Here is a 55,220-nt window from a genome sequence, read left to right as displayed (position 1 = left end):
GGGCAGGGCAGCGAAAGCATCGACTATCTCGTCGATGCCGGCAGCACGATCGTGCTGTCAGCGCCGCGCATCAACACCGCAAACACCCACGGCACCGGCTGCTCGTTATCGTCGGCGATCGCGGCAGGGCTCGCCAAGAGCGAGGACATGGCGTCGGCGGTGCGCAACGCCAAGAGCTGGATCAGCGCCGCGATCGAATCCGCCGATCGCTTCGCCGTCGGCCAAGGCCACGGGCCGGTGCATCATTTTCACAGATTTTATTAGAAGCCCCGCGGGACCGTAGCCCGGATGGAGCGCGGCGCAATCCGGGCCTTTGCGCGCCTGGAGGCGGCTTATCCCGGATTATGCTGCGCTCCATCCGGGCTACAGGACCTCATTCCGTATATGCACGGCCCCTCGTGTCGCCAGTTTGTCGCATGGCGCTGTTATCCGCATTTCAAGGGCGCATCGCTGATTCTGGTGGGACCGTTGGCTGCGACGAATCGTCATCGCCCTGTCACAGGGATTTGTTAGGTGCACAGGTATGGGAAGCGACTCTTTCAGTGAAGAGAGCCCCGAGCGGCGCTTTCGCACTTTATTCATCTCCGATGTTCATCTCGGAGCCCGCGGGTCGCAAGCCGACCGATTGCTGGATTTCCTGCGCTCTCATGATGCCGATACGATCTATCTGGTCGGCGACATCGTTGACGGCTGGGCGCTGAAGTCGAGCTGGCACTGGCCGCAGACCCACAACGATTTCGTGCAGAAGATGCTGCGCAAGGCGCGCAAGGGCGCCAAGGTCATCTACATCCCCGGCAATCACGACGAATTCCTGCGCAAGTATTACGGCACGCATTTCGGCGGCATCGACGTGATGGAGAACACCATCCACACCGGCGTCGATGGCAAGCGCTACCTCGTGATCCACGGCGACATCTTCGACCTCGTGGTGCAGAACGCGCGCTGGCTCGCCCATCTCGGCGACAAGGCCTATGACTTCGCGATCCAGATGAATCGCTTCGTCAACTTCTTCCGCCGCATGTTTGGCGTCCCCTACTGGTCGCTGTCGCAATGGGCGAAGCTGAAGGTCAAGAAGGCGGTCAACTATATCGGCGCGTTCGAAACCACGCTCGCGAGCGAAGCGCGTCGCCATGGCTGCGACGGGGTCATCTGCGGCCACATCCACTATGCGACCATCCGCGACGAGCACGGCATCCGCTACATGAATTGCGGCGACTGGGTCGAGAGCTGCACCGCGCTTGCCGAGCATGAGGACGGTCGCTTCGAGATCATCACCTGGACGGATCCGGTCCGGCGCATCGCTCCGGTGCCACGGGTCACGGCACGCGCTGCATGACGAGGATCCTGGTCGCGACCGACGCATGGCATCCCCAGGTCAATGGGGTGGTTCGGACGCTGACCATGATGGCAGAGGCGGCAAGGGGCCTCGGCGTCGAGATCGTATTTCTCACGCCGCAGTCGTTCCGCACCTTCGCAATGCCGAGCTATCGCGACCTGAGGCTGGCCTTGCCGCACCCGGCTGCAATTGCGGCGCTGATCGAGCAGGACAAGCCCGACAGCATTCACATCGCCACCGAAGGTCCGATCGGGCTGTTGGTGCGCCGCTATTGCCGCAAGCGCGGCCTGCCGTTCACCACGAGCTTTCACACCCGCTTTCCCGACTATGTCTCGGCGCGCTCGCCGATCCCGGAGAACTGGGTGTGGTGGCTGTTGCGCCTGTTCCATCGGCCGAGCCAGGCGGTGATGGCGGCGACACCGGCGCTCGCCACGGAGCTGCGCTCGCGCGGTTTTCGCAATGTGGTGCTGTGGTCGCGCGGCGTCGATACCGCCTTATTCCATCCCCGCCATGTCGACCTCTGCCTTCCGGCGCCGATTTTCCTGAGCGTCGGCCGGGTGGCGGTCGAGAAGAACCTGGAAGCGTTCCTCGAGCTCGACCTGCCGGGCACCAAGGTCGTTGTCGGCGATGGGCCGGCGCGGCCGGCGCTGGAGCGGAAGTATCGCGACGCCGTGTTCCTGGGGGCACGGCACGGCGAGGAACTAGCGCGCATCTATGCCGCTGCCGACGTCTTCGTGTTCCCGAGCAAGACTGACACCTTCGGCCTGGTGCTGCTGGAGGCGCTGGCCAGCGGGCTGCCGGTTGCTGCTTTCCCGGTCACCGGTCCGCGCGACGTGATCGGCAACGCGCCGGTCGGCGTGCTGAAGGACGACCTCCGCGAGGCCTGCCTGGAGGCGCTCGGCGTTCCATCGCGGGCCTGCGTCGACTTCGCGGCGCGTCACACTTGGCAAGCCTCGGCGCGCGTCTTCATCGACCACGCGCTGAATCCGGTCGAGCCTGCGCCTGAGAACGAGCTGGCTGAATTCGTGGCCGAGGACCCGCATTTCGCGGCCTGACTTCACAGAGAAGCGTCTTGCCGGCCAGCCGGCGTCGGCGTTACAAATTGCGGATGACCGAAATCATCGCAAATCCGCCCGTGGCCGCGGCTGATATCGAAGCTGCCGCAAGGGTGGTCGCACCGTTCGCGGTGCGCACGCCGCTTCTGTCCTTTCCCGTGCTCAACGAGCGCGCCGGCACCAAGGTGTTCCTGAAGCCGGAAATGCTGCAGCGGACCGGCTCGTTCAAGTTCCGCGGCGCCTTCAACAAGCTGTCGTCGATCCCGCAAGCACAGCGCGGCGGCGGGGTGGTTGCATTCTCCTCCGGCAACCATGCCCAGGGCGTGGCCGCGGCGGCGAAGATCCTCAACATGCAGGCAACCATCGTGATGCCGGCGGACTCGCCGGTCACCAAGCGCGAGCGCACCAAATCCTATGGCGCGGAGGTCGTGCTGTATGACCGCGACCGCGAGGACCGCGAGGCGATCGCCAATGGCATCGCGAGCAGGCGTGGCGCGACCTTGGTGCGCCCCTATGACGATCCCTTCGTGATCGCGGGGCAGGGCACTGCGGGCCGCGAAATCGCCGAGGACATGGCCGCGCTTGGGCTCACGCCCGACATCGTGGTGGCGCCGGCCTCCGGCGGCGGACTGATCGCGGGCGTCGCGACCGCGGTGAAGGCGCAATTCCCGCAAGCCCAGGTGATCGTCGCCGAGCCGAAGGGCTATGACGATCATGCGCTGTCGCTGCAGGTGGGACATCGCGAGCCGCATCCCGTCGCCGCGCGCACCATCTGCGACGCGCTGATGGCGGCGATGCCGGGCGAGCTCACCTTTGCGATCAACAGCAAGCTATTGGCGGGCGGCGTATCGGCCTCCGACGAGGAAGTCGCCGCCGCGGTCGCGTTTGCCTATCGCGAACTGAAGCTCGTGGTCGAGCCCGGCGGCGCCGTCGGCCTTGCCGCGCTGCTTGCGGGCCGCATCGACGCCAAGGGCAAGAACGTCGTCATCGTTCTCTCCGGCGGCAATGTCGACGCCGACCTGTTCGCCAAGCTGGTGGCCTGAATACAGTTTCGAACGATGTGAGGGCGGAGCTTCGGCGCTCCGCCCTCAAACGTTTTGGCGCCCGCGTGTTCGCGCATGAACGGCATCCAAATCCCTGTCCTGACCCATCGATGGGCTGACTGCCCTTGCGGCGGCTTGCAGCAGCTGACAATCTTTGATTGCGCAAGGTCGAAGGAATTCAGCATGGGGGACGGCTCCGGGCGGACGGCTGCAACCGTGATCATCGCGGTGGTGCTCGTCTGCGCGGCGGCATCCCAGGCGAGCAGTGTGCTGGCGCCGCTGGCCGCGGCGCTCTTCATCATCGCGATCGTCTGGCCGGCGCAGAAGTGGCTGCAGTCGTGGATGCCAAAACTCGCGGCACTCGCGATCACCATGCTGGTCACCGTGACGGTCTGCGTCGCCTTCGCTTCGCTGGCGGCCTGGGGCTTCGGCCGCGTCGGCCGGTTCCTCGTCGCGGACGCAGCGCGGTATCAGGCATTCTATGAACGAGCCGTGGTGTGGCTCGATGGGCATGGCATAGAGGTTGCGAGCCTCTGGGCCGAGCACTTCAACGTCGGCTGGCTGCTGCGCGCCACGCAATACGTCACCGGCCGCGTCAACACCACGCTGAGCTTCTGGCTGATCGTGCTTGTCTATGTCGTGCTGGGATTGCTCGAGGTCGAGGACGCCAGGCGACGAATCGACGGACTGGACAACGCCACCGCTGCACGCGTGTTGCGCGACGGCAGTGTGGCGACCGCCGCCAAATTCCGCAAGTATCTGCTGGTGCGCACACAGATGAGTGCAGTCACGGGCCTCCTTGTCGGTCTCTTCGCCGGCATTACCGGATTGCCATTTGCATTTGAATGGGGCGTGATCGCCTTCGTGCTCAACTACATTCCCTTCATCGGCCCGTTCATCGCCACGCTGTTTCCCACGTTGCTAGCCATGACGACGTTCGAGAGCTGGCCGGCGGTGTTCGGTGTCTTCGCCTGCCTGAACATCATCCAGTTCGTGGTCGGCAGCTATGTCGAGCCGCGTGTCGCCGGCACCACGCTGTCGATATCGCCGTTCATCGTGCTGTTTGCGATCTTCCTGTGGACCTTCCTGTGGGGCCTGTTCGGCACCTTCATCGGTGTGCCCATCACGCTTGCGCTTCTCACCTTCTGCGCCGAACACCCATCGACGCGCTGGCTGGCCGATCTGCTCGGGGGATCGGCCGATGGCAAGCTAGCGAAGCACTAGAGCATTTTCGGTTCTGATTGAATCAGAACCGAAGCTCTAGATTCTTGTTTTGACGCGTTTTCTTCACGCGAACCGGTGTCCACTTCGCTCGAAAACACTCTAACCTAGAGCATGATCCGGAAAAGTGGAGACCGGTTTTCCGAAAAGATCATGCTCAAACAGGGAGCTAGAGCGGGATGACGATTCGAAGAAAAGTCATCACGCCCTAGCTGCCCGCAATTTCCACCTTTTCAGGCTCGGCAAGACAAAGCCTTCCGTCCTGACCGCTTACCAGCCGGTGGATGTAGAAATAGCTCGGCGCATCATCGGCGGCGTTCATCACCGGCGAGGGGGCGGAAACGATCCTCAACGCGCCGCATGCACCGATCCAATCGATGTGGCGGTGACCGTGCATCACCACGGCGCGATCGGCAAAGGCTTGCAGTCTGCGGATGAACCAGCTTCCATTGATCAATGCCGTCCCAATGCGCTCGGAGAACCTCTTCGTCGGCATCGGATATTCCACGACGTGGTGGTGCAGCGCGATGATCCAGCGTGCTCTGGGAAAATAGCCCATGGCCGCCTCCAGCCGCCGCACCTGTTCGATGGAGACCAGACCGAGCGCATTGGTGAATGAGAAGTGGGTTTCGGCATTGGAGTCGAGGATGGCTATTCCGAGACCCTCTTCCTGCTCTGGAGGCAGGATCATCGGGAACTGGTCCTCGTACAGCCGGCGAAGCCCGGCGCTCCGACGCAGGCCGCCGCGTTCCGCGAATGCGATGATCCGCTCGCGATGCGGCGCGAGCTGATCGTCCAGATTGGCTGCGACTTTCCCTGACTTGTCGACGAGGCTCACCCGATCGCCCTGAATGGCTGATATCGCCGACAGCGTCCGCATTTGCCTCAGCCGCTTGCCGGGGCTGAACGGCAAGTCGAGCCGGGCGGGGTTGGCCCGGTCGACGATGTTCACGTCATGATTGCCCGGCAGCACGATCGTCCGCGCGGCAAGCTCAGGGTGCTCTGACAATGCCTCGAGGAACTCGGCCCATTCGCTGGCGCGCCCGGCGTCCGTCATGTCGCCGCTGACAAGCACGTGATCCAGCGGATCGGCCGCATGAATGGCGGCGAGACGAGCGAGCACGGCGGCGAGGCGTTCATTGCCGCGCGGGCCGGCGCGCCCGCATTCGATGCGGAAGCCATATCGCTCGCCGACGACATGGAGATCCGACAGATGCGCGACGCGCCAGATGCGGGCATCGGATCGAGGGACGTCGAACGCGGCAAGATCGGCCGGCTGATCCATGCTGGCATCGGCAAAACCCCAGGCCAATGATGCAGCGGCGAGATAGCAGGACACGAGCACGATGGCGTTGGCCAGCGTCGTCATCACGAGATGATGATCCATGGCCAGATCGATCAGGCCGGCAGTCCATTGCGAGGCCGGCCAGACCAGGATCGCGATCAATGCCGCGCCTGCGCTCAACAGGATGCCGGCACCGAGCGAACACGCACGCCGCAGTCGCATGCGCAAAGCGGCCGTCAGGCTGTTCGGCCAGATTCGTTCCGTCAGATGCCGCAGTGCCTCGCGGCAGAACGCATAGCTCGGCTGTACCGCGAGCGCGTTGAGCGACCAGAAACTGGTCTCGGCGATCCGCAGCAGCGGCCGCCAGCCGAACCATCCCACCGCGACGATCGCGATCAGCATCAATGCCGCGCCGATTTCCGTCAGGACCAGGATCTGTTCGGACAGGATCGAAAGCCAGGCCGAAGCCAGCAGCGGCGCGAGGCCGAGCAGCACGGCCGGCAACAAGAGCAACGTCGTCCACGCGAACAGGAGCTTCGGCAGGCTGATCTCGACGAGCAGACTGCCGGCGATCGCGAGCAGCGAACGCTGTCCGGGGCTGGCGGCATCGTCCTCGACGTCGCCGTGGCGCGGATCAAGCAGCAGGCGGCCCTGAATGCTCGAAGGTTCGTCCGCCGATGTCGACCGCGTCATGAGATGAGTCCGTCGCTTGCACCTGCTGCCAGGATGGACTTCGCGTGCGTCGCTTCTGCGTCAGAGGGACGATGCGCAGTTGGCACGGAGTGCATGGATGCCGACGGCCGCGCATGTCTGTGCTGGCCAGTTTATCACAGGTCTTGCAACGAGGCATCGGCCGCCACGCGCGAGTCTCCTCGCGTTGCGGCGGCACTCGCGTCTAGGAGAAGAATGCGATCTTCTCGGCCTGACTCATGCGGCGGATCGGCGCCAGCGGGTCGTTGGCGGCCGTGGCGGGCTTCTTGACGATGCCGCTCGCAATGATGGTGGAGCCGAGCGAGATTTCGACCGGAGCCTCCAGCGGCGCGGCGAAGGTGGGCTCGGGCGGAAGCTCGGGCTCCGGTTCCGGCAGCGCCGCGGCGAGTTCGGGCGCTTGCGGGACGATCTCGGGCCCGGCCGGCGCTTGCAGCTCGGCCGTTGGTTCTTGGACGTTCGTTGCAATGGCGTCCTCAACAACCTCGAACGGATCGGGCGCGCCCATCTCCATCGCGATCATGTCGAGCACGGCCTCGTCATGGGCGTCGGCCGCAGCCTCCTCGGTGACGCGAGCAAGCTCGATGGCTTCGGCCTGCGCCAGCGCCACTTCGGCGGCCGCGAGCGCGACTTCCGCATCCGCGGTGATGGTCTCATCAGCGGCTTCGGGCTCCGGAGGCGCGACCGTCTCCATGGCGGCTGGCGCCTCCACTGGAGCTTCGACCTCTCCCGTGTGAAGGGAACGCTCCTCCGCAGGATTCTCTGGAGCGGGCGAGGGCGTCACCCGTGCTTCGGCGCTCGGCGCGGCCGCCTCATCGGCTTCGGAGAACTGGGCGAGGCGTTGCACGATCGGGGCAAAGGCGGCGTCCAGCGCGGCCTTCGCCTCCTCGGACGAAATCTGCGCGGCGCCGTTCTCGATCGCGACCACCTGCGAATCGATGAGGTCGCAGATCCGCCCGTCATTGCCGATCTCGCGCAGCCGCCACGCGATCTCGCGGATCACCCTCGCGCCCTTGCGCACCGGGGCGAGTTTCTGCTCCAGCGCCAGGCTGTCGAGCGCTTCGGCTGCAGACGCCTGTGCAGCCTCCACCGCGTCGCGGATCGCAGCGATGGCCTCGGCGACTGCCGGCCCCTGATCGGGCGGCTCGACCGCCTGCTTCTGCGCAAGGCTCTCCTCGAGCCGGGCCACCGCATCCAGCACCAGGCGGGTGTCGGCGTTGCGGTTGCGCTTGGCATATTCGGTGAGAAACCAGCGACCGCGCGCCGTCTCCATGAAGGCTTCGCTGATCGCGTGGTAATCCTCCTCTCCCGGCTGCACCGGGCGGGCTGTGATCGGCGAAAGGGCGAATGCTTCGTTGGCCATGCAAATCTCGTCGCGCAAATTGCGCCGCGCTGCGATAACGAACACCACGATATCACGCGAATCGCAATCGGACTGATGGCTTCCGAATCACAAATTCCTGCAGCGGCGCAAGCGGAGGCTAAGCGATTCGCAAGCCGTCTTGGCGGTTTTTACGGCACCATGTATGGGATGCTCGGCACTTATTTGCCGTTCTTCCCGGTCTGGCTGAAGGCGGTCGGGATCGAGGCGTCCTGGATCGGCATCATCACGGCGGTGCCCGCGGTAACCCGCTTCACCGTGCTGCCGCTGATCACGGGGCTAGCCGAGCGGCGGCAGATGCTGCGCGGCGCCATCATGATCACGGCAGCGGCGACCGCGCTCGGATTTGCCCTGGTCGGCACCCAGCACCAGGCGTTGCCGGTGTTCCTGGTCTTCGTCGTCACCTGCTGCCTGTGGACGCCGACGGGGCCGCTCACCGACGCCTATGCTTTACGCGCCGTGACGCATTACGGACTGAATTATGGGCCGCTGCGGCTATGGGGCTCGGCCGCCTTCGTGGTCGGCGCGCTCTTGTGCGGATTGCTGGTCGATACGGTCGCGGCGGAATACCTGATCTGGATCATCGCCGCGGTGGCCGGCGTCAGCGCGCTCGTAAGCCTCCGCCTGCGGCCGCTTGAAGTCGCAAAGAGGCCGGAGACCGCGCAACGCGGCGGCGGCACGCTGCTGCGCGATCGCGGCTTCCTCGCGATCATCGCGACGTCCGCCCTGATCCAGGGCAGTCACGTCGCCTACTACATCTTTGCATCCATTGCCTGGAAGCAGGCCGGGCTCGGCGGACTCACCATTGCCGCGTTGTGGTCGCTCGGCGTGCTCGCGGAAATCGTGCTGTTTGCGGTGTCGCCGCGCTTCACGCTGCCCTCGGCGATGCTGGTCGTGATCGGCGCGGTGGTTGCGGTCGCGCGCTGGGTCATCACCGCGCTGGAGCCGCCGCTTTCGATCCTCGCGATCGTGCAGCTCACGCATGGGTTGACGTTCGGCCTGACTCAGGTCGGCATCATGGGGCTCTTGGTGCATCAGGTGCCCGGACACGTGATGGCGCGCGGGCAGGGCTATCTCGCCGCCTGCGCCGGCATCGTCTCGAGCGGCACGTCGATTCTGTGCGGTCTGGTCTATGCGCGCTACGGTCAGGGCGTCTACTACCTGATGGCCGCAATGGCGGCGTCAGGGGCGCTCATCATGTGGTCGGCCCGGCACTACCTCCATCATCCCCAGAGCGCGGCCTCCGGCGGATAGATGAGGCTGCCGTCGTAACGCAGCCCGTGGTCGCGGTCGCGCGCCAGCAGCAGCGGACCATCGAGATCGACGAAGCGCGCCTGCGGCGCCAGCAGCATCGCCGGCGCCATGGCGAGCGAGGTCGCGACCATGCAGCCGACCATGATGTCGAAGCCGAGCGCCTGCGCAGCGTCCGCCATCGCTAAGGCTTCGGTCAGGCCGCCGGTCTTGTCGAGCTTGATGTTGACCGCGTCGTAGCGGTCGCGAAGTCCCTCCAGTGAAGCGCGTGCGTGCACGCTTTCGTCGGCGCAGACCGCAAGCGGCCGCTTGATCTCTGCCAGCGCCGCGTCGTTGCCGGCCGGCAGCGGTTGCTCCACCAGCGTGACGCCGGCATCGGCGCAGGCGGCAAGGTTTGCCGCAAGGTTGTCTGCCGTCCAGGCCTCGTTGGCGTCGACGATCAGCTCAGCGTTCGGCGCCGCCCTGCGTACCGCCTGGATACGCTCGCCATCGCCGTCGCCGCCGAGCTTGATCTTGAGCAGCGGCCGATGCGCGGCCCTGGCGGTGGCCTCCGCCATCGCCTCCGGCGTGCCCAGCGAGATCGTGTAGGCCGTGGTGCAGGCGGCTGGGGTGCTCCGCCCAAGCAGGTTCCAGATCCGGCGACCGGCGAGCTTGGCCTCGAGGTCCCACAGCGCGCAATCCAGCGCGTTACGGGCGGCACCTGGCGGCATTTGCGCCTGCAGGGCATGGCGGTCCATCCCGGCCCCAAGCGGCTCCTGCATCGCCTGAAGCGCCGCAAGCGTCGCCTCGGGCGTCTCACCATAGCGCGGGTAGGGCACGCATTCGCCGCGGCCGGTCAGCCCGTCCTGGCTGACCTCGGCGACGACGGTAACGGCCTCGGTTTTGGCGCCCCGGCTGATGGTAAAGGCGCCCGCGATCGGCCAGCGCTCGACCAGAGCGGCAAGCTGTTGCGCAGGTGGCGCGGATCGGCTGGAAGTCATTTCAAAATCTCGCAATTTCTGGACCGTGCGCTTGCGGGGCGCTACCAACTATGGCTGGTTAGCGCCAGATTCTACAAGGCAATGCGGCGTTCGAGTTCTGAACCTTCGAACGAGCCAACCAGCCTGGGGTGGGCATCTTGAACGGCGACCCGACACTGGAACGGATAGCACAAGGCGAAGGCCTTGCCCTGTGCGCCGCGGGGCCGTGGACGGCCCGTTTTGCTCCCGTGCTGGAGCGCATGGTAGCCGATGCCGAAAAACTCCGCGGCACCCGTCCCGACATCTTCATCGACGTCTCCCAGGTCTCCAAGCTCGACACCTTCGGCGCCTGGCTGATCGAGCGCCTCAGGCGCAGCCTGAGCCATGGCGGCGCGGAAGCGATGATCGCAGGCCTCTCGGAGAATTATTCGAGCCTGGTCGACGAGGTGCGGCGGGTGAAGGAGGCGCCGGAGGTCGAGACCAGTTCGGTCTCGCTCACCGCCATGCTCGACCAGATCGGCCGGGTGGTGGTCGGCATCGGTGGCACGATCATCGGACTGGTCGACATGCTCGGCGCCGTGCTTGCCGCGAGCGGGCACGTCTTGATCCGCCCGCGCTCATTCCGCCTGACCTCGACCATCCACCATCTGGAGCAGGTGTGCTGGCGCGCGGTGCCGATCGTCGTGCTGATCACCTTCCTGATCGGCTGCATCATCTCGCAGCAGGGCATCTTCCACTTCCGCAGGTTCGGCGCCGACATCTTCGTGGTCGACATGCTCGGCGTGCTGGTGCTGCGCGAGATCGGCGTACTGCTCGTGGCGATCATGGTCGCGGGCCGCTCGGGCAGCGCCTACACCGCTGAACTGGGCTCGATGAAGATGCGCGAGGAGATCGACGCGCTGCGCACCATGGGCTTCGATCCGATCGAGGTGCTGGTGCTGCCGCGCATGCTGGCGCTGGTGCTGGCGCTGCCGATCCTTGCCTTTCTCGGCGCAATGGCCGCGCTCTATGGCGGCGGACTTGTCGCCTGGCTCTATGGCGGCGTCGATCCGGAAGCATTCCTGCTGCGGCTGCGCGACGCCATCTCGATCGATCATTTCATCGTCGGCCTGGTCAAGGCGCCGGTGATGGCGGCGGTGATCGGCATCGTCGCCTGCGTCGAGGGGCTTGCAGTGCAGGGCAGCGCGGAATCGCTCGGCCAGCACACCACGTCATCGGTGGTGAAGGGGATCTTCTTCGTCATCGTGATGGATGGCGTGTTCGCGATCTTCTTCGCGTCGATCGGGATGTGACCATGGAGGTGCAGCCCATTTCCGACGCCATCATCCGCGTCCGCGACATCACGGTGCAATTCGGTAGAACGCGCGTGCTCGACGGCCTCGACCTCGATGTGAAGCGCGGCGAGATCCTGGGCTTCGTCGGGCCCTCCGGCGCCGGCAAGTCGGTGCTGACGCGCACCATCATCGGGCTGGTGCCGAAAGTGTCGGGACGCATCGAGGTGTTCGGCGTCGACCTCGACGCCGCCAGCGCCGGCGAACGGCGCCGGGTCGAACGGCGCTGGGGCGTCCTGTTCCAGCAGGGCGCGCTGTTCTCCTCGCTCACCGTGCGGCAGAACATCCAGTTCCCGGTGCGCGAATATCTGAAAGTCTCGCAGCGGCTGCTGGATGAGATCATGGTGGCGAAACTCGTGATGGTCGGGCTGAAACCCGAGGTCGCCGACCGCTATCCTTCGGAACTCTCCGGCGGCATGATCAAGCGCGTGGCGCTGGCGCGTGCGCTCGCGCTGGATCCCGAACTGGTATTCCTGGACGAGCCGACGTCGGGCCTGGACCCGATCGGCGCGGGCGAGTTCGACGAGCTGGTGCGCACCCTGCAGCGCACTTTGGGGTTGACCGTTTTCATGGTAACCCACGACCTCGACAGCCTATACACCGCGTGCGACCGCATCGCCGTTTTAGGGAACGGTAAGATCATTGCCGCAGGATCGATCGCCGACATGCAGGCCTCACAGCACCCTTGGCTGCGGCAATATTTCCATGGCAAACGGGCCCGCGCCGTCATCGGCTAGCGCATGATCGTGACAGGTGAAAACCGGCTTTCGGACAAGATCATGCGCGAGGGAAAAGGATCGGTGACGGCTCCGCTGCGGCGGAGCCCGGGCTTGGACGAGTAGCTGGAGCAATCGATGGAAACCCGGGCGAACTATGTCCTGATCGGCGCCTTTACACTGGCGGTGATCGCGGCTGCGTTCGGCTTTGTGCTCTGGTTCCAGAGCCTGCACACCACCAAGCAGCGCAGCCCTTTGCGGGTGGTCTTCGAAGGCCCGGCCTCGGGTCTGCGCAACGGCGGTAATGTCAATTTCAATGGTATCAGGATAGGGGAAGTCATCTCGGTCAAGCTCGACAATCCGCGCCGTGTGATCGCGCTGGCGATGGTCGAGAACAACGCGCCGATCCGCAAGGACACCCTGGTCGGCCTCGAATTCCAGGGGCTCACCGGCGTGGCCGCAATCTCGCTGAAGGGCGGCGAGGAGACGGCCCCTCCGGTGCCGCTCGACGAGGACGGCATCCCCGTGCTGACTGCCGACCCGAGGGCGCTGCAGGACGTCACCGAAGCGATCCGTGCGACGCTGCAGAACGTCAACCGGTTGGTCGCCGACAATCAGGAATCGGTGAAGAACTCGCTACGCAATCTCGAAACCTTCACCGCGGCGCTCGCGCGCAACTCCGAGAAGATCGACAACGTGATGTTGAGGGTCGACGGCGTGATGGGCAAGGCCGACAACCTCATGCTCGGCCTCAACAGCATCGCCGGCGGCGAGCGCGGTGGCGAACTGGCACAGATGGTGAAATCGATCCGCGAACTCGCCGAAGATTTTGACAAGCGCTCCGGTGCACTGATGGCCGACGGCCGCAGGACGCTCGGCGATATCAGCCGCGCCGTGAACAACCTCGACCGCAACCCGACCCGGCTGTTGTTCGGTGCCGGCAGCAGCAGTAGCAACAGCAACGCATCCGAACCGCCGCCCCCGCCGAGATCGCTGGGGCCAGAGCGAAGGCGGCAGTAGTCGCGAGGGCGAGCAGGGGCTCTGGCCGTCATCGTCCGCGAAGGCGGACGACCGCTTAAATCGAGGGGCCGCCAGCTACTGGATGCCCCGCCTTCGCGGGGCATGACGGAGAAAGATTGCCTCCGCGGTCATTGCGAGCCAATGGGTCGCGCGAACGCGCGACCGATGACAGGCTCCGCGAAGCAATCCATGTCGCCCCTGGCGGAAGGATGGATTGCTTCGTCGCTTTCGCTCCTCGCAACGACGAAAATAAAACGGAGGCCGAAAGCCTCCGTTTCTCCATTCGCTATTCGCCACTGACCACTCGCTATGCGCGTCTCACCCCAGCCGTCCCGCCGCATGGGCGAGCAGCGTGTACACCAGCCCCGTCTCCGAGGTGAGGTGGTTGCGCAGCGCCTGCGGGCCGCGATCCTCCCGGGCGACTTCATCGAGCAGCCGCTCGAACTCGGCGATGTAGCGGTCGACCGTCTGCTTGAAGCCGCGGTCGGAACGGTATTTGCGGGCGACCTCGTCGAAGGCCTTCTGGCCGGCCGGCGTGTAGAGGCGCTTGCTGAACGCCTTGTTCTCGCCGCGCTGGTAGCGGTCCCACATCTCGGCGGCGAGGTTGCGGTCCATTAGCCGGCCGATGTCGAGCGACAGCGATTCCAGCGGATTGGCGGCGGCAGCGGCCTGTGGACGGGGACGCGGCGCTTCGCGGGGCGTGGGGGTGGGCGTCTCGCTGCGGTTGAGCAGGTCCGACAGCCAGCCGTCCCGACCATTGTCCGGGTTCGCCGGGCTGACCGGCGGCGCCTCGGTGCGGCGCGAGGTCGAGGCCGGCACGCCAAGGTCCGGCGGTGGCAGGTTCGATGCGCTGCCATAGTCGCGCATGCGGGCATCGCTTCCGCGACCTCCGGCGGCAGCGACCATCACGGGCTCTTCCTGGCGCTGCGCGCTCGCCCGGTTGCTGGTCGCAACGTCGAGCCCGCGGCCGTGCTGCGCCACGATGCGGTTGAGCTCGGCCAGCGCCTCGATCTGGTCGACGATCACCTTGCGCATCTGCGCGGTGTTTTCCGCCGCCTCCTGCGGCATCTCGAGCACGCCGCGGCGCAGCTCGTTGCGGGTGGCCTCGAGCTCGTTGTGCATCTCGGCCGCCATCTGCTTCATCGACTGCACCATCGCGGAGAACTTCTCCGTCGATTCCTTGAACATCGCATCCGTGTCCTGGGTGCTCTGCTGGTACAGCTCGTTCATCGCATCGATCGTATGCTGCCGCTCGTTCTCGGCGGCCGCGCGCACGGCCTCGAACTGGCGGCTGATCGCCGCCGAGCCGGCGCCGGCGGTTTCCGCCACCACGCGGGCGATGTCGCGGGCGCGCTCCTCGGCTGCGGCGAGCGATTCATCGAGCAGGCCGGTGAAGCGCGACAGCCGCTGGTCGAGATCGGTGGTGCGCAGGTCGATGGTGGTGACCAGCGATTCCAGCGTCGCCTTGCGTTCGGCGATCGAGGAGGTGGTGTTGCGGTTGCTCTGCTCCACCAGTGCGGCGGCTTCGACCAGCGCGCGGCCGTGGGTGTCGAACTGGGTCGAGAGCTCGCCGAGGTCCTCCAGCGCCTTCTGGGTCTTGCTGTTGAACACGGTGAGCTGGTCTTCCAGCGTCTGGGTCGCAACGCCGTTGCGCGAGGTGACGTCGTTCATCGCCGAGACGAAGTCGGCGACGCGGGTCACGAGCGCGCGCTCGAGCGAGTTGAGATTGTCGTGGGCGCCGGTGAGCACTTCCTGCAGCAGGATGTTGCCCTCGCGCAGGCGCTCGAACAGCGCCACCGTATCCGTGCGCAGGATCTTGCTGGTCTCCTGCATCTCGGTGACGGCGGCAATCGAGACCTGGCGCGACTGATCGATCGCCGCGCGCGAAGAGTGCTCGAGGTCCTTCAGCGACTTCGCCACCGCCCCGGTGGCAAGATCGCCGGCGGAGGTGATGTTGCGCGCGACTTCGGCGCCGTGGGTCGACATCGTCTGCGCGAAGGTATGGCCGCGCATCTCGATCGACTTGAGCGCGTCCGCAGTGGCGCGGTCGATATCGGTGGCGAGCTGCGCGCTCTTGCTGGTGAGCGCTTCCACCAGCGTGCCGCGCCTTGTGTCGACCATCTGTGCCAGCCGCTCGGCCTGCTGCTGCACATAGGTGACGATCTCGTCGGTCTTGCCGGTCATGGTCGAGCCGAACTGGCTGGAGGCGGCGAGCACCGAACGCTCGATGTCGGCGGACGTCGTCTTGACCTTCGAGGAGACCTCGTTGGCGGCGGCAATCAGCGAACTCTGCGCGTTCTGCGCCGAGGTCTGGATCGTCTCGGTGGTGTTCGCCGTGACGGCGACGAGCGAGCGCTCGATCTGGACCGAGATGGCCTGGATCTGATTTGCCGCGTCGGAAGAGGTCAACGCGAACGAGGTCTGTGCCTCGCGCGCGCTGCTCAGGATGGCCGCGGCGGTGTCGGCGCCGACCGCGGTCAGCGTCCGCTCGATATCGATTGCCAGCGACTTGACGTGGTTGGCTGCCTCCGACGATGCGGTAGCCAGCGCGCTCTGGGCCTCGCGGGCACCCGAGGTGATCGACTCCGCGGTGGCGGCACCCGCCATGGACAGCGAGCGCTGCATATCAGCGGCCAGTGCCGTGACGGTGTTTGCAGCCTCGGTTGACGAGGCAACCAGCGTGTTCTGGGCTTCGCGCGCACCCGAGGTGATCGACTCCGCGGTGGCGGCACCCGCCATGGAGAGCGAGCGCTGCACGTCGGCGACCAGCGTCTTGACGGAGTTTGCAGCCTCTGTTGACGCAGCAACCAGCGTGTTCTGTGCCTCGCGTGCGCCCGATGTGATCGACTCTGCCGTGGCCGCGCCGGCCATGGATAGCGAGCGTTGCATATCAGCGCTCAGCGTCGTGACCGTGTTCGTAGCCTCGGTCGAGGCAGCAACCAGCGAGCCATGCACGTCGGCGGTCAGCGTTCGTATCAGGTTTGCCGCTTCCGTCGAGGCCGCCGCCAGCGTGCTCTGAGCCTCACGGGCGCTGTTCACGACTGCTTCGGCCGTCGACGCGCCTGTGGTCGACAGCGAACGCTCCACATCGGTCGCGAGCGCCTTCACCTGGCTGGTGATGTCGGTCGAGGCTGTGGTCAGCGCGTTCTGGGCCTCGCGTGCGCTGGTAACCACGGCTTCCGCCGTCGAGCTGCCGGCCAGCGAGAGCGAGCGTTCGACATCGCCCGCCAGGGACTTGATCTGGCTCGTGATGTCGGTGGATGCCGTGATCAGCGTGTTCTGGGCTTCGCGCGCACCGGCCGTGACGGCTTCAGCCGTGGCCGTGCCGGCGAGCGTCAGCGAGCGCTCGACGTCGATGGCGAGCGACTTGACCTGGCTTGCCGCATCGGTGGAGGCGCTGACCAGCGCGGTCTGGGCCTCGCGTGCTCCCGACAGGATCGAGGCGGCGGTGGCGCTGCCTGCGGCCTGCAGGGTGCGCTCAACATCGGTCGACAGCGCCTTGACCTGAGAGGCGACTTCGCCTGTGGCCGCCATCAGCGACGCCTGGGCGTCGCGCGCGCTGGACAGGATCGACGTCGCGGCTCCGGCGCCGACCGCGGTCAGTGCGGCCTCGACTTCGCCGGCGGTGAGCTTGAGCTGCGCGCCGACGTCGGAGGAGACCGTCAGCAACGACTGCTGCGCCGTGCGCGCGCCGGTCTGGATGGTCTCGCTGGTGTTGACCACCAGGTTGGTCAGCGAGCGCTCGGCGTCCTCGACATGCGACTTGATGCCGGAGGAGAGCAGTTCGGCGCGCGCCATCAGCTCGTCGCTGGCCTGGCGTCCGCTGCTCTCGATGCGGCCTGCCACGGCTTCCACGCGCGAGCCCAGCAGGTCCTCGAACTGCGCCACGCGGGTGTCGATATCACTGGCGATGGCGCCAACGCGGGTCTCGATGCCTTGATGGATTTCCAGGAACCGGGCCGAGATGGTGTCGGTCAGCTGCGCGCTGCGGCCGTCCACGGTTTCGGTGACGCTGGCGATGCGGCGGTCGAGCGCCTCAATCGCCTGCGCGGTGCCGTCGGTGAGCGAGGAGGAGAGCATGCCAAGGCGGGCGTCGATCGACTGGATCGCCTGCGCCGCGCCATCGGTGAGCGAGGTCGCGAGCATGCCGAGCCGGCCATCGATCGTCTGCGTGACCGAGCTGGCCCGGGTGTCGAAAGTCTGTTCCAGCGACTTCAGGCGGCCATCGATCGATTCGTCGAGCCATTTGAGGCGGCCGTCGAGCGAGTTGTCGAGGAAGCCAAGCCGCGTCTCGAGCGAGGCGTTGAGCGTGCCGATGCGGTTCTCCAGCGCGCTGTCGAGCGTGCTGACGCGGCCGCTCAGCGCGCTGTCGAACGAGGCGAGCTTGCTGTCCAGCGACGAGTCGAGGCTGGTGACGCGGTCACCGAGCGTGGTCTCGAACTGCAACAGGCGCTGGTCGAGGGTCGCCGTGATCTCGCCGCTGTTGGAGGTGAGGCGGGCGTCGAAATTGTCGACATAGTCCTTCAGTGTGGTGGCGATATCCTCGGTGCGCTGGCCCATGCGCTCGACGATCTCGCCGCCAAACATCTTCACGGTGCGGTCGAACTCCGCGATATGGCGGGTGATCAGCGCACCGAGCGTGCCGGAATCGCGGGCGAACTTCTCCGCCAGTTCCGCGCCCTGGTTCTTCACCAGTTCGTCGAAGGCGCTCATCTGCAGCGAGAGCGAGTCATGCGCGGTTTCGGTCTGACTCACCACCCTGGCGACCAGCGAATTGACGGTGATGTCGAGCGCTTCGCTCGCCTTGTCGCCGGAAGTGAGGACCTGGTTGGCCAGCCGGTTGCCGGCCTCGTCGATCTTGCCAATGAGGTCGCCGCTGCGCAGCTCGAGTTCGAGCAGGAGCGAGTCGGACGAATTCTTCAGGGAATCGTGCGCCTGTTCGGTGCGATCGGTGATGCTCTCGACGACGCTCGCGGCGCGCTGCTCGAATTCGCCGGTGATGCGGTCGATGCGCTCGTTCAGCATTTCATGGACGCGGTCGGCGAGGTCGACGAATTCGTCGTGGACGTGACCGGTCTTGAAGTTGAGGCTGCTCGTCAGCCGCTCGGAAGCGTCGAGCACCGCGCGCGTGGTCTCGGAGCTGGCCTCCTCGAGCCGGTCGAGCAGGTCGCCGCCGCGTTCGCCGAGCGCGAGGATCATGTTGTCGCCGGCATGGCTCAGCGCCTGGGTGATGTGGGCGCCGCGCTCTTCCAGGGCACCGGTGATGCTTTTTGCGACTTCGTCAACGCGCGAGGCGATCGCGTCCGAGATCAGCGCGATGTCGTGGCGCAGGTCGATCTGCACGCCGGAAATGGCGCTGCGGACCTGCTCGGCCTGTCCGACCAGATTGTCGCGCTGGTGAGCGATGTCCTGCAACAGCGCGCGGATGCGCACCTCGTTGTCGGAATAGGCGCGCTCCAGCGCCGCGACCTCGTTGGCGACCAGCGTCTCGAGTTCGCCGGCGCGCGCGATCGCGCGCTCGATGCCGTCGCCCATCGCCGCGACCTCGCGGCGGATCGCCTGTCCGACCGTGACCATGGAGTCGCTCGCAGCGCCTTCAGGCTCGGAGAAGCGGATCGCGACCTGCGCCATCGATTGCGCGATCATCCGCATCTCCTGGCCGCGCCAGGCGAGACTCGCGAGAAAGTAGAACAGCAGCACAGGCGCCAGGAATAGGCAGACGAGGCCCGCCAGCACCAGCACGCCGCCGCTCTGGCCGATCGCGGCCTGCAGCGACGACAGGAAGCTCACCGTGAGCAGGCCGCAGCCGAGCAGCCAGACGCCGGTGAAGATCGACGCAAAGGTGTAGACGTTGCGGGCAGGGCGGCCCGTCTGCAGCGCCTGCAGCAATTGTCCGATCGCCTCGCGATCATCATTGGCGGCGCGGCGGGGGCTGCGCTGCTCCTCGATCGGCTCGAATACCGAGCGTTCGCTGCTCGGACGCGTCTCGAACGGAGTTTCGGGGAAAGGCGTGGTCGCAGCAGGCATCACGGGCGGCGCGACTTCGCTGCCACTGGTACTGGTACTGGTCGCATCGCGATTGGGCTCGGCGCTCGATTCGCCGATGTTCAGAGCCTCCTGAATGGCAGACAGCGCAACTTCGGTGGGATCTTTCACCTTCTTGGGATTGTTCGCCATGTTAAGTCTGAGCCCTCTCAACTATTACGCGTCGGCGACCTTGCGAACATCGTCCCCCGCAAGCTCGAGCCGTCCCGTCCCCGTAAAGCGGTACGCAAGCACGCCCGTCGGCCGCTTGTCCCCTACATCCGGAAACATCCTATTGGTTGAGCGATGCGAATGAAATGGCCGCGATTAAGACATTCTTAATCATCGTTAACAGCTTTATGCCATAAGGCCTTATGCTTACACACAATTCCCGCTTGCTGAGGGCCATTGAGGTGGTACTTTGTCCGAAAAAGGGCAAAGTTGAGGCAAATTTGGCCAACGATCCGTTAACTAATTCCGTGATTGGTTGAGGCCGCAAACGGCCCCACCGAAAACGAGGCGGCGGCCAGTCCCCCGGATCAGACCATGCCGCGCCACCTCGAACGCACCCAATGGATAGCTTCGCCGCCACTCGCGCCCGGTGACGGTCCGATCGACCTTGCGCATCTTGCGCGGATGTCGCTCGGCGATGCCGCGCTCGAGCGCGAGGTGCTTTCGCTGTTCGTGGCGCAATCGGTCAAGCTGATCGAGACGCTGGCAACCCTCCCGCGGGACGGGCGCGAATTGGTGCACAAGCTGAAGGGCTCGGCGCGTGCGATCGGCGCCTTTGCCGTGGCCGATGCGGCCGCCAGGCTGGAACACGTCCTGGTGAGCGGCGCCGAACCGGCGGAGCCTTTGGCGGTTCTCACCGAAGCGGTCGCACGGGCGCGGAACGCGATCGAAGTGATCCTCGGCGCGCCTTCAAACCGGAATTAGCCGGCAAAATTCAGGTCAAAAGGTTTTGCGCGAGGGGCCCCCGCCGCTGGCGCTCGCGGGATCGACCCGTTATAGGGACTGCCGGGGACCTCATCCAGATCCGTATTCCGGCAGCACGAGCGATCATGGCCAAGATAACTTATGTCGACCATTCCGGGGAAAGACGCACCATCGAGGTGGAGAACGGCGCGACCGTGATGGAAGGCGCGATCCGCAATGGCATTCCGGGCATTGAGGCCGAATGCGGCGGTGCCTGCGCTTGTGCGACCTGCCATGTTTATATCGACGAGGCCTGGCGCGAAAAGGTCGGCGCACCCACGCCGATGGAAGAGGACATGCTGGATTTCGGTTTCGACGTGCGGCCGAATTCGCGCCTTTCCTGCCAGATCAAGGTCACCGACGAACTCGACGGCCTCGTGGTGACGACGCCGGAACGGCAGGCTTAATCCAGTTGATCCTGATCCAGGCCGCGGTGAATCCACGGTTTCAGATTGGCCTTCACGTCATCGGTCAGGGGAACCGGCTTGCGTGTGGCCTCGTCGATCAGCACCGTCACCGCCTGCGCTGAGGCCACGCATCGGCCCTGCGAAAATACGACCTGATCGAACGTCACCGAGGTTCGCCCGAACTTCGCGACGCCCAGTCCCAGCTCGATCGCGCCAGGCCAATGCAGTTCGGCGCGAAAGTGGATGTCGAGCCGCACCATGATCCAGGCCAGCCCCTCCGGCACCAATCCCTTGCTGCGATCCTTCATCAGCGTGACGCGGCCGGTCTCGAAATAGCTCGCATAGACCGCATTGTTGACGTGCCCATTGGGATCGAGGTCGGCAAAGCGCACATTGTCCGACAGCCGATAGGGATAGTCTTCCAGGCGCGGCGTGGCGTCGGAACGGATCGGGGCATTCACTTGCACAATCTCCGGATGGTTCGGCCCGTTACAGCCTAGTTGTCGAGTTGCGGCAAGGGGTTGCCGCGGCGTCTGCCGCCCCTATTATGGCGTTCCCGATCAGGCCGCTCTGGCTCGGTCGGCGAAGTCTTCCCATTTCGTACTCAACTGACAAAGAAGCGGATATGAGCGAAGCGATCAAAACCGACGTGTTGATTATCGGCGCGGGTCCCTGCGGACTGTTTGCCGTGTTCGAACTGGGCCTGCTCGACATGAAGGCGCATGTGGTCGACATCCTCGACAAGATCGGCGGCCAGTGCGCCGAGCTGTATCCGGAGAAGCCGATCTACGACATTCCCGGCGTTCCGCTCGTCACCGGCCAGGGGCTGACGGATTCGCTGCTGGAGCAGATCAAGCCGTTCAGCGCGACCTTTCACCTCAACGAGATGGTGGAGACGATCGAGAAGATCGGCGATCCCGCCTTCCGCGTGACGACCGATGCCGGCAAGGTGTTCGAATGCAAGGTGGTGGTGATCGCTGCCGGCGGCGGATCGTTCCAGCCGAAGCGGCCGCCGGTGCCGGGCATCGAAGCCTATGAAGGCAGCTCGGTATTTTACGCCGTGCGGAAAATGGAGCAGTTCCGCGACCGGAACATCCTGATCGTCGGCGGCGGCGATTCCGCGCTCGACTGGACGCTCAACCTGCACCCGATCGCCAAACGCATCACGCTGCTGCATCGACGCGATGAATTTCGCGCCGCGCCTCATAGCGTCGAGCAGATGCGCGCGCTGGTCGCCGACGGCAAGATGGATCTGAAGCTCGGCCAGGTCACCGGCCTCGAAGGCGAGGGTGGCAAGCTTGCGGCGGCAACGGTGAAGGGCAACGACAACGCGATCACGCGGGTCGCGTGCGATACGATGCTGCCGTTCTTCGGGCTCACGATGAAGCTCGGCCCGGTCGCGAACTGGGGCGTGGCGCTGGAGAACAATCTCGTGCCGGTCGACACCGCCGCCTTCGAAACCAACGTCTCAGGCATTTTCGCGATCGGCGATATCAACACCTATCCCGGCAAGCTGAAGCTGATCCTGTCCGGTTTCCACGAGGGCGCGCTGATGGCGCAGAAGGCGCACCGCTATGTCTATCCGGACAAGCGGCTTGTGTTCCAGTACACGACGTCATCTTCGAGCCTGCAGAAGAAGCTCGGTGTCAATTGATTCCCATCAAAGCATGGTCGATTGGGTCCCAGCTAAAATATCACTGATCCGGACCACAGGGCGGCCCTGCGGCTATTTGCATCGTTCTGCGCTACCACTGGAACCTACCGCGAAATGGCCGTAGTCTTCGTTCATTCCTTTGATAGATTAGTCGGGTGACGACGATGCTGAATTGGCGATTTCGATTTCGACTGACGGCGCCGATCATCATGGCGTTCCTTCTGGCGGCGGCACTGCCGGTGCAGGCCCAGCAGCCGTCGGCGGCAGGCCTGTGGCAGAAGGTCGAGGACGGCAAGCCCGTGATATGGGTGCTGTTCGTCGACAATAACGGCGTCTTCGAAGGCATCATGGCGAAGACGTTCCCCAAGCCCGGCGAGCCTGTCACCCAAGTCTGCTCGAAATGCACTGACGACCGCAAGAACGCTCCACTGCTGGGCATTCCCTTCATCCGCAACATGAAGCGCAGCGGATTGAAGTACGAGGAAGGTAACGTGCTCGATCCGCGCGACGGCAGCATCTACAAGGCCAAGATGAGCGTCAGTCCCGACGGCAAGGAATTGACGATGCGCGGCTATATCGGCATCTCGCTGTTCGGCAAGGACGAGACCTGGTATCGCCTGCCCGACACGGCGATCGCGCAGCTCGATCCCGGCATTGTCGCGAAATATCTGCCGGCACAGGCCGCCGCGATGAAGCCGCCGCCTGCGGCCACGAAGAAGAACGTTCCGTCCGCCGCGCCGCCTACGCGTTAGGGGCCTGGAGAACCAGCCTGAGGACGGCTTCCGCTTCCGACCCGGCGGAGCCGTCTCAACCTCCTGCTGCAGAGATGGGTCACACCATCTGGTTCACACAGCATCGTTGAAGTCTGCATCGAGCCTTCGCGTGAGCTCTTCTCACGTCATGCGCGAATTTTTTTGAATTGTCCCGCTCAAGTTCCAGAGATAGGTTCGTATTCCCATCCGTTGACGTCGCTGAGACGTTCTCGTCCTAGCACCGAGACGGGCGTAGAAGTGATCTTGACAGGAGACGCAGGCAACATGGTGAGCGACACGAACGTTCGGGCTGGCCAGTGCCATTGCGGCGCGGTGCGTTTCGAGGCGACGCTCAGCGATGGTTTCAATTCGATCCGCCGCTGCACCTGCTCTTACTGCCGGATGCGAGGCGCCGTCGTGGTCATGGCGGAGATGGGTGGAATCAAGCTTCTGCAGGGCGAGGATGCGCTAACAACCTACCGCTTCCATACGGGATCGGCGCAGCACTTCTTCTGTTCTTGCTGCGGAATATACACGCATCATCAACGACGATCGAACCAGAACCTGTACGCCGTAAATGTGGCTTGCCTGGACGGGGTAAGCCCATTCGATTTCTCCGAGGTGCCCGTCATGGATGGCATCAATCATACGAACGACACCGGGAGGCCAACCCGTCGAGCAGGCACCCTCCGCTTCATCCCGGCCGACTAACGATCGCGGTCGAGGACAATGCCGTGGTTCGGTTCACCACTGTAGAGCATACCGGTATCCACGTCGCTCGAACGCTCTAGCGCCCGCCGATCGGCTGCACCGGTTCGGAGATCACTTCGGGCACGCTGACATCGAGCCGCAGCACCCCGGCCGCCGCGGGGACGGCAGCATCAGCCATCGCGGCGTGGCCTTCGGCGGTCGGATGTACCGCGCCGCCATAGACCGCCGACAGGACGCCCCAGGTCGCGTCGTGGATGTCCGAGGGCTGCATCGAGGACGGCAGCGCCTGCGGATAGGTCATCGCGGTGAAGTAGCTGTCATTGGCATCGCGGATCCAGCGGGCGCGCGGCAGGTAGGCGCGATAATCCGAGGCGCTGCGCCCGCACAGCATCGGCTGGCTGGCGGCGGTGACGATATCAGGATCGAAACTCTCGCCATTGGCCGCGAAGCATTGCCGGTCGAATTCCGGGTCGGTGCCGGCGCGCGCGCAGAAGCCGTGCATCGCGAACGCGTTCTGATGCGCGTCGACGAAGGTCATCCGATCGGCGCGCGGATTGCGGCAGAGCACGCCAGACTGGCAGAGCGCCAGCCCTTTCAGCGTCGGAAGAAACTCGTCCTGCACATAGCCAACCACCGGACCAAGGCGCTGCGGCGCGGCGTTGAACGAGGGATGGATGTCGAAGCCGGCGCGCCCGCCGGGGCAGGGCACGCCGCCATCCGCAAGCGCCGGATTGGCGTAGGCCGTATAGATCACGCGCGTGAGGTCGCCGCCGACGAGCGGCTTGAGCGCCTCGCGCAATTTGGCGAAGGATTGCGGCAACGCGCGTCGCAGCGCGTCGCGGGAATCGTCGACGGAGGCCATGACGCCGCCGCGCCGGAACAGCGCGCGCTCGGTTGCGGTATCGACGATCACATCGGCGACGAGGCCGGAGAAGTAGATGTCATTGGCGCCGATCGAGAGCAGGATCAGGTCAAGCTGCCGATCCGGCTGGCGGCGCTTGGCGGCCGCAAGCGCATCGCGCAATTCGGCAAGCTGGCCGTTGACGCTGCCCGAGCAGGTGTTGCCCGATTTGCTCGGCAGGCATTCGCGGGCCTGCTGCGAGCCGAGCAGCCCGTCATTGATGGTTGCGCCCGTGCAGGCGAGCGGCAGGTAGGTCACGGCGATGTGCGGGTAGCGCACCGCGAGCGCGAGCGCCGTGCGCGTCTGGTAGCTGTAGAGCGAGCGATGACAGGCCGCGTTGAACCACAGCGCGCTGTGCTTCTGCCATACCGAGAGGAAGTCCGGCGCTTCGCAGGCGCGCCCGCCTTTGTAGCCGGCGCGGCTCGGCCGGTAATATTGCGCGCCGGCGGTGCCGAGATAGGAGCGGAAGCAGAAGCCTTCTTCCGCCAGTGCAATCGGCCGGTCCGGATTGCCCTCGCCGGAGGCGACGCTGTCGCCGAGCCCGGCGATGAAGATGTCGCGTACGGCGATTTCGGTGGAGACGCGCTGGGTCGGATCCGAGCCCGCGGAGACGTCGACGGTCGCAACCGTGGTGCGGCCGTAGCGGACGCGAAGGTTCACCGGCTCGGCGCAGTCGAAGGCGGAGGTCTGGGGCCCATCGCCATCATCGAACGACCAGGCGCAGGTGGCGCCGACCGGAATCGGCCCGGCCAGTCGCACCGTGATCGGGTGGTCGATCGGCGTCAGATAGCTCTCCTTGACGTTGTCGCGGGTGCAGGGCTCGTTGACGCGGCCGGCGAGATCGATGCAGAGCCGATTGACGGTGTTGCGCGCCCAACCACGGCCGTCGCTCTGCAATTCCAGCGCCTGTTCGGCCGCGAGCACGCTGCGGCCGCTGCCGGCATCGGTCTGCAGCAGGAAGTCGCGTTCCTCGCGGAACAGCCGAAAACGGTTGCGAACTTCCCAGGAAATCTGCAGCGGCTGTTCGCCGGCGGTCTGCGCTTCGGCCGACTGGCTCAGCAGCGCGACCGCCAGCAGCGCGGCGGAAACGATCGGACGGAACGGAATTTTGACCATGGCGCGTTTGACGGCATCGGTGGGGCAGAAATAAGAGAGCTGCGCCCAATTGGCCAGAAAGATTAACGCGTCCGGATAACGTCGCTGTTACCGCTTGAGATGCTTGATCCGTGGCCGGCTCTCGACCGATTGCCGCACGGTGGCTTCCGCAGTCTCGGCCCTGAACGGAGGATCATTGAGCTTGCGGCGGCTGAGCCATGGCTGCACCACGCTGAGCCAGAGCTCGCGCATCCCCATGATCGAGATCGAGATGCCGAAGGGGATCAGGAAATACAGGATGCGGAACACGACCAGTGTCGCCAGCAACTGCTCCTTGGAGAAATCCGGCAGCGCCACCAGCATCGCGGCGTCGAACACGCCGATCGATCCGGGGGCGTGGCTTGCGAAGCCGAGCAGGGTCGCCAGGATGAACACCACGGCCAGCGAGACGAAATCGATATAGGGCTCGGTCGGCATCAACAGATACATCGCCAGCGCGCAGAAGCCGAGATCGACCACGCCGATCAGAATCTGCACCAGCGTCAGCTTCGCCGACGGCAAGATCACTTTCCAGCCGTTCTGGCCGAGCTCGCGGCGGCCGGTGCCGGTCACCAGCCAGACCAGATAGGTGGCGATGCCGGCAAGACAGCCAAATCCGATCAGCCGGTTCATGGCCTCCGGCAACAGGTCCATCGAGGACGCCGCCCCGGGATGCCAGACCATGCCGATCCCGAGCACGAAGAGGTTGCCGAGCCAGAACGTCAGGCCGGAGAGGAAGCAGATCTTGGCGACGTCGATGGCGGTCAGGCCGTAGTCCGAATAGATGCGAAAGCGGATCGCGCCGCCGGTGAAGACGGTGGCGCCGATATTGTGGCCGATGGTGTAGCTCGTGAAGCTCGACAGCGCTGCGATGCGGTACGGGATATGGGTCTTGCCGATGGTCCGAAGCGCGAAGAAATCGTAAAAGGTTAACGTGCAGAAGGCGCCGACCACGCAGAGCGCGGCGAGCGCGATGCGATGCGGCGCAATTTCAGTTAGTGCCGTCAGGACGAGGGCGGTATCGACACCCTTCAAGGTCCGGACCAGATGGGTCACCGCCAAGACGATGATGATAAGGCTCGCGGCGATCCCGAGCCGTTTCCAGCCGATCTTTTCCTTGAAGCCACGCCCAAGCGCGGTCAGCAGCCGATGCATTCATCCTCCCGGCGGGGCGGCATTCGTAAGAAGGGCCCGTTGCGTGGGTCACATGGGGTAACGGGTGACGGTCAAACGCACCGTGCCGAACCATCCATAAGGCAAAACGGTAAGCTTGTGCAGCCCTTGACAAGCCACGCTTGTACCTTCGTTCGCGGTTTGTGTCATACGCCTTACATATGTCCGGGCGTTGAAAAATGTGAGTCGTTGCCGGCGGTCCCGTCGGTTCAATTCGTCGCAGCGTTCCGCCGTTCCGTGGCCGGTTCTTGCGGTTTTGCTGGAACGTCCGCGCATTCGGCCGGTTAGCGCAGGTATCAGCAAGCAGGACATGGCGTTGCGGGGGCGAGGAGGTGGTCGCGCATCATGTTCCCAGAACAGAGGGATACGCGCAATGGGACTCTTCAGCAAAGACATCAAGAGCATGAACGATTTGTTCGTGCATCAATTGCAGGACATCTATTACGCCGAGCAACAACTTGTGAAGGCGTTGCCGAAAATGGCCGAAAAAGCCACCGACGCGAAATTGAAGCAGGGCTTCCTCACACATCTGGATGAGACCAGGACGCATGTGCAGAGGCTGGAACAGGTATTCCAGATGCACGGCGCCCAGGTGAAAGCAGTCGATTGCCCGGCAATCGACGGCATCATCGAGGAAGCCGACGAAGTGGCCGGAGAGGTGGCCGACAAGAAGGTGCTCGACGCAGCGCTGATCAATGCCGCGCAGGCCGCCGAGCATTATGAGATCGTCCGCTATGGCAGCCTGATCGCCTGGGCACGGCAGCTCGGTCGCAATGACTGCGCTTCCATCCTGCAGAAGACGCTGGATGAGGAAAAAATGACCGACAAGAAGCTGACCTCGCTTGCGGAAGGCAAGGTCAACCTCAAGGCCGCGAGCTAGGTCACGACCGCGCCCGTTGAAATCGGATCGCGATCACAGCTCTCGGCCGCGTGGTTCCGGATGTCCGGATCACGCTCTCGTCGTTTCGGATATTGAGGCAAAACGCCGCGCCGGGGCTCCGGTGCGGCGTTTTCGTGCCGGTCGATCTATCTCCGATCATTATTCGATCACTAGCGAAGCGTATTCGCGAAATGACGGGTTATGTCTGGTGCTGGCTCTCCGTCGAGGTGATCCATGCAGGACCTGCCGCTCAAGACCTGGCAGCATGCGGACGCGCCGTCCCGTCCGGCCGAAAAACCGGTGCCTTCAAGGCTCGCCGCCTCGCTTACGCTTGCCGCGATGAGCCTCGGCTACGGTGTGGTGCAACTCGACGTCACCATCGTCAACACCGCGCTGCATGCGATCGGCACGACGCTTGGCGGCGGCGTGTCCGACCTGCAATGGGTGGTGAGCGCCTACACCATCGCCTTTGCCGCCTTCATCCTGACGGCCGGTGCGCTTGGCGACCGGATCGGTGCCAAACGGGTCTTCATGAGCGGCTTTGCGTTGTTCACCGCGGCGTCGCTTGCCTGTGCGCTGGCGCCGAGCGCGCCGATCCTGATCGCGGCGCGCTGCTTCCAGGGACTGGCGGCTGCGATCCTGGTGCCGAATTCGCTGGCGCTGCTCAGCCATGCCTATCCGGATGAGAAGGCGCGCGGCCGCGCCGTCGCGGTCTGGGCGGCCGGCGCCAGCGTGGCGCTGACGGCTGGACCTTTCGTCGGCGGCGCATTGATTGCGCTTACCGGCTGGCGCGCGATCTTCCTCGTCAACCTGCCGATCGGGCTTGCCGGCCTCTGGCTGACCTTGCGCTACGCCGATGAGACCACGCGCTCACTTTCGCGCGAGATCGACCTGCCTGGCCAGATCGCAGCGATCGCAGCCCTCGGCACGCTCGCCGGCGCCCTCATCGAGGGCGGCGCGCGGGGCTGGCACGACCCGTTCGTGGTCTCAGGTTTTGCCGCATGCGCGGTGCTGAGCGCCCTGTTCGTCTGGCGCGAAGCCCGGGCGCGGCAACCGATGCTGCCGCTGTCGCTGTTCAGGCAGCGCATGTTCTCGGCGACGTCCCTCGTCGGTCTCCTCGTCAACGTCGCCTATTACGGACTGATCTTCGTGCTGAGCCTGTATTTCCAGGAGATCAACGGCCTCTCGGCATTTCAGACCGGGCTTGCCTTCGTGCCGATGATGGGCGCGGTGCTGCCCGTCAATCTGATCGCGCCGCGCATCAGCGAGCGCATCGGTGCGCCCGCGACGATCGGCGGCGGTGCGCTGCTGTCGGCGGCCGGATGCTTGGCACTGCTCGGCTTGGGCACTGATACCGCCTATTGGGCGATCGGCGCGCAACTGATTGCGATGAGCAGCGGGCTCGGCCTGCTGGTCCCGCCGCTGACGTCGACGCTGCTCGGCAGCGTCGAGAAATCGCGTTCGGGGATTGCAGCCGGCGTGCTGAATGCGACCCGCCAGACCGGCAGCGTATTGGGTGTCGCGCTGTTCGGCTCGCTGGTCGGTCGCTCCTCGGTCTTCATCGCCGGCCTGGATGTGTCGCTGCTCATCTCCGCCGGCCTGCTGGTTGCGGCCGCTGTCGCGATCATGCTCGGCGCCTCGCCGCGCGGCCCGGGCGCAGCGTGACCGCCGGAATTACGCGGGCTGGTTGCGAGGGATGCACGCAGGCACAGAGCTATCTGTTCAGCGCGCCGCGTCCCGCGGCCGAGGTAGAGAAGATTCTGGCGGAGCGGTCGCCGCGGCGCCTGAGCGCCTAGTTCTTGCGCAGCGCGAAATGCGCGCCGCAAAACGCCATCGCTGCGCCGAGGCAGAGGGCGGCGAGGCCTGCCTCGACGATCGAGATGGTCGAGATCGAACTCGGTGCGGAAGCCACCTGGCCGGCACCGGCGAGAATCAGGACGCCGACCGCGATCAGGAATTGCCGCATCCGCGGCGGAATCTCGCCCGCGACCGCGCTGTGCATCAGATTCGCGGTGAAATAGCCGCCACAGAACGCCACCGTCGCGATCAGCCACCAGGCGATCGCCGCGCCCGCCGGCATCGATTCGTGCGTGTCGGAGCGCCACAGCCCGCCAAGGTCGAGGCCGTAGCGCGTGCCCAGCATATGCACCGCGAGTGCCAGCAGCACGCCGGAGATCATGGCGCCGCCAAGGATCAGGTGGCGTGGAAAAGAGGTCGTCTCGGCCATGATCCGCTTGTAGGATGAAGCCGACGCGCCGCGCAAGCGGCGCTGTCAGCCGATTGCTGCGGGTTGTGGAATTGTCGACGTCATCAGCCAGCGATAGTGCGCAGAGCGGCGAGGGCGCATCGACGCACTATGCCTACAAGGCATCATTGATCGGATCGGCGCATCAGTTCGAATTGACCGATGCCGGACTGTCATGGCGCATCGCCGGTCGTTCGGGCGTCTGGCCTTATCGCGAGATCGCGGCGGTCCGCCTCTCGTACCGTCCGGTGTCGATGCAATCGCGCCGGTTCCGAGCCGATATCAAGAATGCCAATGGCGGACGTCTTGCCATCCTCTCGACCACCTGGCAGACCGCAACCCTGATGGCGCCGCAGGATCACGGCTATCGCGCCTTCATCGAGGAATTGCACCGACGCATGAAGTCGGCCGGCAGCAAGGCCGGACTTGCAGGCGGGCTTGGGCCTGCGACTTACGCGGCTGCGCTGGCAGTGTTGGTGGTGCTGGCGATCGCGATGATCGGGCTGTTGCTTCGCGCATTGTTCACCGGCGAATTCACTGGCGCGCTGTTCCTGGTCGGATTCGCCCTTCTGTTCGCCTGGCAGATCGGCGGCTTCGTCGTGCGCAACCGGCCGTGCAGCTACAGCTTCGATCACCTGCCGGACAAGTTGCTGCCGTAGCGTTTGCGTACGCGAGATGATCGCAGCGCAACCGAGCGCAATGAAAAGTGACTTCGCGGAATCATCCGTTCGCGGCATCGTCCTCTCTTGTCGATGGGGCGAGGGAAGCTATGGAGGACCGCAGCGCACGCATTCCGAGCGAGGCGGAGATTGCGGCGATCAACGCGAGGCATCTGATCCGCACGCCCCTCAAACCAGCCGATCTCCTGTTCGTATTCGGCACACGCGAAGATGTCGATGTGCGGGTCGATGAGGCCTGTCGGCTCTGGCGTGAGGGTTTCTTCCGCTGGTCGATCGTCAGTGGCGGTGTGACGCCGGGATCTCCTCTTTCCGAATGCGAGATCATCAAGGCCGCGATGGTCGCACGCGGCATCCCGCCCGAAATCATTCTCGAAGAGCATTGCGCGATGAATACCGGCGAGAACGTGATCCTTTCTCTTCCCGTCATCGATGCGGCACTGGGATTGGAAAATATCCGCAGCGTCATCTGCCTAGGTAACACCTGGACCGCGCGGCGCTATCCGATGACGCTGCAGCGGCATTGGCCGGAGGTGGAGAAGATGCTGATGACGGTCGACAGTTTTGCCACGCCGCGTTCGCAGTGGCACACCGATCCGGAATTTCGCCGCCGCGTGCTGCGCGAGTGGGACAAGATCGAGCCATACAGGGCCAAGGGATTCATCGCGGAATGGCCGGTCGCGTAAGAGGTCACGGCTCTACTCGGTCGCATCAAAATCCTCTTCCTTTGCGATCAGGATGCCCGACAGCGCGCGCAGTCCGGTCTCGAGCTGCTCCAGCGTCGGCGCGCCCAGCGCCAGGCGGACCGCGTTGGGAGCGTGTCCCGGGGCGACCGCAAAGGTCGTCGACGGCGTCAATGCGATGTCGCGACGGGCGGCCGCCGCCACGAAGGTCTGCGAGCGCCAATGCGGCGGCAGTGTCAGCCAGAGATGATAGGCCTTGGCATTGGCCTGGATGTCGAAGCCGGTGAGCAATTTCGCGGCCATCTGCTGGCGGCGCGCCGCATCGATCCGCTTCAGCCGCGTGAGTTCGGACACGGTGCCGTCGCCCATCAGCCGCTGCCCGGCCGCAAAGGCATAGCCTGACGCCGTCCATCCGCCGGAGCGGACGGACGCCATGATGATCTCGCGCAGCCGCAGCGGGGGAACGATGAAGCCGAGCGCAAGCCCCGGCGCGACCTTCTTCGAGAGGCTGTCGAGCACGATGCAGCGGTCGGGCGACAGCGCAGCCAAAGGCGCCTCGTCGTCGAGAAAACCGTAGACCGTGTCCTCGATGATGGTGAGGTCGAGCTTCTCGACCACGCGCAGCAGATCGGCGCGCCGCGCGGTCGGCATCGTGATGCCCAACGGGTTCTGGATCGTTGGCTGCAGGTAGAGCGCCGACAGGTGCGCCTCGCGGTGCGCTTTCTGCACAGCGTCGGGCCGCACGCCGTGCTCGTCCATCGCGAGCGGCACCAGCGTCACGCCGAGCCGTCCCGCAATGCCCTTGATGAAGGGATAAGTCAGCGCCTCGACGCCGCAGCGCCCGCCCGGCGGCACCAGCGCCGCGAGCGCCGCCGCGATGCATTGCCTGCCGTTGGCGGTGAACACGATCTGCTCGGCGGCGGGAGACCAGTCCTTGCGGGCAAGGAACGCCGCCGAGACCTGGCGCGCGGCTGGCGTGCCCGCAGTGGTCGGTTGCCGCAATGCGGCTTCGAGCGCATCCGGCCGCTCCAGCCCTTGCAGGCTTTTCGCGATCATCGCCGTCTGTTGCGGCAGCAGCGGATAATTGAATTCCATATCGATGCGCGCACCATGCGCCTCGGATGACGGCGCGATACCGCGCTGCGCGTTGCCGGAAATGAAGGTGCCGCGGCCGACTTCGCCGACCACGAGGCCGCGCCGCAACAGTTCGGTGTAGACGCGGCTTGCGGTCGATACCGCGATCTTGCGCTCATAGGCGAAGCTGCGTTGTGGCGGCAGGCGGTCGCCGGGTTTCAGCGCGCCGCCGGCGATCTCGGCAGCGATGACGTCGGCAAGCCGCAAATATTCGAACTTCGACATAATTGTACCGAGAGCAATGTTTCTCTTGAACCGAGATAAATACCGGATCATGTAGAAGGCATCAACCCTGGGATTGTACTGAGGATGCGCAAGCAATCCGAGGTCAATGACGGCGCTGTGCTCGGCATTTGCGCTCACGGCACCGCTTTGCCGCGTGGGAGACAACCGGAGTGAAGACGATGTCGATGCTATCCTCAGCTGCAGGACGGTCCGCGCAGCCGGGCTCACTAGGCGGAGTGGTTCGCCGGATCGGAGCGGCTGCGGACGCGCTGCTCACCTATCTGGAGCGCCGCGCCGCCATCAAAACACTTCGTGGACTGGATGACCGCGCGCTGCGCGACATCGGGATCTCGCGCTGCCAGATCGAGGCTGCCGTCGGCGGTGCGCTCAATCCCGCGATGGGAAAACTTCGCTCGAAGACGTTCTAGAGCATGATCCGGAAAGTGGAGACCGGTTTTCCGAAAAGATCATGCTCAAACAGAGAGCTAGAGCGGGATGACCATTCGAAGAAAAGTCATCACGCTCTAGTGCCGCACCACCAGCACCGAGCACTTGGCGTAGCGCACCACATGGCCGGCATTGGAGCCGAGGAAATAGGTGCGCATCGCCGGCCGGTGCGAGGTCATCACGATCAGGTCGGCGTGCATTGCCGCCGCTTCCTCCAGGATCTCGTGATAGATGCCGCCCTGACGCACCACGCTGGAAATGCGCGACGGCTCGATGCCGCTCTCTCTCGCCACGATCGCGAGCGCTTCCTCGGAGGTCTGCCGCTGCTGCGTATCGAAATCGGCCGGCACATATTCGGCGAGCATCACCGGCGTCATCGGCAGCACGTTCAGTAGCCGCACGGTGCCCTTCCAGCTTTCCGCCAGCGTCGCCGCCGTCGCGATCGCAGGCTTCGCCAGCTCGGTGTCGGCCAGATCGATCGGCACCAGAATGGACTTGAACATCCCAGCCTCCTGTCCGCTCAATATTGACACGGCAAGCGGCGATTCCCGCTGCCTCAATTCTTGTTTTGACGCGTTTTCTGCGCAGATAAGTCTACGCAATCTGCGCAAGCTTGATTGCCATGCAAACCGGTATCCACTTCGCCCGAAAACGCTTCAGTCGTCCGAAGTCTGCTTCAATAATTTCGGGCTGACAAATAGCACGAGCTTGCCGCGGCGGAACGCCACGTCGGTCCACTCCTCTGTCGGGAAGTCGAAGATCGCAAGGCCCGAGGTCGGCAGGTTGTGATCGAGCGCTTTCTTGGCGGCCGCATCACCGCTGCCAATGAGGGTGAGGGCAAGCTCATGCATGCCGGGATTGTGGCCGACCAGCATCAGGTGCTTGGGGTCGCTGACCGAAGCCATCCGAATCGTGTGCAACAGCTCAGTCGGATCGGCGCCGTAGAGTTCCGGCAGGAATTCGACCTCCGGCTCCGGCACCAGCCCTTTCATCGCCTCCCAGGCGATTTCCCAGGTCTGATAGGCCCGGACCGCAGGCGAAACCAGCACGCGGTCGGGGAACGGCGGATGCCGGCCGATCCAGCCGCCGATTTCGGTGGCATCACGGTGGCCGCGGTCATCGAGCCGGCGGTCGTGGTCCTGGCCCGAGGGCGATTCGGTTTCGGTCTTGGCGTGACGCAACAGCATCAAACGGCGCATGGCGCAATCTCAATTCGACGTGTTCTGGATTAATCTACATGCTCATGCCCGCGACAAGGTGACAAGCCGTGCTGCGGTCCGTAAGAAAACGACATGAGCGAGACTTCCACAAGTGCGACCGACGATCCCGATGATGCGGTGCCGTTCCCCTCGCGCCTCTCGGTTGACCTGGACGTCGATATCTGCGTGGTCGGGGCCGGGCTTGCCGGGTTGACGGTGGCGCGGGAGGCGGCGCGCCTTGGCGCCAGCGTCGCGGTGCTCGAGGGCCGCCAGGTCGGCTGGAACGCCTCCGGCAACCAACTCGGCACAGTGTTGCCGGGATTCGATCTTCCTGTGTCCGACCTGATCGAACGCGTCGGGCTGGAAGACGCCCGCGAACTCTGGGCGCTGTCGAAGGCGGGCGCCGATTATGTTCGCGCGACCGCGACCGAGGAACTGATCCCGGGCATCGCATTGAGCGAGGGCGCGCTGCAGGTTTCCACCGTCGATGTCGGCGAGACCTTGATCAGCCGGCTGCAGACGCTCACCGAGGATTTCGAGACCGAAGTCGAGGGGTGGCAGGTCGACCGTGTGCGCAGCACCATCAGGACCAAGCGCTATTTCCATGGCATCTACTATCCCAGGGCATTCCAGCTCGACGGCCGCAAATATGTGCACGGCCTGGCGGAGCTGGCGCGGCAGGCAGGGGCGCGTATCTTCGAGGATACGCCGGTGGTCAGCATCGACTTCTCCGGCATCCGCAAGCGCATCGTCACGCCGTCGGCGCGTTTGCGCGCCTCGCATATCGTGCTCGCCGGCAACGTACATCTCGGAGCGCCGCTCAAGCGCCTGTCGGACACCTTGTTGCCGGTCTGGCGCTACGCGGCGGTGACTGAGCCGCTTGGCGAGCGGCTCGCGGAGGCACTCGGCTTTCACGGCTCGGTTGCCGACAGCGACGGCATCGATCATTTCCGCGTCGTCGGTGGCGACCGGCTGATGTGGGCAAGTCCGGAGACGACGTGGAATGCGAAGCCGCAGCGTTTCGCGCCCGCCATCCAGCGCCGCATCGCGACCATCTTTCCGCAACTGGGCAAGGTCGGAATCGACGATGTCTTCAGCGGCGCCGTTGGTGTCACCGTGCATGGCATGCCGCAGATCGGCGAGTTGCGCAAAGGCCTCTGGGTCGCAAGCGGCATTGGCCGGCAAGGCATGAATACTTCGGCGATGGCGGGGGTATTGATCGCGCGCAGCATCCTGCGGGGCGACGACCGCTGGCGGCTGTTTTCGCCGTTCGAACTGGTCTGGGCGGGCGGGACGACCGGCCGCGTCGCCGCGCATCTGATCAACCTTTGGGGGCGGGGCGCCTCCGCCACCGCCAACGTATTGGCGCGTTACCGGGAACGTCTGCGCGCCAGAGAGCGCATCCGCAATGCACGCCTCGCCGAGGCCAATCGCCAGGCCGGCACCCTGCCGCGGCCGTCGCGCCGTCTGCCCGCATCGCAGCAGCCGTATGGCTCAAGCTCGCAAAAAAGTGAGCAGATCGAGAACGGACCGGTGTAACGTCACAGACGCGTGCGCCGTATCTGACAGCGAACAATCGTCATCCGCCTCTACGGAGACCATCATGATTGACCGCCGTTTCCTGCTCGCTTCCGTCGCCGGCCTGTTTGGCCTGACTGCCTTCCGCTGGCTGCGCGGCTCACCGGCGCAGGCCGCCGGGAAATTCGAGATCGAGAAGACCGACGCCGAGTGGCGCGCGCAGCTCACGCCGCAGCAATATGAAATCCTGCGCAAGCAGGGCACGGAGCGGCCCTGGTCCAGTCCGCTGTTGAAGGAACACCGCAAGGGCATCTTCGCCTGCGCCGGCTGTGACCTGCCGCTGTTCTCCTCCGACACCAAGTTCGAAAGCGGTACCGGCTGGCCGAGCTTCTATCAGCCGCTCGAAAACGCCGTCGGCACCACCGAAGACCGCACCTTCGGCATGGTGCGCACGGAGGTGCATTGCCGGCGCTGCGGCGGCCATCTCGGCCACGTCTTCGACGACGGTCCGAAGCCGACCGGTCTGCGCTACTGCATGGATGGTTTTGCGCTCGTCTTTCACCCGGCAGCCCCGTCGGCGACCTGATCACGCGAGATCGAACAAAAAAGGCCTCCCTTGCGGAGGCCTTTTTTCTTGATCGCGCGATTGACTTACGCCGACTTGCGCTCGTCCTCCTGCGCGGGGGCATCAAGCTTCCTTGCGCTTTGCAGCACCGCCTCTTCGTGGGCGATCAGCTTCTTCGATTCCTTCAGCGCGTGATAGAGGTCGCCGTTGAGGATATGGTTGTTGATGCCTTCGATGAACGGCCAGCCGCTGGGCATGGCCGTGATGATGTCGCGCACCAGGCTGAAATAGGTCGGATGGTGCGCCATCGGATCCGGCGAGAGATACATAAGCTGCACCGCGAGATAGACCAGCTTGGCCGGGGTGTCGGCCGTCTCCGGCGTCAGGATGTCCTTCTCGCGCAGGATCGGAATCTTGTCGCCGTCGATCAGGAGGCGGGCGCGTTGATCGGTGTTGGTGACCACACAGGAGCCGATGATGATCCGCTCGTTCGGCTTCAGTTCGACCTTCAATGCCATTCCCGTTCTCCTTTGCCGCCATTCCCGCGCGATGCGTCGTTGCGACGAAATCGAATCATGTCTGGCTCGCATCCGCCGTTAAGACCGATGCCGGCCGATCGCGCCGCAATCCTTTCCGATCGTGGTTAACGGTTGGTAAACGCCGGCGCTGCTCGGGGTGCCGTCCCGTCCGAAGGAACAGCCGACTCAGTAGTATTCCGGAGCATCTGCGCCGCCTCGTAGCAGTTTTGCGCTGTTAGGCCGGCGTGAAATGCGACCAAGAGGATTCATTTTTTCTTAGAGACTTGGTTCCAAGGTGCGCCGGTCATCCGATCAAAAACGATTGGAAGCGACGTGTTCCTGTTTCACACCAGAAAGGTATGAAAAATGTCCGGCATTGTGCTTTCGGCATCGGTTCGCCAGAACCTCCTCTCGCTGCAGTCGACCGCAGATCTGCTCGCCACCACCCAAAGCCGTCTTTCCACCGGAAAGAAGGTCAACTCGGCCCTCGATAACCCGACCAACTTCTTCACCGCCGCCGCGCTCGACAACCGCGCGAGCGACATCAACAACCTGCTCGATGGCATCGGCAACGGCGTGCAGGTGCTGCAGGCGGCCAACACCGGTATCACCTCGCTGCAGAAGCTGGTCGATAGCGCCAAGTCGGTCGCGACCCAGGCTCTGCAGTCGACGGTCGGCTACTCCGCCAAGTCCAGCGTGAGCGTCAAGATCAACGGCGCCACCGCCTCGAATCTGCTCGGCACCGGCGCGGCGATCGACGCGTCGTTCACCGGCACCAATCAAGTCAACAACCAGACGGTCACCTACACCGCTTCGACCGCTCAGGGCACCGCGATCGGCGCGTCTCACCAGAACGCCTATACCAGCAACACCTCCACCGGCACGGCTGCGCTGCTGGACAATGCAGGAACGCCAGCGCCGGTCTCTCCGGCCACCTCGCTCGATTCCGGTGCTACCACCCACCTCAATTCCACCACGCTGGCTGCGCTCTCCGGTCAGACGCTGACGATCAACAATAACACCATCACCTTCAGCGCCACCGACACGTCGACCACGACGACCGGCAACAACACCACGATCGGCCTCAACACCGCCACCACCTCGACGTTCGGCGACATTCTGGACGCGATCGAGAGGGCGGCCGGCACGGGCGTGACCGCCGGCGTCGACGTGAACGGCAATATCACGATTGCGACCGGCACGGCGACCGACGTCACCATCACCGCCGGTGCGGCGGCGACCGCGCTCGGCATCTCCACCACCAACCGCAATGGCGGCGCGATCGTTGCAGCGACGGCCAATGCAACGACGTTGATCGGAGCCGCGCCGTCCTCGGGTTCCGATGCCCTGAGCTCCGCTCTCACCACGTCAGACTACCTGCAGATCAACGGCAAGACGATCCAGTTCCACGCCGGCACCGGCGTGACCGGGTCGATGGCGGCCAACAACTACTCGATCGGCCTCACCGACGGGACGATCGGAAGCATCCTGAGTGCGATCAATCAGGCCGCGCCCGGCGTCACCGCGACGATCGATGCCGACGGCGAGATCAATATCGATACCGGCACCACCAACGACCTCAGCCTCGCAGGCTCTCTAGCCGGCACGTTGAGCAAGCTCGGCCTGAGCAGCGTCACGAGCGTGACCCGCACGCCCATTGCCACGCCAGCGATCACCGGCGCGACTCTGCTTTCAGGCGCTTCGACCGCGACCAGCGATGCGTTGACGGACGCCTTCTCGGCCGGCGACACCATCACGGTCAACGGTCAGCTCCTGACCTTCGTGGCCACGGGTGCCGCCGACGACAACCACATCAACGTCACCGACAACATCACGACCTTGCTGAGCAAGATCGACACGTTGTCCGGCAACACCGGCACCGGCTCCACACCGTCGACCGTCACCGGCGGTCACATCGTGCTGCACACCGGCGCTGCCAGCGACCTGACGATCACGAGCTCGAACGCCGATGCGCTCGCCGCACTCGGCCTCGGCACCGGCGTCAGCCAGGCTCGCGGCACCGGTCCGTCTCCGCTGAACGGTCAGACGCTGTCGATCGCCTCCACCGGCGGCGGCATCGCGACCAGCATCACCTTCGGCGGTACCGGCCCGGGCCACGTCACCTCGCTGAACGACCTCAACGCGGCGCTGTCGTCGAACAATCTCCAGGCCACGCTGGCGCAGGATGGCACGCTGACGATCACCACCTCGAACGACGCGGCTTCCGCCACGATCGGCTTGATCAGCGGCACCGCGGCACTTTCGGGCCAGTTGTTCTTCGGCAAGACCCCGAGCGATCCGGTGGTCGATCCGAACGCCAGCGCCGCCCGCGACGCGCTGGTCACCCAGTACAATAACATCCTGAACCAGATCACGACCACGGCCCAGGATGCTTCGTTCAACGGCGTCAACCTGCTCACCGGTGACACGCTGCGGCTGACCTTCAACGAAACCGGCAAGTCGACGCTGTCGATCTCCGGCGTCAACTTCAACTCAGCGGGCCTTGGCCTTGCGGCGCTGGCGACCGGTGACTTCAAGGACAACGATTCCGTGCAGAAAGTGGTGAGCGGCCTCAATAACGCCAGCAGCACGCTGCGCGCCCAGGCGTCGGCGTTCGGTTCGAACCTGTCGATCGTGCAGATCCGTCAGGACTTCTCCAAGAACCTGATCAACGTGCTGCAGACCGGCTCGTCGAACCTGACGCTGGCCGACACCAACGAGGAAGCGGCCAACAGCCAGGCGCTATCGACCCGCCAGTCGATCGCGGTGTCCGCGCTGGCGCTCGCCAACCAGAGCAATCAGAGCGTGCTCCAGCTGCTCCGCTGAGCGCAGCCTCACCAAATCAACAATGGCGCAAGGCGGCGGGGGAAACCCCGCCGCCTTCGTTTTTGGTTAAGCCGTGGCGGCCGGGCTTTCGCCGGAAAACAGACACATTTGGTAACCGCTGCTAACCATATTTAAAGGCACGGTCTGTATGAAAGTTGGGCAATTTTCGAGGTCCCGCGGTCCTGCAGACCGCTCCCCACCGAGGTTCGTGAATGTCGAATGCAGCTCAGGCCTACGCACGTACGTCAACCACCACGGCGTCGCCCCGTGAAATCGAAGCGCAGGCGCTGTTAAAGGCTGCACGACAGCTTCAGGAAGTCCAGACGAACTGGAATGGGCCCGACAAGGCGATGCAGAACGCCCTGCTGTTCAATCGCCGCCTGTGGTCGATCTTCATGAGCGCAGCTCAGGCCAATGACAATCCTCAGCCGCTCGAAGTGCGCCAGAACATCACCAATATCGGTGTGTTCGTGATGAAGCAGACTGTCGAGATGCAGATCAACCCGGATCCGGCGAAGCTGAAGTCGCTGATCGACATCAACTGCAACATCGCCGCCGGCCTCGCTGGCCGCGGCTAGGCAGGGTGGAGCGGCTGGAATGGCCGATATGATGAGCATCCTGGCGGCCAACTACAAGGCCGTCGGGCTGAACGTTCCCTCCAAGACGCCATACGTGCCTGTTGATCCCGAACTCTACGAGGGCAACTGGACCGGCAAATACGCCAACAACAAGTCGTTCAAGATCCAGGTCACGAACGTCACGGGCTTCCGCGCCAAGGTGCACTACGAGAGCGAGGGTACCAGCAAGTATCAGGAGGTCCTGATCAAGGATCAGGCGTTCCGGATCGGCGATACCAAGTTTACGCTGACCGCGATCGGCACGGCGCTGATCAAGAATGTGGTCACCGATGCCGCGACCGGGGCGACCTATCTCGACCAAGCCTACGCCCAGCGTCAGGGTTGAGATCAGGCCCTGCGGTCGGTGGCGCCGAGACGCGTCGGCGCTTCCTTGGTCAGATCGAGCGTGCGGAAATAGGCGCGGCGGCGCAGCACCGCTTCTTCGGGAAACTGCCTCACCACCTGGCTCGTGCGGTTGTCGACGACCTGATAGACGACGGAAGCGGCGTCGCGATCGATAATGACTTGATTGGAAACTGAAGCGTTGACGACGTTGGAATTGATGCTGGCACGCGTGCCCGCGTCGGCAGCGGTGACGCTCCGGCTCGGCGGCAGATCAGTTGGGACAGCATTCTGCGCCGCCTCGCTGACGGGAGCGGTGATCGGCGCTGCAACCGGTACCCCGACCGGCTTGATGCTGAAATCTGTACTCATTACAGCCTCCTAGTGCCTGCGCACTAGCTAATGCTTCGAGTCAAATCCCAACCCTCCTTAAACCGCAACTATAGGCGGCACCTCTCAATAGGTTGTTAGGGAACGCGCTGAACGCTCCGCTTACAGCAGCACGACAATTTTAGCGAAATCGCCTGTTCTTGCCTGGACGCGTTTTTCTTCACGCGAACCGGCGCCCACTTCGCTTTCGTTAGAGCGACCGGCTGACCGCGAGCGGCGTGATCTGACGCGGTCCCGGCGCGGCGCGCCGGCCGGCGGCAGTATAGGTATTCGGCATATTGCGGCGCTGCATCTCGCTGTTGACGCCGCGCACGATGCCCTCGGAGACCGCATGCGCGGTGGCAAGGACGGTGAGGTTGACCTGCAGCATCGCGCGGAAGGTGTCGTGATGGCGGCGCAGCGTGTTCAACAGATCGGGTGCCGCCTGTGTCAGCTGCTTCTGCGCGGCCTTCACCCTCTCGACCGCAACCATGTAGCGGCGCGACAATTCCGATTTCTGCGCTTCCAGCATCATCGCCTCGCGTATCTTGCCGGCACGAACCAGCTCGGTCTCGCGCTCGGTGATGCCGAGCAGTGCGCTCATCACGTCCATCAGCTCTTCCGCGAGTTTGCGGATTTCGGCAGGTGTCGAAGCTGACGGCTTGACGGCTTGCGCTGGCGCCGGCCGTGATTGAAGACGCTGGTTCATCTTGTCCTGATCCCCTCGAGATTAGCTGGCGCCGCCTGCCTGCTGCAGGATCAGCGTGCGGAACACTTCGTTGGAAATGCCGACGCCGCCGGATTTCGCGAACGATTTCGAATATTCTTCCGTCAGCATCGAGCGCCACATACCGGTGCCGGGTGTATCGCCAAATGGACCTTCGCCCTTGATGCCGCTGGTCATCTGCGAAAACATCGAATTGAGGAACAGCGCCTCGAAATCCTGCGCCTTCGCGCGGGCCTTCGCCTGCAGCTCCGGCGACACCTTCGTCAACGCTTCCGCCAGTTGCGGATCGTTGCGACCGTTGTTGCGCGGTGCGCGATAGGGATTGGTGACGGCGTCGACGAATCCGCTCTGCATCACATCACCTCGATGTCGGCCTGGATCGCGCCGGCGGCCTTGATCGCCTGCAGGATGCTGATCAGGTCACGCGGGCCGATCCCGAGCCCGTTCAATCCATCGACGAGTTGCTGCAGCGACACGCCGTCCTTCACGACAGCGAATTTCTTGCCATCTTCGGTAACCTGTACATTCGAACGCGGCGTGACGACCGTTCGTCCCAGCGACAGCGGATTGGGCTGGCTCACTTGCGGGGTCTCGGAGATCGATACCGTGAGATTGCCTTGCGCGACTGCCACGGTGGCGACGCGGACATCGCGGCCCATCACGATGATGCCGGAGCGCTCATCGATCACGATCTTGGCGGCAAGGTCCGGATCGACCTGCAATTGCTCGATCTCGGTCAGGAAGGCGACGACGTTGCCCTTGAACTCGGAGGGGATGTTGAGCTGCACGGTCGAGGGATCGATCGGTTCGGCAGTCTTGACGCCGAGGAAATCGTTCACCGCCGCCGCGATGCGCTTGGCGGTGGTGAAGTCGGCGTTGCGCAGCGCAAGGCGGACATTGGGCAGGCGGTTGAGCGTGAACTCGATCTCGCGCTCGATGATCGCGCCGTTGGCGATGCGGCCAACGGTCGGCACGCCGCGCACGATCTTGGCGGCTTCGCCTTCGGCCTGGAACCCGGAGATCGCGAGCGTGCCCTGTGCGACGGCATAGACGTTGCCATCGGCGCCGAGCAGGGGGGTGACGAGCAGGGTGCCGCCGCGCAGGTCCTTGGCGTCGCCGAGCGCGGAGACGGTGACGTCCATCCGTGTACCCTGGGTGCCGAAGGCCGGCAGATTGCCGGTGACCATCACGGCGGCGACGTTGCCGGTGCGGATGGTGGCGCCGCGGATGTTGACGCCCATCCGTTCCAGCATCGCCTGCAGCGATTGCTTGGTGAAGGGGATGTTGTTGAGCGTATCGCCGGTGCCGTTGAGGCCGACCACGAGGCCGTAGCCGATCAACTGGTTTTGCCGCACGCCTTCGATATTGGCGAGGTCCTTGATCCGCGACGTCGCGCCGGCCGGCAAAGCGGCCAGCGCAAGCACGAGCCATGCGGCGCAGGCGGCTGCGAAATATTGTGCCAAACGGATGCCGGGCATCCCTGTGCTCCCCTCGAGGTCTTCCACCGGACCGGCACGCCACTCCCATAGCGGCGGTCCGCGCATTCATCATGCGAGCGCCGTGCCATGCCTGGCCGGTACATCAAGACATTGATATCTTTATTGAAATTGTGTGATCTCCATTTGCCCGCGATTTGCCGCCGGCGTCGAAACTGCCGGTTGGCGGCAGATTTTGCCGGGTCGTTTACGGACCATTAACCATGAGGGGACGAAGGTTCCGCCCAGCACGCCCGCGGGATCATCGACGATGCGCATCTCAGGACCGAACGGCACCACGCTTGGAACGCCCGCGAACGGCACGCGGCGGGCCGGCTCGAGCAGCTTCTCGCTGCCGGAACCCTCGACGGAGGCGGGCGAGGTCCGCTCCGGCGCCGCGCCGAAGGCTGCCGGCAATATCGACGCGCTGCTCGCGCTGCAGGGGGTCGAGGAGGACCTCGTGGAACGGCGGAAGCGCTCGGTCGCGCGGGGCCGCGGCGCGCTCGACGTGCTCGACGAACTCAAGATCGGCCTCCTGGCCGGAAATCTGGAAGCGACGACCGTGGCGCGGCTGCGCGATGCCGCCGCCAGCTTGAAATCCTCGTCCGGCGATCCCGGCCTCGATGCGGTCCTGTCCGAGATCGAGCTTCGTGTCGAAGTCGAATTGGCCAAGGCCGGCCAGGCCTGAGGTCGATCGCCTCGGAAGCGATTCGCTTGGTCGGGTCGGCGCGGATTTAATCCCGTCCGCCCGGCAAAAAGGGCTGATCCGGGCCCTTCATTCCCAAGGCTGTGCGCGCCGGACGCGCTGGCCCGGCGGAGTGGGGCCAACTTGCCTGTGTAAGGGGGCGGAAATGGCTCCTCCGAGCGGTTCTGCCGATATTGTCTGTCACATGAGGTAGCTATATAAGGCGCCGCGCGGATGACCCATTTTCGTCCGCCTGACAGGGACATGGACTGCCTTTGGAAAAGCTGAAGAACTACCGGCCTTCTGAAAAAGAGCCTTTCATGAACGAGCGTCAGCGCGACTATTTCCGCGCCAAGCTGCTGGCCTGGAAGGATGAGATCCTCCGCGAATCGAAGCTCACGCTGCAGACCTTGCAGGAAGAGAACGTCAACCACCCCGACCTTGCCGACCGTGCCTCCTCCGAGACCGACCGTGCGATCGAGCTGCGCGCCCGCGACCGCCAGCGCAAGCTGATCTCCAAGATCGATGCCGCACTGCAGCGCATCGAGGACAACACCTACGGCTATTGTGAGGAGACCGGCGAGCCGATCTCCCTCAAGCGCCTCGAGGCTCGTCCGATCGCAACGCTCTCGGTCGAGGCCCAGGAGCGCCACGAGAAGCGCGAAAAGGTCTATCGCGACGAGTAGGGCTGGGCTCGCGGCGGTGCCATTGAAACCGCCCATCCGGCGGAGGTCGTGTCGCGCCCGTCATGATGAAATCCATTCTCAATGCCGCTTCGGTCTTCTTGCCCGGTCGATGATCCCGGCCGCCGCCGTTTGCGGCGTTCCATCGTGAAGCCACCAAGCGACATTCAGGCGAGTTCGGCGCCGAGTGTCGCTTCGCGCGCCGTATAGCTGCGCGAGCCGTAGGTCTTCGACCAGACCAGCAACTCCCGGAACGCCGGCGACAGGCCGTAAGCGGCGTCCGTCAATTCGTATTCCACCCGCAGCGGCTTTTCGGCAAGCACGGTGCGAAGAACCAGGCCGTCGCGTTCGAGCTCGCGCAGTTGCGCGGTCAACATGTGCTGGGTGATGCCGTCGAGGGAGCGGCGGAGGGCGCCGAAGCGTATCGCTCCGTTCATCAGCGCCAAAAGAATTTCGAGTTTCCATTTGCCGCCGAGCGCGTGAATGGCGTGCTTGAAACCGTCGAGCAGTGCCGGATCGGGTGCACAGCCTGCGCATTCGGCGGAATCGCAAGGCGACATAGTATTGTTTTCCATACCGGTCTCGAACTTCATCCTACTTGTCCCGCTGCAGATAGTAGCCCAGATGCGGATATTGCAGGCCGGCGCAGCGAATTTCCGCGCCGAGGCCGAAGGACCGGGAAAGGCTTTATCGGATGAGCACCGTTTTGGTTACGGGTGGATCGGGCTTCATCGGGGTGCACACTATCCTGCAGTTGCTGATCGCAGGCCACAAGGTGCACGCCACGGTGCGCCAGCCGGAGCGCAGCAAGGATGTGCTCGCGATGCTGCACCAGGGCAAGGCGCCGTCGCCCGAGAGTGTATCCTTCTTCACCGCCGATCTCACGCAGGATGCCGGCTGGCGCGAGGCGGTGGCGGGTTGCGATTACGTGCTGCATGTCGCATCTCCGCTCAGCAGCAGTGTGCCCAGGGACGAGAACGAGATGATCATTCCCGCGCGCGACGGAACGTTGCGCGTGCTGCGGGCCGCGCGCGAGGCCGGCGTCAAGCGCGTCGTCATCACGTCGTCGATGGGGGCGATCGGCTATGGCCATCCGCCACAGGCGCAGCCGTTCGACGAGACGAGCTGGACCAACCTCGATGGCGACGACGTGTTCGCCTACGTCAAATCGAAGACGCTCGCCGAGCGCGCGGCCTGGGACTTCATCGCGAAAGAGGGCGGCGGGCTGGAGCTGTCCGTCGTCAATCCGGCCGGCGTGTTCGGGCCGGCCTTGGGGCCGGATTTCTCCGGCTCGATCGACATCATCAGGATGCTGCTCAACGGCGCGATGCCGGCGGTGCCGCGGATCTATTTCGCCGTGGTCGATGTGCGCGACGTGGCGGACCTGCATCTGCGCGCGATGACCTCGCCCGCGGCGCGCGGCGAGCGCTTCATCGCGGTCGCCGGAGAGCCGATGTCGATGCTCGACATCGCCAACCTGCTGCGGCGCGAACTCGGTTCCGCCGCGCGGCGGGTGCCGCGCTTCCAGGCTCCGGACTGGGTGGTGCGTCTGGCCGCAACCGGCGTTCCCATGCTGCGCTATGCCGTGCCGATGCTCGGCAAGGTCCGCCGCTCCACCAGCGCAAAGGCTCGCGAAAAGCTCGCCTGGACACCGCGCCGCGATGCCGACGCGATCCTTGCGACCGCCGAAAGCCTGATCAGGCTCGGCCTTGTCAAGGCGTGAGCGCGTATGTGACGCGCTTGTCAAGCACGCGCCGTGGTGCTGAATTGCCATCTCGACAACGCAATCCGGGAGGTGGCCATGGACAGGACCGCAGCGGCCGCAAAGGCCATCGCCACCGCTCGGCGCAACCGTGCGCCGCTGGCGGCGCTGCCGGTGGATCTCGTCCCGGCCGATGAGGATGAGGGCTATGAGGTCCAGCGCGCGGTCCATGACCTGTTGCTGCCGAAGCTCGGCGCGCTCGTCGGCTACAAGATCGGCTGCACCAGCGCGGTGATGCAGGAGTATCTCGGGATCCACCATCCTTGCGCCGGCGGCGTGTTCGAGAAGGGCGTGTATGAGAGCGGCGCCGAGCTCAAGATGGCCGATTATGTCCGCGTCGGCGTCGAATGCGAAATCGCGGTGAAGCTGGCGCGCGACCTTGCGCCCGGCGAGGCGCCATTCACCGCCGAATGGGTAGCGGAGGCGATCGCGGAGTATCAACCCGCGATCGAGATTGTCGACGACCGCTATGCGAAATGGGAGGCGATGGGCGCGCCGACGCTGATCGCGGATGACTTCTTCGCCGCCGGCTGCGTGCTCGGCAGCGCAGTGCCGCGCATCACCGCGCCCGATCTGCTCGACGTCAAGGGCCGCGCGCTCATCAATGGCGAGGAGGTGGCGAGCGGCACCGGCGCCGACGTGCTCGGCCATCCCCATCACGCGCTGGCCTGGCTCGCCAACCATCTCGCCGCCGAAGGCAAGGGCCTGCACGCCGGACAGGTCGTGCTGACGGGCAGTCTCGTGAAGACGATATGGCTCAACGCCGGCGACAGCGTCGTGATGGAGCTCACCGGATTGGGCAAGGTAAAGGCCACGTTCGCGTGATGCGATGTAATTCGAGTGCGCTTCTCTCTCGTGGTCGTCGCCCGAGACGACGAGGGCATCTGCTTCGAATGTCAAACCGCGGTCTTGTAGGATGGGTTTCGCTTCGCTCTACCCCATCCTACGATTGTCGTCCTCGCTTCCGCCAGGACGAAGGCGTCATTGCGAGCGGAGCGAAGCAATCCATTTCTCCGCTTGTGGAGACATGGATTGCTTCGTCGTTTCGCTCCTCGCAATGAGGGCGGCGAGTTCTGATTCAAATTTCAAACAGCTTCTCCACGGTCATCGTGCGCCACCGGGTCGGCGCAAAGCGCCGCCCGATGACAGGCTCCGGCGGACGATCCAGTATTCCAGAGGCGGTGGTGCTTACGCTCAGACGCCGCAGGTTGCTGGACGCCCCGCCTGCGCGGGGCATGACGGTGGAGTAGGGATGTGAGTTCGCGATCTCGCGGCGCGAGAGGCGCGCGGCTCAACACATTCGACGGTGAATGGGCAAGTTCTGCCCGGCGATATTTTCCCGCGCTCGTGAATGAATCGCATCATTCGGTGTCACTGCGGTGATCGTTGCAAGTCGCGGACTATCACAGTCGAAAAAGGCGGCGCGATCCACGATTGGCGCCGTCGCCGCCGCTCACCATCTGCATTGCATGGCATTCAGCAAAGTCCAGGAGACCAAGATGAAATATGCATTGATCGTCGCCGCCGGCGTCGTCGCCGCGGTGACTTTCGCCAGTCCGGCATCGGCGCAGGCCGTGATCGAAGATCCCGGCTACTGCGCACAGTTCTATCCCGACGCCAATTGCCAGAATATCGGGCCGGGTAATCCTTACACCGACGGCAACTGGCGCAACGATTGGCCGCCGGCACGACACGCCTTCATCGAACGGCATGCACGCCACCAGCGTCATCTCAGCCATCACGAGATGAATGGCAGGGCAGGTTGACTTATCCAACCGCGAACGGCTTGGCGGGGCGATGGCGGTCGGTCTGGCCTTGCGGCAGCCTGGTCACGCCGGGCTGCGTGGTGGCACGCCTGGCGCTGCGCTCCGGCGACGGCTCGGCGCTGGGAAACAGGTTGGCTTCGAAATGAACGCCCGGCGCCTGAGGCGCGGTGCCGGAGCAAACCGCGGTCTCGCCCTTGAAGACCCCGGTCAGCCTTGCCTCGACCTCGTCGACACCGAACACGGTGGTCGGACCTTCGGCATAGCGCTTGGTCGTCAGCGTCGCGGTGAACCGCTCTTCGTCGACCTCGTAAGTGCCGCTATAGGTGAACATGCAGTCGCGGCCCGATATCTTGCCATTTGCAAGATAGACGATCCCGGTGCCTTCGCCGTGCGGCGTCCGAAACCAAACGGCATATTCGCCATCCTTGATCATCGAACACACCCGTAACGAGAGAATCTGCGTTGCGCACTACCTAAAGCGCGATGCCGCCGACTTCCAGCGAGCTAGGACGCAAGGGTTAATGCGGAGTGAAAGGTGCGCATAGAATCGTGATCATGCCTCACACAGACGTGGACCCCTCCTCCTCGTCGGAGGAGTGGCGCGCTCCGCGCGTCACGCTCTTACGCTTCGTTCCTGGGCGTATATTTGCCCATGACGCATTTGTAGCTCTTCAGCTTCCACTCGTGATACGGCCCCTTGCTGAGCCAGTCGGCGATGCCGATTTGCGCATTCACGCTGCAGGCCGCCATGGTGATGCCGGATTGCTCACTGTTGGTGACGACTTTCTCAAGACAAAGCGGGCCATTGCAGAGAATAGCGACGAGCGTAACAAGCATTTTGACCTTCGGTTGATTGGGGATTACCCGGTTGGATTGGGTTATGCAGGGTTCATGCCAGCGATTGGACTTGCATGATCACATCTCTTCGAAACGTGATCTGGCTCCAGCTCTGTCTGGCACAGTGTACGTAGTTTTCCGGGGTATGCTTCCGATGCAGAGGAGCCCGGCGTTCCCAGCGCTATTTGCAGGCCGGATTGGCGGCATCCGCGATCGCGAGGAATGTGATGCTGGCCGGCGCGAGGTCGAAGCGTGATGCTGCGACTGGTTGGCCTTGCAGCACAGGCAATTCATCATTCGCAGCGAGCTTCAGTTCGCGACCATTCAGGCGCACGCGGGTGTCGGTGAGCTTGGCCGCGGTCAGGCTATAGCGTCTTGCCATTGCAGAGAACGCGAGCGACCGCGGCGCCACCCGATCAGTATTGATGGCAAGCAATGCGACGCCGCCCGCCTTGCCGCGCAGGCAATGTGCATAGAGATATAGTCCCGGCGTCGCCGCGGAGCCGGCGTCGAGCACGATCGTGCCCATCAGTTTTCGCCAAAGCAATGCCGCCCAATAGCTCGGCCGCGGCGTGAAGTCTTTCTCTTCCAGTAGACCGTAATCGCTGGCGGCAAGCGTGTTGTGCATGACGACTTGCACCTGACGCTTCGCCATGCGCCCGAGCGTGTCGATATAACGAAAGCTGTCGAGGAAGGTTGAGCTCCAGGGATTGCCGCCGCATGCAGCATCCGCTGTTTCCGTGATCCACAGCGGCTTGCCGGGTGCGAACCGGTCACGCAAGCCTGCGTAAAAGGACGCCGCGCGCTCGATCCCCGATAACCAGTCTTGCGATAGCGCCTTGCTGTCGCGCGCCGCAGCCGAAGGCACCGTCTTGCTGCAACGTGGCGAGAGCGCGCCGTAGTAGTGGAAGGAGATCGCGTCGAACACGGGGCCTGCTGCCGTCAGCAGTTTCTCGCTGCCGAGCGCGTCGCCCGATCCGCCTGCGCTCACGGTGCCCGGGCCAAGCAGGATCGTATCCGGCGACGCGCGCCTGAGGAATGGCTCGAACACCGCGATGTCGCGTCCGAAGCGCGCCGCATCATAGCCGGCCGGCGCGCCGCCGATGGCGAGGTCAGGCTCGTTCATGAATTCGGCCGCCGCGATGTTGCCGCCGAGCGAACGCGTCGCCGCGATCAGCTTCTCCGCCTGCGTCGCCGTCCAGATGCCGCCGGCGCCGCGGGCTCCGACGCCTGTGGCAAAGGAGGTGACGAGCCTCGCGTCCACCTCGCGCGCGAAGTCGATGACGCCCCTCCACTGGCTGCGTGTCAGCGCGCCGCTGAAGCCGGGCGGTAGCGCACGCGCGCTGTCGTTGATGTCATCGAAGTAGGTAGTGTTGGCCCAGGTGCCGCTCACACGCAGATAGGCCGGCCCCAACGCCGCGGCGAGCTTGCGCAGGCGCGGATTGGCGAGATCGATCGGCTTCCGGTAGGCGTACATCGCGGGATCCCTGCTGCTGGGGACGCGATCGGCTTTCGACGAAGGTTTGCGCCGATCGGCGTAGGGACGCCAGAAGTGTCCACCGGTCACCTCGACCATCTCGATATTGTAGGATTGAAAACGCTCGTCGACCGAACCAACGCGCGCCATGGTCGCGGGCGCAAGCGCGATGCTTGGGTCAGCCGCTGATGTGGACGGCCCGCACAGGATGGCGATTGCGAGGCCGATCAAGACGCGTTGCACCGAACGCTCATTTTGCTTGGCATACGATAATTCTACACCAAAGCGATGAGAAGAGGTGGGCTTGCATCCGCGATGGAAACTGCGCGCCCTCTCCCGCTTGCGGGAGAGGGCGGGGTGAGGGTGTCTCCACGACGGGACTCTTCGTGGGGAGAGGGCCCTCACCCGACGCTTGCGCGCCGACCTCTCCCGCAAGCGGGAGAGGTGACTCTCAAGGCCGCTCCGCGGCGAGGTTGCCGAAAGTGAGGTGCAGGTTCTCCTTCTCCCGCAAGCAAGCGCGAGAGGTGAAGCGACGTGGGCGCCAAAAAGCCGCGGCCCTCGCCAGGGGAGCTAGCGAGGGCCGCGTTGGTACACTTCATTGCGCCTAGGTTCGCAAGTGAAGTGTGGGAGCTCGTGAAAGGAGAGGCGCGCGCCGGGGCTTGATCCCTCCCTGACCCTGCCCTTGAAGTAAGGGGAGGGAAGAAGACGTCAGAACGGCAGCAGCACGTCCATCACCTGCTGGCCGTAGCGGGGCTGCTGGACGTCGGTGATCTGGCCGCGGCCGCCATAGGCGATGCGGGCCTGGGCGATCTTGCTTGAATCGATGGTGTTGTCACTCTGGATGTCCTCGGGCCGGACGATGCCCGCCACGATCAGTTCGCGGATCTCGAAGTTGACGCGGATCTCCTGCTTGCCTTCGACCACGAGGTTGCCATTCGGCAGCACCTGCGTGACGACGGCGGCGACGTTGGTCTGCAACGCTTCCTGCCGGTTCACCGAGCCCTTGCCGTCGCTGGAGGAGGTCGAGTCCGTAGTGAGGATTTTGCCCGGCAGGACCTTCAGCGGCTGCGTAACCGTTTGCGAGCCGAGGAAGTCGCTGATCTCCGAATCTTCCTTGGCGGTGCGGCTGCGCTGGGTCTCGTTGGCGATGTTGGCCTTGTCGGTGAAATTGACCGTGACCGTGAGCAGGTCGCCGACGCGCGCGGCGCGCTGGTCCTTGAAGAAGGCTCTGGAGCCGTTGCGCCACAGCGAGTTCGGGCTGTAGGAGGCCACTTCCGGTTTCGGCATCGGCATCTGCACCGGCTTGTAGCCGGGCTGCGTGGTCGGATTTTCGATCGCGGTCAGCTTCGGCTGTTCGCCGATCTGCGAAAGGCGGTCGATCGAGGAGCAGCCGCTGGCGAAGATGCCGAGCGTGAGCAGGGCGCCGGTGAGGACGAAGCGGTTGATACGGTAAGCGGACATCACAATTACTCGGCTTTCGAGGCGACTGAACTGACGTTGGCGACGGCGACGGGGTTTGCTTGCCCGGCGGGCGCGAGCGAGGCGGTAGGTTCAGGGGCAGGCGCTGCGCGCGGCGCGGTGATCGTGACCTGGCCGCGGCCGGTGACGGTGCCGGAGACGACGCGCTTCGACTGCAGGTTCATCACGCTGACGACGTCGCCCTCGGTGCCGCCGTCGAGCGCCTTGCCGCGGATGGTGAGATAAAGCCCGGCGGCCTGATAGATCAGCGTCACGCTCTGGTCGCGGGTGACGAGGTCGGGCCTGACGAGATCGGCGGTCTTAAGCGCCTGTCCGGTGCGGAGCTGGCGGCGGGCCTGCATGCCGACGGCAGTGTCACGGAGGGCGAGGTCGGTGCCGACCTCGCTTTTCGCCCGGCGCTCGACCACCACGTCCGAATGCTTCAGCACTTCGCCGCGCTCGACATTGCGCGCCAGCACGGCGGCTTCGATGGTCTCGACCGCAATGCCGGTGAAGCGGAGCCTCGCCGGCGCGGCGCCGGTCTCGTTCGCGATCTCGAAAGTAACATCGAAGCGGTTATTGCGCGCGTCGTAGCGGAGGGCGACCGGCTGCAGGTTGCCGGAATTGGTGGCTTCCAGCCTGACATCGCCGACGTCGCGGTCGAAGCTGATATTGAGATTGGCGGCCTCGCCAAGGCCGTTGCGGCGCTCCAGCGTGCGGGCCACCGCTTGCTCGATCTCCTGCCGCTCGATCGCGCGGACGGCGCGCGTCACCGAAATCTCCTTGAGGTCGCGGGTGTCGACGCCGATCACCTGATGGGTGCGCAGCGCGGCGAGCACCTGCGCGACCGGCAGTGCGCCTGTGGTGCCGAGGTCGGGCGCGCGGTAGATCGGCGTGGCGCCAAAGCTGCCGGCGTTGTCGACGAGGTCGCCGATGCGGACGATGTCGCTGGTCACCGTGACGTTGGCGCGCAGCGTCGGCGGGGCAATGACATCGCTGCGGTCCCGCGCGACGGCGTCGCTGCGGCTCTGCGCGACCGCATTGGTGATGGAAGCGGCAAAGAGCAGCGCGGCGAGGAGAGGGGAGCGGGCGAACATGATCACTCTCCCTCAGCGGAACAGGTTGGAGGTGGATTGCAGCATCTGGTCGGCGGCGCTGATCACCTTGGCATTCATCTCATAGGCGCGCTGGGCCGCGATCAGGTCGGAGATTTCCGAGACCACCTCGACATTGGCCTGTTCGAGATTGGACTGCTGCATGTCGCCGAAGCCATCGGTGTTGGCGATCCCGTCCTGCGGCGTGCCCGAGGCTGGCGTGTCGACGAACAGGTTGTCGCCGATCGGCTGCAGGCCGGCCTTGTTGATGAAGCGCGTCAGCCCGATCTGGCCGACCAGGGTCGGCGTGGTCGAGCCCGGCAGCATCACCGTCAGCTGGCCCTGCGCGTTGATCGTGATCTGCGAGGAGTTCTGCGGGATGGTGATGGTCGGCTGCACCGGGTTGCCCTGCGCGTTAACGACGCGCCCCTGCTGATCCATCATGAACGAGCCGTCGCGGGTATAGGTGAAGGTGCCGTCGGGCATCTGGATCTTGAAGAAGCCTTCGCCGCGGATTGCGATGTCGAGATCGTTGCCGGTCGGCGACAGCGTGCCCTGGCTCATCAGGCGCGGCGTGCCGACAGTCTTGACGCCGCCGCCGAGATCGATGCCGACCGGCAGGATCGTGCCCTGGTCGGAGGCCTGCGAGCCGACGCGGCGCACATGGTCGTAGATCAGGTCCTGGAACGCGGCGCGCTGCTTCTTGTAGCCGGTGGTACGCAGGTTCGCGATGTTGTTGGAGATCACCTGAACGTTGAGTTCCTGTGCCGCCATGCCGGTCGCTGCGGTGTAAAGAGCGCGCATGTTTCAGTCTCCTGTCGTCTTGAGCATGATCTCTTCGGAAAACCGGTTTCCACTTTTCCTGATCATGCTCTAGGCCGGAACGTCGGCGAGCTTGTCGATCGCCGATTTGTGCAAATCGCCCTGCTGCTGCAGCAGTGCGGAGATCTGGGTGTAGGTCCGCGTGATCTCGATCATGCGGCCCATCTCGGTGACGGAATTGACGTTGGACTTCTCGATGAAGCCCTGGCGCAGCCGCGACGTGGTGTCGGGCGCGGCGGGGTTGCCTTCGCCGGCGGAATAGAGGTTGTTGCCTTCCTTCAGGAGCTGCTGCGGCTGCGCGAAATTGACCACGCGCAGCTTGCCGCGGATCGAGTCGATGCGGCCAGTGCCTTCGAGCACGCTGACGTAGCCGTCCGTGGCGATGTTGATGTCCTTGTCGGTCTGCTGGAACACGATCGGGCCGGCATTGCCGAGCACGGGATAGCCGGACTGGGTGACGAGCTGGCCCTGATTGTTGACCGTCAGATTGCCGTCGCGCGTGTAGCGCTCGCCTTCGGGCGTCTGCACCACGAGGAAGCCACTGCCATCGATCGCGATGTCGAGCGGGTTCTTGGTCTCCTGCGTCGGCCCTTGCGAGAAATCGTGGAAGGTGGCGCGGTCATGGACGAAGGAGACACGGCGGTCGGAGGGGGCAAAATTGTCCTCATGCGCGCCGGACCTCAGGAATTCCTGGAACAGCGAGCGGTCGGCCTTGTAGCCGTTCGTCGTGATGTTCGCGATGTTGTTGGCGACGACATCCATCTGCCGTTCCAGCACAACCTGCCGCGATAGTCCGACCAGAAGCGTATTCTGCATCGGCGGTTCTCCCCTTTCGTGGACGGCCCGCGGAAAGAGGTTCTCCCAAACCTCACACCCCCGGACCTCGTGAACCCTTGGGCTCTCCCAAACCCGCCGGCTCGCACTGTCTTCAGCGAAAGCCGTGCCAAGTCTGAAAGCGATGATTTTTGAGAGGGTTAGACGGTCAGCCGGGGGCGGAGAGGGCGGCAGAAAGGTCTTGTTGACCATGTTTGCCCGGCAGTTTTTTCCTAGTTGAGGGGCAATCGAAACAAACCGTTAACCATTCTTACCCTAGCGTTGCACCGTTACAGAGCGCGCGTGCGCTGGCGGCATCGGTATTGCGTCTCAAAGGGC

Annotated in this window: 53 protein-coding genes; 29 read left to right on the top strand and 24 right to left on the bottom strand. The window is 64.5% G+C overall.

Features of this window, described 5'->3' with window-relative positions; translation table 11 throughout:
- The 5 genes from I6F35_RS35615 to I6F35_RS35595 all read left to right on the top strand — a co-directional run.
- Positions 1-264 (top strand): bifunctional hydroxymethylpyrimidine kinase/phosphomethylpyrimidine kinase (locus I6F35_RS35615; protein WP_225122309.1); only part of this gene is annotated, 264 nt, incomplete at its 5' end.
- Between the two features lie 259 nt (positions 265-523).
- Entirely contained in the window at positions 524-1,336 is an 813-nt protein-coding gene (locus I6F35_RS35610) for a UDP-2,3-diacylglucosamine diphosphatase (RefSeq protein WP_028163613.1), read from the top strand.
- Positions 1,333-2,391, top strand: coding sequence for a glycosyltransferase family 1 protein (locus I6F35_RS35605; RefSeq protein WP_225122308.1), 1,059 nt, complete (start codon positions 1,333-1,335; stop codon positions 2,389-2,391). The genes I6F35_RS35610 and I6F35_RS35605 overlap by 4 nt, the downstream gene beginning before the upstream one ends.
- A 53-nt stretch (positions 2,392-2,444) precedes the next feature.
- Positions 2,445-3,434, top strand: a complete 990-nt coding sequence (locus I6F35_RS35600) for a threonine/serine dehydratase (RefSeq protein ID WP_225122307.1) — start codon at positions 2,445-2,447, stop codon at positions 3,432-3,434.
- Positions 3,435-3,617: 183 nt separating this feature from the next.
- Complete coding sequence (locus I6F35_RS35595; RefSeq protein ID WP_225122306.1) at positions 3,618-4,658, top strand: AI-2E family transporter; 1,041 nt, start codon at positions 3,618-3,620, stop codon at positions 4,656-4,658.
- Positions 4,659-4,863: 205 nt separating this feature from the next.
- Here I6F35_RS35595 and I6F35_RS35590 read toward each other — a convergent pair whose 3' ends face one another.
- Both I6F35_RS35590 and I6F35_RS35585 read right to left on the bottom strand, forming a co-directional pair.
- Positions 4,864-6,633, bottom strand: a complete 1,770-nt coding sequence (locus I6F35_RS35590) for a metallophosphoesterase (protein WP_225122305.1) — start codon at positions 6,631-6,633, stop codon at positions 4,864-4,866.
- Positions 6,634-6,835: 202 nt separating this feature from the next.
- Positions 6,836-8,011, bottom strand: coding sequence for a hypothetical protein (locus I6F35_RS35585; RefSeq protein WP_225122304.1), 1,176 nt, complete (start codon positions 8,009-8,011; stop codon positions 6,836-6,838).
- 75 nt (positions 8,012-8,086) lie between these two features.
- Between I6F35_RS35585 and I6F35_RS35580 the strand changes: the two genes are divergently transcribed.
- The gene (locus tag I6F35_RS35580) at positions 8,087-9,283 is read left to right on the top strand and encodes an MFS transporter (RefSeq protein ID WP_225122303.1); all 1,197 of its coding nucleotides are present in this window, start codon (positions 8,087-8,089) and stop codon (positions 9,281-9,283) included.
- Here the strand turns inward: I6F35_RS35580 and dgcA are convergent.
- Positions 9,253-10,260, bottom strand: coding sequence for an N-acetyl-D-Glu racemase DgcA (gene dgcA / locus I6F35_RS35575; protein WP_225122302.1), 1,008 nt, complete (start codon positions 10,258-10,260; stop codon positions 9,253-9,255). The genes I6F35_RS35580 and dgcA overlap by 31 nt on opposite strands.
- A gap of 137 nt (positions 10,261-10,397) precedes the next feature.
- On the opposite strand from dgcA, the gene I6F35_RS35570 reads away from it, so the two are divergent.
- From I6F35_RS35570 to I6F35_RS35560, 3 genes are all read left to right on the top strand, one after another.
- Entirely contained in the window at positions 10,398-11,531 is a 1,134-nt protein-coding gene (locus I6F35_RS35570) for an ABC transporter permease (protein WP_225122301.1), read from the top strand.
- Between the two features lie 2 nt (positions 11,532-11,533).
- The gene (locus I6F35_RS35565) at positions 11,534-12,307 is read left to right on the top strand and encodes an ABC transporter ATP-binding protein (protein ID WP_225122300.1); all 774 of its coding nucleotides are present in this window, start codon (positions 11,534-11,536) and stop codon (positions 12,305-12,307) included.
- 117 nt (positions 12,308-12,424) lie between these two features.
- Positions 12,425-13,306, top strand: a complete 882-nt coding sequence (locus I6F35_RS35560; protein ID WP_225122299.1) for an MlaD family protein — start codon at positions 12,425-12,427, stop codon at positions 13,304-13,306.
- Between the two features lie 318 nt (positions 13,307-13,624).
- On the opposite strand, the gene I6F35_RS35555 is transcribed toward I6F35_RS35560, so the two are convergent.
- Positions 13,625-19,483, bottom strand: coding sequence for a negative regulator of septation ring formation (locus I6F35_RS35555; protein ID WP_225122298.1), 5,859 nt, complete (start codon positions 19,481-19,483; stop codon positions 13,625-13,627).
- Between the two features lie 393 nt (positions 19,484-19,876).
- Here I6F35_RS35555 and I6F35_RS35550 point away from each other — a divergent pair, with 393 nt between their 5' ends.
- Both I6F35_RS35550 and I6F35_RS35545 read left to right on the top strand, forming a co-directional pair.
- Positions 19,877-20,266: an Hpt domain-containing protein gene (locus tag I6F35_RS35550; RefSeq protein ID WP_225122297.1), complete on the top strand. Its 390-nt coding sequence runs from the start codon at positions 19,877-19,879 to the stop codon at positions 20,264-20,266.
- Between the two features lie 125 nt (positions 20,267-20,391).
- Positions 20,392-20,712: a 2Fe-2S iron-sulfur cluster-binding protein gene (locus tag I6F35_RS35545; RefSeq protein WP_225122296.1), complete on the top strand. Its 321-nt coding sequence runs from the start codon at positions 20,392-20,394 to the stop codon at positions 20,710-20,712.
- Here the strand turns inward: I6F35_RS35545 and I6F35_RS35540 are convergent.
- Complete coding sequence (locus tag I6F35_RS35540; RefSeq protein ID WP_225122295.1) at positions 20,709-21,173, bottom strand: thioesterase family protein; 465 nt, start codon at positions 21,171-21,173, stop codon at positions 20,709-20,711. The two genes, I6F35_RS35545 and I6F35_RS35540, sit on opposite strands and share 4 nt — an antisense overlap.
- Positions 21,174-21,337: 164 nt before the next feature.
- On the opposite strand from I6F35_RS35540, the gene I6F35_RS35535 reads away from it, so the two are divergent.
- The 3 genes from I6F35_RS35535 (at position 21,338) to I6F35_RS35525 (ending at position 23,829) form a co-directional block, all read left to right on the top strand.
- On the top strand, positions 21,338-22,366 hold the full coding sequence (locus I6F35_RS35535) for an NAD(P)/FAD-dependent oxidoreductase (protein ID WP_225122294.1): 1,029 nt from the start codon (positions 21,338-21,340) through the stop codon (positions 22,364-22,366).
- Between the two features lie 164 nt (positions 22,367-22,530).
- Entirely contained in the window at positions 22,531-23,118 is a 588-nt protein-coding gene (locus tag I6F35_RS35530) for a DUF2147 domain-containing protein (protein WP_225122293.1), read from the top strand.
- A 285-nt stretch (positions 23,119-23,403) separates the two neighbouring features.
- Positions 23,404-23,829, top strand: a complete 426-nt coding sequence (locus tag I6F35_RS35525; protein WP_225122292.1) for a GFA family protein — start codon at positions 23,404-23,406, stop codon at positions 23,827-23,829.
- Positions 23,830-23,905: 76 nt separating this feature from the next.
- Here I6F35_RS35525 and I6F35_RS35520 read toward each other — a convergent pair whose 3' ends face one another.
- Together I6F35_RS35520 and I6F35_RS35515 are read right to left on the bottom strand one after the other, a co-directional pair.
- Positions 23,906-25,846 carry a hypothetical protein gene (locus I6F35_RS35520; protein WP_225122291.1) on the bottom strand — a complete coding sequence of 647 codons (1,941 nt, stop codon included), beginning with the start codon at positions 25,844-25,846 and terminating at the stop codon, positions 23,906-23,908.
- Between the two features lie 87 nt (positions 25,847-25,933).
- Positions 25,934-27,019 carry a YbhN family protein gene (locus I6F35_RS35515; protein ID WP_225122290.1) on the bottom strand — a complete coding sequence of 362 codons (1,086 nt, stop codon included), beginning with the start codon at positions 27,017-27,019 and terminating at the stop codon, positions 25,934-25,936.
- A gap of 391 nt (positions 27,020-27,410) precedes the next feature.
- On the opposite strand from I6F35_RS35515, the gene I6F35_RS35510 reads away from it, so the two are divergent.
- Positions 27,411-27,917 (top strand): ferritin-like domain-containing protein, encoded by a 507-nt coding sequence (locus I6F35_RS35510; protein ID WP_225122289.1) that lies wholly within the window; start codon positions 27,411-27,413, stop codon positions 27,915-27,917.
- Positions 27,918-28,151: 234 nt separating this feature from the next.
- Positions 28,152-29,582: an MFS transporter gene (locus tag I6F35_RS35505; protein ID WP_225122288.1), complete on the top strand. Its 1,431-nt coding sequence runs from the start codon at positions 28,152-28,154 to the stop codon at positions 29,580-29,582.
- Positions 29,583-29,709: 127 nt separating this feature from the next.
- On the opposite strand, the gene I6F35_RS35500 is transcribed toward I6F35_RS35505, so the two are convergent.
- A complete protein-coding gene (locus I6F35_RS35500) occupies positions 29,710-30,144 on the bottom strand; it encodes a hypothetical protein (RefSeq protein WP_225122287.1) in 435 nt (144 codons plus the stop codon).
- 14 nt (positions 30,145-30,158) lie between these two features.
- Between I6F35_RS35500 and I6F35_RS35495 the strand changes: the two genes are divergently transcribed.
- On the top strand, positions 30,159-30,821 hold the full coding sequence (locus I6F35_RS35495; protein WP_225122286.1) for a hypothetical protein: 663 nt from the start codon (positions 30,159-30,161) through the stop codon (positions 30,819-30,821).
- A gap of 110 nt (positions 30,822-30,931) precedes the next feature.
- The gene (locus tag I6F35_RS35490; protein ID WP_225122285.1) at positions 30,932-31,525 is read left to right on the top strand and encodes a YdcF family protein; all 594 of its coding nucleotides are present in this window, start codon (positions 30,932-30,934) and stop codon (positions 31,523-31,525) included.
- 12 nt (positions 31,526-31,537) lie between these two features.
- On the opposite strand, the gene I6F35_RS35485 is transcribed toward I6F35_RS35490, so the two are convergent.
- Positions 31,538-32,881, bottom strand: coding sequence for a PLP-dependent aminotransferase family protein (locus tag I6F35_RS35485; protein ID WP_225122284.1), 1,344 nt, complete (start codon positions 32,879-32,881; stop codon positions 31,538-31,540).
- Between the two features lie 179 nt (positions 32,882-33,060).
- Between I6F35_RS35485 and I6F35_RS35480 the strand changes: the two genes are divergently transcribed.
- A complete protein-coding gene (locus tag I6F35_RS35480) occupies positions 33,061-33,309 on the top strand; it encodes a DUF1127 domain-containing protein (RefSeq protein ID WP_225122283.1) in 249 nt (82 codons plus the stop codon).
- A gap of 96 nt (positions 33,310-33,405) precedes the next feature.
- On the opposite strand, the gene I6F35_RS35475 is transcribed toward I6F35_RS35480, so the two are convergent.
- Positions 33,406-33,831 carry a universal stress protein gene (locus tag I6F35_RS35475; protein ID WP_225122282.1) on the bottom strand — a complete coding sequence of 142 codons (426 nt, stop codon included), beginning with the start codon at positions 33,829-33,831 and terminating at the stop codon, positions 33,406-33,408.
- Positions 33,832-33,984: 153 nt separating this feature from the next.
- Positions 33,985-34,527, bottom strand: a complete 543-nt coding sequence (locus tag I6F35_RS35470) for a histidine phosphatase family protein (RefSeq protein WP_225122281.1) — start codon at positions 34,525-34,527, stop codon at positions 33,985-33,987.
- Positions 34,528-34,620: 93 nt separating this feature from the next.
- Between I6F35_RS35470 and I6F35_RS35465 the strand changes: the two genes are divergently transcribed.
- Positions 34,621-36,066: an FAD-binding oxidoreductase gene (locus I6F35_RS35465; protein WP_225122280.1), complete on the top strand. Its 1,446-nt coding sequence runs from the start codon at positions 34,621-34,623 to the stop codon at positions 36,064-36,066.
- A gap of 64 nt (positions 36,067-36,130) precedes the next feature.
- On the top strand, positions 36,131-36,631 hold the full coding sequence (msrB, locus tag I6F35_RS35460) for a peptide-methionine (R)-S-oxide reductase MsrB (protein ID WP_225122279.1): 501 nt from the start codon (positions 36,131-36,133) through the stop codon (positions 36,629-36,631).
- A gap of 65 nt (positions 36,632-36,696) precedes the next feature.
- On the opposite strand, the gene flbT is transcribed toward msrB, so the two are convergent.
- The gene (gene flbT / locus I6F35_RS35455) at positions 36,697-37,128 is read right to left on the bottom strand and encodes a flagellar biosynthesis repressor FlbT (protein ID WP_225122278.1); all 432 of its coding nucleotides are present in this window, start codon (positions 37,126-37,128) and stop codon (positions 36,697-36,699) included.
- A gap of 366 nt (positions 37,129-37,494) precedes the next feature.
- On the opposite strand from flbT, the gene I6F35_RS35450 reads away from it, so the two are divergent.
- The 3 genes from I6F35_RS35450 to I6F35_RS35440 all read left to right on the top strand — a co-directional run bounded on the left by I6F35_RS35450 (position 37,495) and on the right by I6F35_RS35440 (position 40,917).
- Positions 37,495-39,954: a flagellin gene (locus tag I6F35_RS35450; RefSeq protein WP_225122277.1), complete on the top strand. Its 2,460-nt coding sequence runs from the start codon at positions 37,495-37,497 to the stop codon at positions 39,952-39,954.
- Positions 39,955-40,166: 212 nt separating this feature from the next.
- On the top strand, positions 40,167-40,532 hold the full coding sequence (flaF, locus tag I6F35_RS35445; RefSeq protein ID WP_225122276.1) for a flagellar biosynthesis regulator FlaF: 366 nt from the start codon (positions 40,167-40,169) through the stop codon (positions 40,530-40,532).
- A gap of 19 nt (positions 40,533-40,551) precedes the next feature.
- Positions 40,552-40,917 carry a hypothetical protein gene (locus I6F35_RS35440; RefSeq protein ID WP_225122275.1) on the top strand — a complete coding sequence of 122 codons (366 nt, stop codon included), beginning with the start codon at positions 40,552-40,554 and terminating at the stop codon, positions 40,915-40,917.
- Positions 40,918-40,919: 2 nt separating this feature from the next.
- Here the strand turns inward: I6F35_RS35440 and I6F35_RS35435 are convergent, their stop codons facing one another.
- From I6F35_RS35435 to I6F35_RS35420, 4 genes are all read right to left on the bottom strand, one after another.
- Complete coding sequence (locus I6F35_RS35435; protein ID WP_225122274.1) at positions 40,920-41,285, bottom strand: flagellar protein FlaG; 366 nt, start codon at positions 41,283-41,285, stop codon at positions 40,920-40,922.
- A 208-nt stretch (positions 41,286-41,493) separates the two neighbouring features.
- Positions 41,494-41,991 (bottom strand): hypothetical protein, encoded by a 498-nt coding sequence (locus I6F35_RS35430; protein ID WP_225122273.1) that lies wholly within the window; start codon positions 41,989-41,991, stop codon positions 41,494-41,496.
- A gap of 21 nt (positions 41,992-42,012) precedes the next feature.
- Positions 42,013-42,363, bottom strand: a complete 351-nt coding sequence (flgJ, locus tag I6F35_RS35425; protein WP_225122272.1) for a flagellar assembly peptidoglycan hydrolase FlgJ — start codon at positions 42,361-42,363, stop codon at positions 42,013-42,015.
- The gene (locus I6F35_RS35420) at positions 42,363-43,487 is read right to left on the bottom strand and encodes a flagellar basal body P-ring protein FlgI (RefSeq protein ID WP_225122271.1); all 1,125 of its coding nucleotides are present in this window, start codon (positions 43,485-43,487) and stop codon (positions 42,363-42,365) included. The genes flgJ and I6F35_RS35420 overlap by 1 nt, the downstream gene beginning before the upstream one ends.
- Before the next feature lie 268 nt (positions 43,488-43,755).
- Here I6F35_RS35420 and I6F35_RS35415 point away from each other — a divergent pair, with 268 nt between their 5' ends.
- Together I6F35_RS35415 and dksA are read left to right on the top strand one after the other, a co-directional pair.
- A complete protein-coding gene (locus tag I6F35_RS35415; RefSeq protein WP_225122270.1) occupies positions 43,756-44,172 on the top strand; it encodes a flagellar assembly protein FliX in 417 nt (138 codons plus the stop codon).
- A gap of 317 nt (positions 44,173-44,489) precedes the next feature.
- The gene (gene dksA / locus I6F35_RS35410) at positions 44,490-44,855 is read left to right on the top strand and encodes an RNA polymerase-binding protein DksA (protein ID WP_196237262.1); all 366 of its coding nucleotides are present in this window, start codon (positions 44,490-44,492) and stop codon (positions 44,853-44,855) included.
- Positions 44,856-45,019: 164 nt separating this feature from the next.
- Here the strand turns inward: dksA and I6F35_RS35405 are convergent, their stop codons facing one another.
- Entirely contained in the window at positions 45,020-45,427 is a 408-nt protein-coding gene (locus tag I6F35_RS35405) for a helix-turn-helix domain-containing protein (RefSeq protein ID WP_225122269.1), read from the bottom strand.
- 119 nt (positions 45,428-45,546) lie between these two features.
- Between I6F35_RS35405 and I6F35_RS35400 the strand changes: the two genes are divergently transcribed.
- The 3 genes from I6F35_RS35400 (at position 45,547) to I6F35_RS35390 (ending at position 48,380) form a co-directional block, all read left to right on the top strand.
- On the top strand, positions 45,547-46,575 hold the full coding sequence (locus I6F35_RS35400) for an aldehyde reductase (RefSeq protein WP_225122268.1): 1,029 nt from the start codon (positions 45,547-45,549) through the stop codon (positions 46,573-46,575).
- Positions 46,576-46,653: 78 nt separating this feature from the next.
- Positions 46,654-47,439, top strand: coding sequence for a fumarylacetoacetate hydrolase family protein (locus tag I6F35_RS35395; protein WP_225122267.1), 786 nt, complete (start codon positions 46,654-46,656; stop codon positions 47,437-47,439).
- Between the two features lie 674 nt (positions 47,440-48,113).
- Positions 48,114-48,380 carry a hypothetical protein gene (locus I6F35_RS35390; protein WP_225122266.1) on the top strand — a complete coding sequence of 89 codons (267 nt, stop codon included), beginning with the start codon at positions 48,114-48,116 and terminating at the stop codon, positions 48,378-48,380.
- 1 nt (position 48,381) lies between these two features.
- Here the strand turns inward: I6F35_RS35390 and I6F35_RS35385 are convergent, their stop codons facing one another.
- From I6F35_RS35385 to flgF, 7 genes are all read right to left on the bottom strand, one after another.
- On the bottom strand, positions 48,382-48,813 hold the full coding sequence (locus tag I6F35_RS35385) for a hypothetical protein (RefSeq protein WP_225122265.1): 432 nt from the start codon (positions 48,811-48,813) through the stop codon (positions 48,382-48,384).
- 188 nt (positions 48,814-49,001) lie between these two features.
- Positions 49,002-49,217: a hypothetical protein gene (locus I6F35_RS35380; protein WP_225122264.1), complete on the bottom strand. Its 216-nt coding sequence runs from the start codon at positions 49,215-49,217 to the stop codon at positions 49,002-49,004.
- Between the two features lie 181 nt (positions 49,218-49,398).
- Complete coding sequence (locus I6F35_RS35375) at positions 49,399-50,937, bottom strand: hypothetical protein (RefSeq protein ID WP_225122263.1); 1,539 nt, start codon at positions 50,935-50,937, stop codon at positions 49,399-49,401.
- 465 nt (positions 50,938-51,402) lie between these two features.
- Positions 51,403-52,155 (bottom strand): flagellar basal body L-ring protein FlgH, encoded by a 753-nt coding sequence (gene flgH / locus I6F35_RS35370; protein WP_225122262.1) that lies wholly within the window; start codon positions 52,153-52,155, stop codon positions 51,403-51,405.
- 5 nt (positions 52,156-52,160) lie between these two features.
- Positions 52,161-53,249, bottom strand: coding sequence for a flagellar basal body P-ring formation chaperone FlgA (gene flgA, locus I6F35_RS35365; RefSeq protein ID WP_225122261.1), 1,089 nt, complete (start codon positions 53,247-53,249; stop codon positions 52,161-52,163).
- A 12-nt stretch (positions 53,250-53,261) separates the two neighbouring features.
- Positions 53,262-54,050: a flagellar basal-body rod protein FlgG gene (gene flgG / locus I6F35_RS35360; RefSeq protein WP_225122260.1), complete on the bottom strand. Its 789-nt coding sequence runs from the start codon at positions 54,048-54,050 to the stop codon at positions 53,262-53,264.
- Positions 54,051-54,119: 69 nt separating this feature from the next.
- Entirely contained in the window at positions 54,120-54,884 is a 765-nt protein-coding gene (flgF, locus tag I6F35_RS35355; RefSeq protein WP_225122259.1) for a flagellar basal-body rod protein FlgF, read from the bottom strand.
- Positions 54,885-55,220: the final 336 nt, after the last annotated feature.

This window comes from Bradyrhizobium sp. BRP22, assembly GCF_020194175.1.
Classification (GTDB): domain Bacteria; phylum Pseudomonadota; class Alphaproteobacteria; order Rhizobiales; family Xanthobacteraceae; genus Bradyrhizobium.
Note: the sequence above shows the minus strand (reverse complement) of the source record. Positions and strands in the feature narration are given on the sequence as shown.

Excerpts from the sequence above, each read along its gene's own strand:
- I6F35_RS35610 (WP_028163613.1), top strand. The coding sequence starts at position 524 with ATGGGAAGCGACTCTTTCAGTGAAGAGAGCCCCGAGCGGCGCTTTCGC.
- I6F35_RS35605 (WP_225122308.1), top strand. The coding sequence starts at position 1,333 with ATGACGAGGATCCTGGTCGCGACCGACGCATGGCATCCCCAGGTCAAT.
- I6F35_RS35600 (WP_225122307.1), top strand. The coding sequence starts at position 2,445 with ATGACCGAAATCATCGCAAATCCGCCCGTGGCCGCGGCTGATATCGAA.
- I6F35_RS35595 (WP_225122306.1), top strand. The coding sequence starts at position 3,618 with ATGGGGGACGGCTCCGGGCGGACGGCTGCAACCGTGATCATCGCGGTG.
- I6F35_RS35590 (WP_225122305.1), bottom strand. The coding sequence starts at position 6,633 with ATGACGCGGTCGACATCGGCGGACGAACCTTCGAGCATTCAGGGCCGC.
- I6F35_RS35585 (WP_225122304.1), bottom strand. The coding sequence starts at position 8,011 with ATGGCCAACGAAGCATTCGCCCTTTCGCCGATCACAGCCCGCCCGGTG.
- I6F35_RS35580 (WP_225122303.1), top strand. The coding sequence starts at position 8,087 with ATGGCTTCCGAATCACAAATTCCTGCAGCGGCGCAAGCGGAGGCTAAG.
- dgcA (WP_225122302.1), bottom strand. The coding sequence starts at position 10,260 with ATGACTTCCAGCCGATCCGCGCCACCTGCGCAACAGCTTGCCGCTCTG.
- I6F35_RS35565 (WP_225122300.1), top strand. The coding sequence starts at position 11,534 with ATGGAGGTGCAGCCCATTTCCGACGCCATCATCCGCGTCCGCGACATC.
- I6F35_RS35560 (WP_225122299.1), top strand. The coding sequence starts at position 12,425 with ATGGAAACCCGGGCGAACTATGTCCTGATCGGCGCCTTTACACTGGCG.
- I6F35_RS35555 (WP_225122298.1), bottom strand. The coding sequence starts at position 19,483 with ATGGCGAACAATCCCAAGAAGGTGAAAGATCCCACCGAAGTTGCGCTG.
- I6F35_RS35550 (WP_225122297.1), top strand. The coding sequence starts at position 19,877 with ATGCCGCGCCACCTCGAACGCACCCAATGGATAGCTTCGCCGCCACTC.
- I6F35_RS35545 (WP_225122296.1), top strand. The coding sequence starts at position 20,392 with ATGGCCAAGATAACTTATGTCGACCATTCCGGGGAAAGACGCACCATC.
- I6F35_RS35535 (WP_225122294.1), top strand. The coding sequence starts at position 21,338 with ATGAGCGAAGCGATCAAAACCGACGTGTTGATTATCGGCGCGGGTCCC.
- I6F35_RS35530 (WP_225122293.1), top strand. The coding sequence starts at position 22,531 with ATGCTGAATTGGCGATTTCGATTTCGACTGACGGCGCCGATCATCATG.
- I6F35_RS35525 (WP_225122292.1), top strand. The coding sequence starts at position 23,404 with ATGGTGAGCGACACGAACGTTCGGGCTGGCCAGTGCCATTGCGGCGCG.
- I6F35_RS35520 (WP_225122291.1), bottom strand. The coding sequence starts at position 25,846 with ATGGTCAAAATTCCGTTCCGTCCGATCGTTTCCGCCGCGCTGCTGGCG.
- I6F35_RS35515 (WP_225122290.1), bottom strand. The coding sequence starts at position 27,019 with ATGCATCGGCTGCTGACCGCGCTTGGGCGTGGCTTCAAGGAAAAGATC.
- I6F35_RS35510 (WP_225122289.1), top strand. The coding sequence starts at position 27,411 with ATGGGACTCTTCAGCAAAGACATCAAGAGCATGAACGATTTGTTCGTG.
- I6F35_RS35505 (WP_225122288.1), top strand. The coding sequence starts at position 28,152 with ATGCAGGACCTGCCGCTCAAGACCTGGCAGCATGCGGACGCGCCGTCC.
- I6F35_RS35500 (WP_225122287.1), bottom strand. The coding sequence starts at position 30,144 with ATGGCCGAGACGACCTCTTTTCCACGCCACCTGATCCTTGGCGGCGCC.
- I6F35_RS35495 (WP_225122286.1), top strand. The coding sequence starts at position 30,159 with ATGAAGCCGACGCGCCGCGCAAGCGGCGCTGTCAGCCGATTGCTGCGG.
- I6F35_RS35490 (WP_225122285.1), top strand. The coding sequence starts at position 30,932 with ATGGAGGACCGCAGCGCACGCATTCCGAGCGAGGCGGAGATTGCGGCG.
- I6F35_RS35485 (WP_225122284.1), bottom strand. The coding sequence starts at position 32,881 with ATGTCGAAGTTCGAATATTTGCGGCTTGCCGACGTCATCGCTGCCGAG.
- I6F35_RS35480 (WP_225122283.1), top strand. The coding sequence starts at position 33,061 with ATGTCGATGCTATCCTCAGCTGCAGGACGGTCCGCGCAGCCGGGCTCA.
- I6F35_RS35475 (WP_225122282.1), bottom strand. The coding sequence starts at position 33,831 with ATGTTCAAGTCCATTCTGGTGCCGATCGATCTGGCCGACACCGAGCTG.
- I6F35_RS35470 (WP_225122281.1), bottom strand. The coding sequence starts at position 34,527 with ATGCGCCGTTTGATGCTGTTGCGTCACGCCAAGACCGAAACCGAATCG.
- I6F35_RS35465 (WP_225122280.1), top strand. The coding sequence starts at position 34,621 with ATGAGCGAGACTTCCACAAGTGCGACCGACGATCCCGATGATGCGGTG.
- msrB (WP_225122279.1), top strand. The coding sequence starts at position 36,131 with ATGATTGACCGCCGTTTCCTGCTCGCTTCCGTCGCCGGCCTGTTTGGC.
- flbT (WP_225122278.1), bottom strand. The coding sequence starts at position 37,128 with ATGGCATTGAAGGTCGAACTGAAGCCGAACGAGCGGATCATCATCGGC.
- I6F35_RS35450 (WP_225122277.1), top strand. The coding sequence starts at position 37,495 with ATGTCCGGCATTGTGCTTTCGGCATCGGTTCGCCAGAACCTCCTCTCG.
- flaF (WP_225122276.1), top strand. The coding sequence starts at position 40,167 with ATGTCGAATGCAGCTCAGGCCTACGCACGTACGTCAACCACCACGGCG.
- I6F35_RS35440 (WP_225122275.1), top strand. The coding sequence starts at position 40,552 with ATGGCCGATATGATGAGCATCCTGGCGGCCAACTACAAGGCCGTCGGG.
- I6F35_RS35435 (WP_225122274.1), bottom strand. The coding sequence starts at position 41,285 with ATGAGTACAGATTTCAGCATCAAGCCGGTCGGGGTACCGGTTGCAGCG.
- I6F35_RS35430 (WP_225122273.1), bottom strand. The coding sequence starts at position 41,991 with ATGAACCAGCGTCTTCAATCACGGCCGGCGCCAGCGCAAGCCGTCAAG.
- flgJ (WP_225122272.1), bottom strand. The coding sequence starts at position 42,363 with ATGCAGAGCGGATTCGTCGACGCCGTCACCAATCCCTATCGCGCACCG.
- I6F35_RS35420 (WP_225122271.1), bottom strand. The coding sequence starts at position 43,487 with ATGCCCGGCATCCGTTTGGCACAATATTTCGCAGCCGCCTGCGCCGCA.
- I6F35_RS35415 (WP_225122270.1), top strand. The coding sequence starts at position 43,756 with ATGCGCATCTCAGGACCGAACGGCACCACGCTTGGAACGCCCGCGAAC.
- dksA (WP_196237262.1), top strand. The coding sequence starts at position 44,490 with ATGAACGAGCGTCAGCGCGACTATTTCCGCGCCAAGCTGCTGGCCTGG.
- I6F35_RS35405 (WP_225122269.1), bottom strand. The coding sequence starts at position 45,427 with ATGGAAAACAATACTATGTCGCCTTGCGATTCCGCCGAATGCGCAGGC.
- I6F35_RS35400 (WP_225122268.1), top strand. The coding sequence starts at position 45,547 with ATGAGCACCGTTTTGGTTACGGGTGGATCGGGCTTCATCGGGGTGCAC.
- I6F35_RS35395 (WP_225122267.1), top strand. The coding sequence starts at position 46,654 with ATGGACAGGACCGCAGCGGCCGCAAAGGCCATCGCCACCGCTCGGCGC.
- I6F35_RS35390 (WP_225122266.1), top strand. The coding sequence starts at position 48,114 with ATGAAATATGCATTGATCGTCGCCGCCGGCGTCGTCGCCGCGGTGACT.
- I6F35_RS35385 (WP_225122265.1), bottom strand. The coding sequence starts at position 48,813 with ATGATCAAGGATGGCGAATATGCCGTTTGGTTTCGGACGCCGCACGGC.
- I6F35_RS35380 (WP_225122264.1), bottom strand. The coding sequence starts at position 49,217 with ATGCTTGTTACGCTCGTCGCTATTCTCTGCAATGGCCCGCTTTGTCTT.
- flgH (WP_225122262.1), bottom strand. The coding sequence starts at position 52,155 with ATGTCCGCTTACCGTATCAACCGCTTCGTCCTCACCGGCGCCCTGCTC.
- flgA (WP_225122261.1), bottom strand. The coding sequence starts at position 53,249 with ATGTTCGCCCGCTCCCCTCTCCTCGCCGCGCTGCTCTTTGCCGCTTCC.
- flgG (WP_225122260.1), bottom strand. The coding sequence starts at position 54,050 with ATGCGCGCTCTTTACACCGCAGCGACCGGCATGGCGGCACAGGAACTC.
- flgF (WP_225122259.1), bottom strand. The coding sequence starts at position 54,884 with ATGCAGAATACGCTTCTGGTCGGACTATCGCGGCAGGTTGTGCTGGAA.